Here is a 57671-nt window from a genome sequence, read left to right on the forward strand (position 1 = left end):
TTTGGAGGTTGTGGGATTTACCCCTTGGGAGGATAAGTGGTTTTGTCCCATAACAGAAAAACCATTAAGAACATATCGTTCTTGAATCATATAAATCATAGATTTATATATCGTGTCCAAACAGAGTAATACCGAACCTCGTGGTATGAGAAATCATGCCATGGGGTTCTTTTAACGTAACTAATATTTTTATTCTTATCGTCTGGGGGAAGTGGTTTTGAAGAATAACAAATATGAGATTGATATGTGCAATGGCACAATCATGGATAAGCTGATTTCGTTTTCGATGCCTCTGATGCTTTCCGGAATTTTACAGCTAATGTTTAATGCTGTAGATATCATTGTTGTAGGGCAGTTTTCGGGAAGTGAAGCACTGGCGGCAGTCGGATCGACCACCGCTCTGATTGCTGTATTTACAAATTTATTTATCGGAATATCTCTTGGAGCGAATGTGCTCGCTGCACGATTCTATGCTTCAGGTAAACATAAAGAAATGTCTGAAACAGTGCATACTGCGATCACACTTGCACTGATCAGTGGTGTCATCATGGCGTTTGCCGGACTGATTTTTTCCAGGCTGGCACTTGAAATTATGGGTACACCGGATAATGTTATTGATCATTCAACACTGTATATGCGTATTTACTTTCTTGGAATGCCGTTTTTCATGCTGTACAATTATGGTGCAGCTGTTTTAAGGGCGGTGGGAGATACCAAACGTCCTCTGTTCTATCTGATCATATCGGGACTTGCAAATGCAGGAATCAATATGCTTCTCGTTATTGTGTTTCATATGGGAGTGGCAGGTGTCGCGATCGGAACGGTAATTTCACAGGGTATTTCCTGCATACTTGTATTACGCTGCCTGCATTGCTCAGAGGGAAGTTATCAGCTCAGATTTTCAAAGCTGACTATAAAAGGCTACTATCTGCGTCAGATTTTTCAGGTAGGAATTCCGGCGGGAATCCAGAGTACAGTGATCAATATTTCCAATGCGTTACTGCAGTCCTCTGTAAATTCTTTTGGTTCGATTGCCATGGCAGGATATACAGCTGCGAATAATATTTTTGGATTTTTGTATGTTTCGGTGAATGCTGTTACACAGTCCTGTATGAGCTTTACAAGCCAGAACTATGGTGTACGTAAGACGAAACGTATGGACAAAGTCCTTCTGGATTGTGTTATTTTGTCCTTTGCAGTCTCATTTACCTTAGGATGCGGGGCGTATTTCTTTGGTGATAAATTACTCCGCCTGTATACCAGTGATCCGAAGGTTATCCAGTGTGGCATTGAGATTCTTGCCTACACAACGATCCCGTATTTCTGCTGCGGCATCATGGATCTGATTCCGGGTGCACTTCGTGGAATGGGACGGTCTGGCGTGCCGATGATCCTTTCTATTATTGGTACAGTAGGAACACGTATTGTGTGGATCTTTGGATTGTTCCCGCATCACCGAAGCTTAAGTTTCCTCTTTATCTCCTATCCGGTATCCTGGATCATCACAATCATCCTGCAGGTAATCTGTTATTATTTTGTAAGGAAAAAAGTACACAAAATCATTCTGAATTTATGACGGACTATTTAAGTCCGTCATATTCTTTGACTTATTGTAACTATTCAGAAGGTAGTATCCCGCGAGGTGTTTTGGCATGTTTTTTGCCAAAATCCCGAGACATATAAGGCAAAATGCCATCACCGAAGGTGATTTGGAATGCATTTTGACTCGTAACTGTGAGGGTACGGAACAGTTACGACTTATTTCAGGAATTTTCGCAGCAGTTTTTCGTTGCGTGGTGTATATGGCTGGTAGCGCATGGAAAGATCGATCCAGGTTTTTTTGTTTACGATGCTCTTGTAATGTGAGAAGGTCCGAAATCCTTCTTCACCGTGATAAGCACCCATTCCACTTTCACCAAAACCACCGAATCCCATTTCAGAAGTTGCAAGATGGATCAGAGTATCGTTGATACATCCGCCTCCGAAACTGCACTGCTCCATAAATTTCCGGGCAGTTTTTCGCCGGGAAGTAAAAATATAAAGTGCGAGAGGATGAGACATGGAGTTGATCTTTGGAATAACCTCATTCATAGAATCATAAGTTATAATTGGAAGGATCGGACCAAAAATCTCCTGCTGCATCACCGGATCATCAAAGGAGACAGAGTCAAGAATCGTCGGCTCAATGCGAAGCGTATCCGGATCGGAAGCTCCGCCATAGGATACTTTTCCGGAGGTGATCAGATCACAGAGTCTGTGAAAATGCTTTTCATTGATGATTTTTCCATAATTTGGATTCTGAAGAGGTGTTTCCGAATACTGCCGGCGGATTTGCCGGATCAGATGCTTTACAAGACGATCCTTGATCTTGCGGTCACAATAGATGTAATCAGGAGCGACACAGGTCTGGCCGCAGTTAAGAAATTTTCCAAAAACAATCCTGCGGGCAGCAAGTTTCAGATTGCATTTACGATCCACGATACAGGGGCTTTTGCCACCGAGTTCCAGAGTGACAGGAGTGAGGAACTGACTTGCCTTTGCCATAACTTCTTTGCCGACGTTCTGGCTTCCGGTAAAGAAAATATAATCGAAATGCTGATTGAGCAGACAGGTGTTTTCTTCGCGACCGCCGGTGACAACTGAGACAAGTTCTGGTTCAAAGCAGTCCCTGACAAGAGTTTCAATCATTGCCGTCGTGGATGGTGAGTAGGCACTGGGCTTAAGAATCACAGTATTTCCGGCAGCCAGTGCATCGATCAGAGGGTCAAGGGAAAGGAGAAATGGATAATTCCACGGACTCATGATGAGAACCACACCATAGGGGACTGGTTTCTTATAACTGCGGGCGGCAAACTGGGAGATCGGCGTGTGGACATCCTGTTCCTCAGCGTATTCTTCGATGTGCTGGATCATGTGTGTCAGCTCACTTAAGACGAGTCCCGTTTCGCACATATAGCTCTCAAAAGAGCTTTTGCCAAGGTCTTCATGGAGGGCATCGTGTATCTCTTTTTCATGTCCCACGATATACTCCTTTAATTTTTTGAGGACTTCTATCCGACCTTTTACAGGGAGGGTTGCTCCTGTGTAAAAATAATTTCGTTGAATTTCAATTTGTTTTTTTATTTCTTCTTCTGTCATAGAATGTACTTCCTTTTTTGTTTCAAGAATAACAGTCGGAAGAAAAAAAGTCAACCAACAAACAAAAATCAGAGTGGTTAGATCACTGTTACCTGTGAACAAAATATATTACTGTAAAAATTCAGAATATTCACGCGAAATTGGTTGTATGGTGTCGAAAAATATGATAAGATATAATCATCTGATATATTGTTTTTTAGTAACTGTGAAAGTGTTGAACAGTTACAATTTTTTAAAGACAGGAGGGTTTCGAGTATGAATCGAGGAAGAAATATTCTTAAAAAGACCGCAGCTGTGGCAATGAGTTCTTCGATGATCTTGGCGGGAGGAAGTAATGTATGGGCTGCTGGTTCCTATCAGGAGACAGCCAGGGCATCTCTTCAGACACTTACAGAATCAGTTGCGGGGGCAATTGATGGATATGCGCAGGATGTGAACAGATCTCTGCAGGGCTCAAAGGGAACGCTGACGCTTAAGGTAGAAGATACCGGCAAGGCAATTATTGGCTCCATGCTTGGACAGGAAGATCTGACGTGGTTACAGGATCTGAAAATGGATATGGATATTTCTGTAAAAGACGGAATAGAGGCGATTGATTCGACCATTCTTCTGAATGGAGAAAAGATCTGTGATCTGAATATATATCAGGATATGGCAGAGATGACGCAGTACATTCAGGTTCCGGAGATTTCTGATGCATATATTGCAGTTAAGACGGCGGATGAAATGAATGGTGAATCACAGGAAATCATGCAGACTTATATGAATGTGTTATCAGATCTGGGTTCTGCCCTGCCGGATGCGGAGACAACCAGAACGCTTCTTGACCGTTATGGAACACTTGTGATTGACAGCGTGGAAGAGGGGAGTACTGTTGAGGAGAATGTTTCTGTAGAAGGTATCGGTGAAGACTGCACGGTATACGAAGGAAAGATCACAGGGGCTGCTGCCCGGACCATGCTTGAGAATATTCTTGTATCGGCTAAGGATGACGCAGAGATCAAGGGTCTTTTTGACCACTGGACAGAGAACGGATATTCCAGTGAAGATCAGTATACGGAATATCAGTCGGCAGTCGAGAAACTGCTAGAGGATATGAAGTCAGCAGAAACGGACGGCAGTGAAAGTACAGAGGATTTTTCTGAGAAAATCTGGGTAAATGGAGAAAATAAGATTGTCGGACGTGAGATAGGAATTGTCGACGGAGCAGATTACGAACCGATATTTACTCTGAAAACACCTTCACAGGATGGAAAGACAGCACTTCTTCTGGAAGTTGGCGCAGATGACAGTCACCTGACACTTACAGGAAGCGGAACATCGGCTGACGGACTCTTAAATGGAGATTATATCTTTGCAGTGGATGGAACAGAGACACTTGATATCAAGGTGGAAAATCTTGAGCTCAAGCCGGAAAAACCGGGATATTATAACGGAACCTTTACCGTTTCTTTCCCGGAAAGCACATCTGAAGACAGTGGAGATGCTGCTGTATCCAATATGCTGAATGGCTTCAGTGCCGTAATTAACATGAATTCTGACGCATCTGCTGAAACAAGCACACTTGATCTTTCATTAGTGACATCTGGAGTATCACTTGGAACGCTTTCTCTGACAGGCGGCTATGGTCAGGGAGCAGAAATTCCGGATCTCAAGAATTTTGGAAACGTTTATACAGCAGACGATCAGGAAGCTATGACAGAATATCTCACAAATGCGGACTGGACTGTTCTTGCAGAGAATCTGAAGAAGGCTGGTGTTCCACAGGAACTGGCAGATGGACTTCTCATGACTATGGAGTCAGCGGTTGAGGACAGCGCACCAGATACAACAGCAGAGGAGCCGGCAGCATAATAAGTCGGTAATACAAAAAAGAGGCTCTCAGGCGTGAATCCTGAGAACCTCTTCTTTTTCTGTCTCTTTCTCTCTGGAAAGAACGCGTTCTTCATTGACGAGTACAAGTGCAGCACATACAGGGAGAAGTCCTGCCCATGCACCTGTGAGATGAAATCTCTGACAGAACAGGAAACATACTGCAACTCCCAGATAAAAAGAAAGAAGTACTTTTCCATAAAAAATTCCCCTTCGAAGTGCCTCGGAGTCTTTGCTGTAAAGGTATTCTGCAAATCCTGTCGTGCACTGACGGAGATTGTTGGTGCAGAAGATGCAGGAACTGTTGAATCCATCTGCACCTTTGAAGGAACACCACTGAAATGCCGTGGCAAAAAAAACAGGATACAGTGCAATGAAAGGATCCATATCCTCCGGAAGAAATCCGAGAAGGAGAAAAGCCAGGGCATCAATCAGAAGACTGACGAATTTCAGAGTGGTCTTCTGCAGCTTGTGTGAGAGAAAAACGGTCGCAACCATCGCGAAAATGTAGATCAGCAATGCTGAGAAACGAAAAAACATATGCGGATCAGAGTGTCCGGTGAGATCCATAACGAATGAGATCAGGTTTCCGGTCTGTGCAGAACCAAAAACATCACAACGGTTGAAAATTGCATAACATCCCATAAAACCACCGATAAAAGTTACGGTCAAATGTAACCGGCGTTCAAGGATTGCCTTATCCATGTAAATCATTCCTATCTTTCTTAATCTGTGCATATTATAGTATCAAAATATTATATTGTAAATTCGATATTTTATCTATATAATATAAAAAGAATTTATAGGTAGTTCACAGATACTGTGAACGGAGTGAACAGTAACTCTACAGGTATTATTCTCGACTGAGACAACGCTCTGAGCGTATGCATATACTGTCACAAAAGGAGGAGTTTGAATTGAATTACACAGATATCCATACATTTCTCACAATTGTATCCAGTTCATCATTGTCTAAGGCAGCAGAAGTTTTGTTCGTCTCACAGCCTGCACTGAGCCATCGTCTGTCTGCTCTGGAGGAAGAACTTGGAACAGAACTTGTTATCCGCAAAAAAGGTGCCCGCACACTGGAACTCACAGATGCAGGAAAGCGTTTTGTGCCTCTTGCGCGTAAATGGGAGCAGCTTTGGCTGGAGACAAGTCAGATACAGAATGAAAAACCGTCGGACATTCTGCAGATTGCAAATGTGGACAGCCTGAATTTTTATTTTATGCCGCAGATCATCGGCAGTTTCCTTGAGAAACATAAAAACTGCAGTCTGCATATCAATACCATGCGTTCCAATGTGTCCTATAAAGCTGTGGAGAACAAAGAAGTAGACATGGGGCTGATCACAAATCCACATTTTTTCAAAAAAGTGCAGACGGTGCCGCTTTTTGAAGAAAAACTGGTCCTGGTCTGCAGCAAAGATACTGCGTATGAGGATGGAATCCTGCCTTCCCGTCTGAAAAGCGAGGATGAGATCTATATTCCATGGAGTGATTCTTTTATCATGTGGCATGATTACTGGTTCGGAAATAATTCCGAAGTAAAAGTATCACTCGACAATATGGCACTTTTGCGTCAGCTCCTTGATCTCGAAAAAACATGGGCAATCATGCCGGCAACAATAGGAAAGAAACTCTCTCAGGAGGGAGAATGCCGCATTGTAGCGCTGGAGAATGGTCCGGAATATCGTACATGTTATGCGATCATGAGAGACCAGCGGAATGCAGCTCCTCTGGTGATGGATTTCCTGCAGGAACTTCTTGACACAGTAAAAGGAATCCCGGAGATCAGAGTGCTTACGGAATATATCCGTCAGGCACCCTGAATCTCCGGGATTCCGGGGTTTTGATGAGGTTACTGCAGATAGTACCTATTCTTCATCATAACTGTAATCATAAGAATCATCGTAAGAAGTATCTTCGTCGTAATCGCTGTAGGAATCATCATAAGAATCGTCATAGGACTCATCATAATACGAGTCATCATAGGAATCGGATTCTTCATCATAGCTGGAATCGTCGTAAGAATCCTCTGAGGAATCTTCAATGTCTTCTGCCGAAGAATCGGAACTGTCAGAAGATGATGTCGCGCCGCCGGTGATCATAGCAGTACGTTCCTGGATCTTATTGAGAATACGTGCTGCCTCGTCACCTTCGGCGGGAGTTGGCTGATAATTGTTGTAATCCGAATCAGAGGAGACAGAGCAGGGGATGATGTTGGTGACATTGTCCGCTTTTACTCCGTTTTGATCTACAGTGAAGGTCTGCTGGAAGATCATGGTATCCATATCACTCGGATACTGATTTCCACCAAAGCAGAAGTTTCCAAGACTGTAAACAATATTCTTTCCTTTATATTCTTCAATTCCCTGAAGCACATGCGGATGATGCCCGCATACCAGATCGGCTCCTTCATCAATAGCAAGGTGAGCGAGAGTGGTCTGATTGCTGTCAGGGACTTCTTCTTTTTCATTTCCCCAGTGGAAGATCACGATCGTGATCTGTGCACCCTCAGCCTTTACCTTGGCGATGTTCTGTTTGAGCTGTTCCTTTCGTTCAAGGTGATCCTTTAATTCATAGATTCCAACCAGTCCGACCTTGATCCCTTTGACTTCTGTCACAAGCGTCTTATCATATCCGAAATTCAGGATTCCTGCACTGTCGAGTGCGGAGATGGTATCCTCATAGCCCTGATTTCCATAATCGTGGCTGTGGTTGTTGGCAGTGTTGACAGCTTCGACAGAACCGGAGGTAAGAATGCCGGCATATTCAGCAGGAGCCTTGAAGGCATACTCCTTGTCCTCGCGATCCTCAGAATCTGTAAGAGTTCCTTCAAAGTTGGCAATCGTCAGATCATCTGCGGAAAAAATGCTCTTCACATTGGAGAAGAAATAATCTGCTCCATAATTTTCATAATAAGCATTAAGACTGGTATCGTAGTCAAAGTTTTCGTCTGTACCGAGCGTACAGTCACCTACGACACTGACGGTCAGCGATACCGGAGCCATGGTTGGTGTTGGCGTGAGGTCTGCATCTGAGGCGGAAGTCTCATCCTGCGATTTTGCTGAGGCGTTTGTCTTAATGGCACCATTTTTGCGTGCAGAACAGCCACGGACCAGGATGATAAGAAGCAGCAGGATAAGAACGGCACCGCAGCCTATGAGAAGACGTTCGGTGATCTGCTGCCTTCTGCGGTAGTAGCGGGATTTTTTGTACGCACGTTTTTTGTGTTTTTTCTTTTTTGGCGGCATGGGAAACTCCTTGTTTTATGTATTTTTTTGTTTATAAAAAGTATAGGGAATTTTATACAATTCGTCAATATGTTTGCAGTTTTTGATTTTTTTTGTATAATCAAAGGATAGAAGCGGAACGGTCCGCAGATGCTAAGAAAAAAGGAGATTTTTATGAGTACAGCAAAAAGTCCATTATATATTGGAAACCACACAACTTCATCCAAAGGCTATACCAGGATGGCACGCCAGATGATCGCAAACGGGGGAAATGCGTTTGCATTTTTTACCAGAAATCCAAGAGGCGGACGGGCGAAGGAGATCGATCCGGAGGATGTGCGTAAATTTCTGGAACTGACAGAGGAATATAAATTTGGGAAGATCGTGGCACATGCACCATACGTATTAAATGGATGTTCGGAAAAGGAAAACATCCGGGAATTTGCCAGAGAGACGATGGCAGATGACCTGAAGCGCATGGAATGGACGCCGGGAAATTATTATAATTTTCATCCGGGAAGCCATGTAGGACAGGGAGCAGAAGCAGGAGTCCGCATGATCGCAGAAATGCTGAATGAGGTGCTGACCGAAGAACAGACCACAACGGTGCTTCTTGAAACGATGTCCGGCAAGGGGACGGAGATAGGAAGAAATTTCGAAGAACTCCGTCAGATCCTCGACCTGGTAGAAAAGAAGGACAAGATGGGAATCTGTCTGGATACCTGCCATGTCTGGGATGGAGGCTATGACATCGTAAATAATCTCGATGGTGTCCTTGAAGAATTTGACCGGATCATCGGGCTTGAGAAATTAAAAGCCATTCACTTAAATGACAGCCTGAACGACCTTGGCAGCCACAAAGACCGCCATGCAAGGATCGGCGAGGGAAGAATCGGGCTGGAAGCACTGGTAAGGGTGATCCGTCATCCGTGCCTGGAGGGAATTCCATTCATTCTCGAAACGCCGAATGATGATGAAGGATGGGCAGCAGAGATTCGGACTCTGAGAGAAGCATACGAGAAATCCTGATACAAGCAAGTTCCCACTCACTGTTTATTGTTTTTCGCAATTGAAGAGGGGACTTACCTGATTTGGTTAAATATGCACTTCGTTTCTGAGTTCTTTCCCTGTGCGGAAAGCCTCAGCATTCTCAAGTGTCGTCTCAGCGATATTGGTAAGCGCTTCCTCTGTAAAAAATCCCTGATGGGAAGTGAGCGCAACGTTCGGGAAAGAGAGCAGTCTCTGCACGGTAGAGGTTTTGAGGATATGCTCGGACATGTCTTCATAGACAAAATCAGATTCTTCCTCATAGACATCAAGCCCTACTGCAAAAAACTTATGATCCCGGATACCTGCGATCAGGTCTTCAGTGCAGATCAGGCCGCCGCGAGAGGTGTTTACGAGAATGACACCGTCTTTCATCCGGGAGATGCTTTCTTTACTGATCATATGGTAAGTGTCCGGCGTGAGCGGGCAGTGCAGGCTGATCAGGTCACTGGAAGAAAGAAGCGTTTCAAGAGGAACATACGTAAGATCTGTCTGCGTTTTGTCCGGGTACAGGTCATAGGCGAGTAGGTTCATGCCAAAACCGCGGCAGATATGCGCCATGGCAAGCCCGATCTTGCCGGTTCCGACGATCCCGGCTGTTTTTTTATACAGGTTCACTCCCATGAGACCATTGAGGGAAAAATTGTTTTCCCGGCATTTGATATAAGCTTTGTGGGTATGACGGTTGGCGGTGAGAACGAGAGCCATCGCAAGCTCGGCGACCGCTTCCGGAGAATAACCGGGAACGCGGAGGACTTTGATGTCGCATTCAGCAGCAGTTTTGAGATCTACATTATTATAACCGGCACAGCGCATCAGGATCAGACGGATACCCTGATGTGCGAGTTCTTCGATCACTTCTGTTCCAAGGTCTGCGTTTACAAAAGCGCAGATCCCATCGTAATCGGCGGCGAGGGAAGCAGTCTCTGCGTAGAGATTTGCTTCAATAAAAGTAATGTCGATATCAGGATGCTCCGGTTTCAGTTTATCAAAAAATCTCTGGTCATAATCTCTTGCACCATAAAATAATATTTTCATTATTGCATTCCTCCCTGGATGTGGATGATTTTCAGATTCTGTTTTAGAATGCCCGGGGAGAAGAAGTGTATACGTAAATAACAAAAAAACTGCTGTCTGCATGAAAGTAAATCATGGAAACAGCAGTTTTAATTGTGTGCAGTTGCTTATTATATTCTACTTGAATCTAAGCTATAAAGATCCTGATAAAATTCCGGATAGGAGATGTTGACACATTCTCCGTTCAGAATTTCTACAGTGCCGTCACAGATCGTTCCGGCTACAGCAAAGCTCATGGCAATACGATGATCAAGATGAGAATCGATCACTGCACCGTGGAGTGGACGTCCGCCGTGGATGATCATGCCGTCATCCGTTCCTTCAATATCAGCCCCCATGCGTCTGAGGTTGTCAACCATGACAGCAATACGGTCAGATTCCTTGACTTTGAGTTCCTGGGCATCGCGGATAATGGTGGTACCTTCGGCAAAAGCGGCCATGACAGCGATCATCGGAATCTCATCGATCAATGTCGGGATGATGCTTCCCTCGATGGTCGTTCCTTTAAGGGAACTGGTGCGAATCAGAAGATCGGCGGTCGGTTCGCCCTCTGTACTCTCATTGAGGAGAGTGATATCAGCACCCATATCCATGCAGACCTTTATAATTCCGGCTCTGGTCGGATTGATCCCTACATTCTTAAGCAGGATCTCGCTTCCCGGAGTCAGAAGACCGGCTGCGATAAAGTAGGCGGCAGAAGAAATATCACCAGGCACCTGAATGTCTCTTCCTTCCAGAACAGGTTCCGGTCTGATGGATGCCGTGGTTCCTTCAGAAGTGATTTCTGCACCGAAATAATTCAGCATGATCTCTGTATGGTTTCGGGAAAGAAACGGTTCCGTCACGCTGGTGATCCCATCGGCATACATACCGGCAAGCAGGACGCAGGATTTGACCTGTGCGGAAGCGACCGGTGAATCATAATGAGCGGCGTGAAGTGGTCTGCCGTGGATGATAAGCGGTGCACAGCCGTTATCAAGCCTGCTTGTGATATCGGCTCCCATGGAGGCCAGAGGTGTCATGATGCGTTTCATCGGACGGGTACGGATCGAATCATCTCCGTCCAGTTCGGAGGTGAAAGTCTGTCCGGCAAGGATTCCGGAGATCAGTCGGGTCGTAGTTCCGCTGTTGCCGACGTCAAGGATTTCAGTCGGGGCTGTGAGGCCGTGAAGCCCTCTGCCGTGTACAAGAATCTCATCTTTATTGCGATCTATCTCGATTCCCATTTTGCGGAAACAGGAGATTGTAGAAAGACAGTCAGCGCCCTCAAGAAAATGAGAGATTCTGGTTGTGCCTCGGGCAAGTGAGCCAAACATGACTGCCCGGTGAGAAATTGACTTGTCACCGGGAACAGTCAGGGTTCCTTTTAAGTTTGTCTGTTTTTTGATTTCCATTATTATGATCAACCTACCGTTCGTATACAATATAATTTCGCTTCTTAAGAAGTGCAGTTCCGCGTTTCATGGCATCTTCCTCATAGAATTCAATCTTCAGGACACCCTGTTCAAATTCACGGTTGTGGATGATGCCGATGTTCTTGATACTGATTCCCTCCATAGCAAGGATTGTGGCAATTGTGGCAATTCCACCTGCTTCATCGACAATATCAATATAAAGAACATAGGTCTTGTTGATAAGGCCGGAAGAAGTTGTGTCGATGGAGTCACGGTAATCTCTGGAATTTGCAAACATATCATAGAGAGTTTCTGCCTCCAGATTGTCAACGGAACAGCGGGCCTGGATCAGCATCTTGATGTATTCGTCAAGCACATGGGAGATATTCTCATGATTCTCGAGGCAGATCTGTTCCCACATAACCGGAGAGGAGGAGGCAATACGGGTGATATCACGAAAACCTCCTGCTGCGATCGTCTTCATGTATTCAGCGTCATTATCCAGTTCCCTGACAAGATTTACCAGTGTGGACGCGATGATATGTGGGAGATGGCTGACACCGGCGGTGATGAAATCGTGTTCTTCACAGGTGAGGACCATCGGGATCGAACCAAGAGAGTCGATTAGTTCAGAAAATTCGGTGATCTTTTCGAGAGGAATCTGTCCGCCTGGCGTCAGGATATAGTAAGCATTTTCGAGAAGATGATCTGAGGAATACTCAAATCCGGAACGTTCGGAACCAGCCATGGGATGTCCGCCGATAAAGCAGTTTTCCATGCCAAGCTCCTCGACTGCCTTGTGGATCGGTCCCTTGACACTTCCGGCATCTGTGATGATGCATCCGTCCTTTATGATATCCTTGAGGTATTTAAGGTATTCGATATTATATTCTACCGGAGCACAGAGAAAAATATAGTCGCAGCTGCGATAACGGTCATCTTTCTCTTCCAGTACGCCGTCAATGGCACCGCAGTTCAGTGCGGCAGCCAGAGTTTCCTTGTGTTTTGCATATGCGAGGATGTGGTAATCCGGATGAAACTTGCGGATCGTTTTTGCAATAGATCCTCCGATCAGGCCAAGCCCGATAAAACTGATGGTTTTCATGATGTCTGTATCCTTTCCGAGTCTATTTATAGACAAAACTATGTACTTATTTTAAAAGATACGATGAAAAATGTCAAATAAAGCTATAAAATAGGTGAATTCGATGAATAATTGCAAAAATAGCTCAAAAAAAGTTGTTAAAATTACATAAAATACTTGAAAAGTTGAAAGAATTTTAGTAAAATATGGACATATCAGACATACAGGGAGGTATTACATATGGACGTTTATAGAACTGACCGAATTCGCAATGTGGTTCTTTTGGGTCACGGAGGATCCGGCAAGACCACATTAGCAGAGGCAATGGCATATCTGGCAGGAATGACAAGTCGTCTTGGCAGAGTAGAAGATGGAAATACCGTCAGCGATTTTGATAAGGAGGAGATTAAGAGAAAGTTTTCAATCTCCACATCTGTGATCCCGGTTCCGTGGGATAAGGTGAAGATCAATATCCTGGATACTCCTGGTTATTTTGACTTTGTAGGAGAAGTAGAGGAAGCGGTAAGTGCAGCAGATGCAGCCATCATCGTTGTTTCCGGTAAGGCTGGAGTTCAGGTCGGTACACAGAAGGCATGGAATCTCTGCGAGAAATATAAATTACCTCGTATGATTTTTGTAACAGATATGGACGTGGACGATGTCAGCTATCGTAAGGTAGTAGAGGAGCTTACTGAGCTTTACGGCAAGAAGATCGCACCTCTGCATTTCCCGATCCGTGAGGATGGCAAGTTTGTCGGCTATGTGAATGTTGTGAAGCAGGCCGGCCGAAGATATATCGACAAAGCAGGCAAGGAGCCTTGCGATGTTCCGGAATATCTGGAAGAATACCTTGAGAAATATCATGAAACTCTGATGGAATCTGTTGCTGAGACGAGTGAAGAGTTCATGGACCGTTATTTCGAGGGAGATACTTTCTCCGTAACAGAAGTTTCTGCAGCTCTTGCAACGAATGTACAGGATGCAAGCATCGTTCCGGTATGCATGGGATCTCCGATCAACCTGCGCGGTGTATCCAACCTTCTCGATGATATCTGCGGATATTTCCCGAGTCCGGACAAGCGTTCCTGCAACGGTATTTCTCAGAAGACCAATGAGATCTTTGAAGCAAACTATGACTTTGCCAAAGCGAAATCCGCATATGTATGGAAGACGATCGCAGATCCGTTCCTTGGTAAATATTCTCTTATTAAAGTTGTTTCCGGTGTTATCAAATCCGATGATACTCTTCTGAACGTTGAGAAGGGTGAAGAAGAACGTCTGAATAAATTATACGTTCTCGAGGGCTCCAAGCCGATCGAGGTTCCGGAACTTCATGCTGGTGATATCGGTGCGATCGCGAAGCTTGCAAGCGTACAGACCGGTGACAGCCTTGCAACCAAGGCAGCTCCGGTTCTCTATCCGAAGGCTATCATCTCCACTCCTTATACTTATAAGAGATATAAGGCAGTCAAGAAGGGTGATGAGGACAAGATCGCACAGGCCCTTGCCAAAATGATGAGCGAGGACAAGACTCTCCGTGCAGTCAATGACTCTGCCAACAGACAGACTTTACTCTATGGTATGGGCGATCAGCATCTTGATATCGTAGTAAGTAAACTGAAAGAACGTTATAAAGTAGACGTGGAACTTTCCAAACCGAAGGTAGCTTTCCGTGAGACTATCCGCAAGAACTCTGATGTAGAAGGCAAACATAAGAAACAGTCCGGCGGACATGGACAGTACGGACATGTTAAGATGCGTTTCGAACCATCCGGAGATCTGGAGACACCTTATGCATTTGAGCAGGTTGTTGTAGGCGGCGCTGTTCCTAAGAACTACTTCCCGGCAGTTGAGAAGGGACTTCAGGAAAGCGTTCAGAAGGGACCTCTGGCAGCTTATCCTGTAGTTGGTGTTAAGGCAACTCTTTATGATGGATCCTATCATCCGGTAGACTCTTCCGAGATGGCATTTAAGATGGCAACGATCCTGGCATTCAAGAAGGGCTTTATGGATGCATCTCCGGTACTTCTTGAGCCAATCGTAAGCATGAAGATAACGGTTCCGGATAAATATACCGGTGATGTTATGGGTGACCTCAACAAGAGACGTGGCCGTGTTCTCGGCATGAATCCGGATCACGAAGGCAACACCATTATTGAAGCGGACGTTCCGCAGCTTGAGATTTATGGATATTCCACAACACTTCGCTCCATGACCGGCGGAAGCGGTGACTTCTCCTATGAGTTCGCACGCTATGAGCAGGCTCCGAATGATATTCAGGCCAAGGAGATCGAAGCCAGAGCAAGCAAACTGGATGCAGCAGAATAATCTGAGTAACTGTTCACAGGTAATATTCCGCGAGGTGTTTTGTCATGTATATGACAAAATCCCGAGACATACGGGGCAAAATCCCATCACCGAAGGTGATATGGAATGGATTTTGACCAAGTTACTGTGAACGGAGTGAACAGTAACTAATCTGACAGCAGAATTATCGACAGAATGACCAAAGTCCTTCGCCTCATTGATCTGGGGCGAAGGATTTTTTTCCATATCGCCGCTTCAGTACTGCAACAGAGCCATTGACAAAAGCAGTTTATTGAATTAAAATTGGTTTTTAGATAACAATGTTGGAGGAACCATAGAAATGAAATACTTTTTTAAGAAAATTGAGCCCAAGTGGCAGGCGAAATGGGAAGAGAGCAAAGTCTTCGAAGCCAAGGACAACAGCGACAAACCTAAGTTCTATGGCCTGGTAGAGTTTCCATATCCAAGTGGTGCAGGTATGCATGTAGGACACATTAAAGCATACTCAAGCCTTGAAGTTATTTCCAGAAAACGTCGTATGGAAGGATACAATGTACTTTTTCCGATCGGATTTGATGCATTCGGACTTCCTACCGAGAACTATGCAGTCAAGACAGGACAGCATCCACGTGTGATCACAGATGAGAACATCAAGAGATTCTCCAACCAGTTAAAGAAAGTTGGATTTTCCTTTGACTGGAGCCGTGTGATCGATACTACAGATGAAGATTACTACAAATGGACACAGTGGATCTTCCTCAAGATGTTTGAGAAGGGTCTTGTGTTCAGAGACAGAACTCTCGTAAACTACTGCCCGCATTGCAAGGTTGTTCTTTCTAATGAAGACAGCCAGGGCGGCAAATGCGATATCTGCCACAGTGATGTTGTACAGAAATCCAAGGACGTATGGTATCTGAGAATCACTCAGTATGCCGACAAGCTTCTCGAAGGACTTGATGATGTTGACTATCCTGAGAACGTAAAACAGCAGCAGGTTCACTGGATTGGCAAGTCCAAGGGTGCTTTTGTAAACTTTGACATCGACGGAATCGATGAGAAACTGGAGATCTATACAACCAGACCGGATACCCTGTTCGGTGTTACCTTCATGGTAATCGCACCGGAGCATCCGATCATCGATAAATACAAAGACAAAGTCGCAAACATGGATGAGATCACAGCATACCGTAATGAGTGTGCCAAGAAGACAGAGTTCGAGAGAACTCAGCTTGTCAAAGACAAGACAGGTGTACGCATCCAGGGTCTTGAGGGCATCAATCCTGTAAACGGCAAGAAAATCCCGATCTACATTGCAGACTATGTAATGATGGGGTATGGTACAGGTGCGATCATGGCAGTGCCGGCACATGACCAGCGTGACTATGATTTTGCAAAGAAATTCGGCATTGATATCATTGAAGTCATCAAAGGCGGCGACATCACCAAGGAAGCTTACACAGGTGACGGCGAGATGGTCAACTCCGAATTCCTCAACGGATATACCAATAAGAAAGATTCTATCGAGCGTATGCTGGAAGAACTTGAGAAGAAAGGCATCGGTAAAGCCGGCGTCCAGTACAAGATGAAAGACTGGGCATTCAACCGTCAGAGATACTGGGGTGAGCCGATTCCGCTGATCCACTGCCCGCACTGTGGTGTTGTTGCAGTGCCGGAAGAAGAACTTCCGCTTCGTCTGCCGGATGTCAAGGACTTTGAGCCGGGTGAGGACGGACAGTCACCACTTGCCAAGATTGATTCTTTCGTAAACTGTACCTGCCCGAAATGTGGTGCCAAAGCCAAACGTGAGACAGATACCATGCCTCAGTGGGCCGGATCTTCCTGGTATTTCCTGAGATATACAGATCCGCACAATGACCATGCGCTTGCTGATATGGACAAGCTGAAATACTGGATGCCGGTTGACTGGTACAACGGTGGTATGGAGCATGTTACCAGACATATGATCTACTCCAGATTCTGGCATCATTTCCTGTATGATCTGGGTGTTGTCAACACACCGGAACCATATGCGAAGCGTTCCATCCAGGGACTGATCCTCGGACCGGATGGAGACAAGATGAGTAAATCCAAAGGTAACGTTGTAGACCCGCTTGATATCGTAGAAGAATATGGCGCAGATACTCTTCGTACCTATGTACTGTTCATGGGAGATTACGGCGCAGCAACTCCGTGGAGCGACAGCTCTGTGAAAGGATGTAAGAAATTCCTTGACCGTGTTGCAGGACTGACAGACATTCTTTCTGAGGAACCTGTTTCTGATGAACTGGAGATGAAGCTTCACCGTACCATCAAGAAGGTTTCCTCTGACATTGAGAACCTGAAATTCAATACAGCGATCGCCAGCCTGATGACTCTGCTTAATGAGATCACAGCAGAAGGACGCCTCGGCAAAGAAGACCTTGCGATCTTCGTTAAGCTCTTAAGCCCGTTTGCTCCACATCTCTGCGAAGAAATCTGGGAATTCCTGGGAGGCGAGGGTCTGCTTGCAGTTGCTCCGTGGCCGGAATATGATGAGGGCAAAACTGTTGCCAAGACCATTGAGATCGGTGTACAGGTAAACGGTAAAGTAAGAGGAACCGTAGTTCTTCCGAATGGCTGTGAGAAAGAAAAGGCTTTTGAGATTGCCAAAGCTGATGAGAGAATTGCTTCCTTCCTTGAAGGCAAGAACCTCATCAAAGAAATCTATGTACCAAACAAGATCATCAACTTTGTTGCGAAATAATCTGAAATATTTTCGGTATTTCCTGTTGAAAAATCGCATACAATAGAGTACAATAAAACAAGAAAAGAAATTCCTGGAATGTGCGATGCCCCTTTTTTTATTTGAACCTACATTTATTAATAGGGAATCCAACATCGCTGCTGTGATGTCAGGCCTCTCGTCGTGGAAGGCAGATCATCAGTTGAGGACACCCAACCTGGCGAAAGCTAGGCGTCAAATGGAAGGGAACGGCATTCCGGGGTATATTAGAAAGAATGAGCCATGTATAATGGCTCTTTTTTTGAAGAACGACGTGGGAGGAAACCGACATGGTAACAGAGAAAGTTTTTGGAAATCTGCCTTCAGGTGAGGAGGCACATCTTTATCACATTGAGAACAAGTCAGGGGCTTACATAGAAGTTTCACAGTATGGTGCGATCCTGGTGAAGATCTGTGTACCGGACAAGGAAGGCAGACTAACAGATGTTGTCCTTGGTTATGATAATCTTGAGAGTTATTTCGTAAACGGCTGCTTTTTTGGAGCGTGCATCGGCAGAAGCGGAAACCGTATTGCAGACTCCAGATTTATGATCGATGGTCAGGAAGTGAAACTGACACCGAATGAAGGCAAGAATAACCTTCACAGTGGTCCGGATGGATTTGAGAAGAAATTGTGGAAGGCCTCTGTTGAGGAGAAGCAGAATGCCGTTACTCTTTCCAGAATCAGTCCGGATGGTGAGAATGGATTTCCGGGAGAATTTGAGGTATCTGTTACCTATGAACTGACGGAGGAGAACGCAGTTCGAATTGTTTATTTCGGCGTAAGTGATAAGGCGACCGTTGCCAATATGACAAATCATTCCTACTTCAACTTAAGTGGAGAGGGAAGTGGAACTGCGATGGATCAGTATCTTACCATCCATGCACAGGAATACACCCCTGTCCGCGAGGATTCAATCCCGGTTGGCGAGAATGCGCCTGTGGAGGGAACTCCGATGGATTTCCGAACCGCTAAGCAGATCGGCAGAGATATCGGGGCTGACTTTGAACAGCTTAGATTTACCGGTGGTTTTGACCACAATTATGTAACAGACGGCTATAACAAGGCAAGTATCCGTGAAATCGCATCTGCATGGTCAGAAGAATCTGGAATCCAGATGGATGTCCTTTCAGATTGTCCATGCGTACAGTTCTATGCGGCAAACTTTGTGGAGGATGAACATGGTAAGAACGGACATGTTTACAATAAACGCGAGGCCTTCTGCCTGGAGACTCAGGTTGAGCCGAACGCTGTCAATGTAGAGAACTTCCATTCTCCGATTCTGGAAGCAGGGGAGAGGTATTATTCTGAAACAGTCTACAGATTCTCTGTAAGGAAATAATCATAATTGTTCACAGCTGACAGATAATTTAACAAGATATAACAAGGATTCTCCCACCTCTATAGGCGGTGAGATGAATTGCAAACAAGAAAATGAACGGCAGTGGCGGGCGGAGAGAAATCGGTATCCCCCACTGACATGAGGCAAATCACAGTCAGCATGTTGCTGATATGTCAGACTCTGTGAAATTACCGACTGTGAGTTGAAATAAATAACAGCTATGATTTCTGGTTTTCTTCATATAATGGATTATGAGGAAAACCAGATTTTTTTATGTGAATGTAATTTTACTTGTGGTGCTGTTGAATAAAATGTGTGTGTATGGCAGCACAGCAGCTGGAGAGATGAAAGAACACAGGTCAGAACCTGAGATTAGGGTAGTACTTACGGATTCAGATTTTCAGTCGGTATACCATGATTCAGTGACAATTTCCCTGGATGAAGAAGAGACGGTATATGAGGCAAAAATTCTGCATGGCAGAAGAGAAATTATTTCAATCCCGGAGCAGGAAAACGGCATTGGCATTCCATCGATCAACAGACAGTACGGTATGCCTGTATACAGTGGGAGAATGGAGATCCGACCGTGTGAAGAGGGACTTTTGCTGATCAATATCCTTTCTCTGGAGGAATATCTCAAAGCTGTTGTTCCAAGCGAAATGCCTTCTGCCTATGAGATGGAAGCTCTCAAAGCACAGGCGGTCTGTGCGAGGACCTATGCATGGAAACAGATGCAGGAGGGAAGGTTTTCTGAGTATGGTGCGGATGTTGATGACAGTGTGAGCTGCCAGGTTTATCAGAACATAGCGCCGCAGGAGGCTTCTTCCAGAGCCGTGGAAGAAACAAAAGGGAAGATCATCTGCCAGGATGGACAGCCGGTGGAGGCATATTATTTTTCGACCTCTGCCGGAGTGACCAGTACGGATGAAATCTGGGGAGCTCATAAAGCCGCGTCCTGGCTGCAGAGTGTCCCCTGTAAATTTGACGAAAAGGAACCCTGGAGTGCATGGGAGGTCAGAATCCCCTGGTCAAATCTGGAAGAAAAAGCCGCCTCACTTCTGAAATTGACAGGAAGGCTGAAATCTGTTTCTGTCCAGAAAAAAAGCCAGAGCGGTGCGGTGACAGAGCTTGCAGTCGCGACAGAGAGCGGAAGCCAGAACCTGAATGGGGAATACGCTATAAGAGAATTCCTTTCGCCCGGGGGATGCCGGATCACAGAAAGAAACGGCAGTACAGTGGACGGGGGCCAGCTGCTTCCCAGTGCCTATTTTGAAATTCTGAAGCAGGATGAGGAAGGGGTCACGCTGAAGGGCGGAGGCTACGGTCATGGCGTGGGAATGAGCCAGACTGCCGCAAATGAGATGGCAAAAGAAGGCTATACCTATGAGGAAATCCTGAATTATTTTTTCAGGGATATAGAACTTGAGGAGATGTTCTGATACCTGCAAAAGGAGCGGGATGTAAGATGCCGTGAACGGAGTGGAAATAAGTTGCTGTTCACTCCGTTCACAGTAACTTGGTCAAAATGCATTTCAAATCACCTTCGGTGATGGCATTTTGCCCCGTATGTCTCGGGATTTTGCCATATCCATGGCAAAACACCTCGCGGGATATTACCTGTGAACAGTTACGAAAGTAATAAAGTTGATGGAAATAATGACGAAAAACGAACCAAAACTTGTCACATTGTACAAACTATGTTAAAATAAAAGATAAACTTGTGGATTAGGAGAGAAAGAATGGAAAATAAGAAAGTCCAAGGCACGGTGCAGCTGATCCTGGGATTCATGGACAGAATCAAAACCGACCATATCGGTGCCTACGCTGCACAGGCGGCATACTTTCTGATCATGTCGTTTATCCCTTTTGTGCTGGTCCTCACCGCACTGGTTCAATATACCCCGCTGACCTACAGAATGCTCAGGCAGGCGGTCATAGGGTTTGTTCCGACAAACCTTCAGGATTTTGTCCTCAGCATCATCGCAGAGGTATTCACAAGGAGTGCGGCGGTCGTACCAATCTCAGCAATTTTTGCACTGTGGTCCTCAGGTAAGGGTATGCAGTCTCTGATCGCGGGTCTGAATGTTATTTACCATGTAAAGGAAACCCGAAACTGGCTGACGAACAGATTATACTCCATGCTGTATATGTTTCTGTTTGTAATTGCGATCATCATAAGTCTTTTGCTGCTGGTCATGGGAAACCGTATACACTCAGCTCTTGTGATCTATGCACCATTTCTGGCTAGAATACTGGGACGGTTTCTGAGTGCCAAGACCTTCCTGGTGTTTGTAGTACTGTTTCTTGTTTTTCTGGTATTGTATCGGTATCTGCCAAACAGGAAGGCTTCTCTTAAGAGTCAGGTTCCGGGAGCGTTTATCATAGCAGTCGCGTGGTCTTTGTTCTCCTACTTTTTTTCTCTGTACTTTACATTCTTCCCGAACTTCAGCAATATGTACGGAAGTCTGTCGGCGCTTATCATGGTCATGCTGTGGCTGTACTGCTGCATGAATCTTTTGCTTTATGGTGCGGAGATCAATGCCTATTTTGAGAATCAGTTCCGCCAGGCACAGCTTACGGTATGGCAGCTGACCAAAAAAAATCTTGACAGATTTTTTTCTATGTGGCATAGTAAGGAAAGATAAGCCAAAAGCTTTGAAGGCGTTTCAAGGAAATTGTTTTCTTTCAGAGAGAGGGAGTCAGCGGCTGTAAGCTCCCTTAAGTTCAGACAGTTTCTCATTTTCCCGCCGGAGCTTCATCTCTGAACTTTTTTCAGTAGGAGATGACGTTGATGCGCGTTAAGCATGACTCAAGTGCCTGCATATGCAGGAAACAGGGTGGTACCGCGGATTATGACTCCGTCCCTTTCCAGGGATGGGGTCTTTTTTTACTTTATAGGAAATTACTCCGTAATGTTCCTGTTACACAAAAGATTTTTACGAGTCAAAATATATGCCAAAATACCTCGCGGGATACTGCCATTTGAACAGTTATCAATAATACACAAAAAGGAGATAGCGAATACCATGGATATGAAGGAAAAACTTCAGGAACTGGCAGAAGCAGCCAGAAAACGGATCGAGGAATCAGATGGTCCGGAGAAACTGAATGAAGTAAAAGTTGCCTACCTTGGCAAAAAAGGTGAACTGACAGCAATTTTAAAGAGCATGAAGGATGTTGCACCGGAAGACCGTCCGAAAGTCGGACAGATGGTAAACGAGACAAGAACTAAGATCGAAGAGCATCTGGAGGCAACCAGAAAGAAATTAGAGGAAGCACTTCGCGAAGAAAAAATGAAAGCGGAAGTGATCGATGTCACACTGCCGGCAAAGAAAGCAAAGATCGGACATCGCCACCCGAACAGCATCGCGCTGGAAGAAGTAGAGCGTATTTTTATCGGAATGGGCTACGAGGTAGTAGAAGGTCCGGAAGTGGAATATGCAGACTACAACTTTACCAAACTGAATATTCCAAAGGATCATCCGGCAAGAGATGAGCAGGATACATTCTTTATCAATGATTCCATTCTTCTCCGTTCTCAGACCTCTCCGGTACAGGCACGTACTATGGAGGAGGGCAAGCTGCCGATCCGTATGATCGCACCGGGACGAGTATTCCGTTCTGACGAAGTAGATGCAACACATTCTCCGTCCTTCCATCAGATTGAAGGTCTGGTTATTGATAAGAACATCACATTTGCAGATCTTAAGGGAACTCTTCAGGAGTTTGCGCAGGAACTGTTCGGACCGGAGACAAAAACAAAATTCAGACCGCATCATTTCCCGTTTACAGAGCCGAGTGCAGAGGTGGATGTTTCCTGCTTTAAATGCGGTGGCAAGGGATGCCGTTTCTGTAAGGGATCCGGATGGATTGAAATCCTCGGATGTGGAACCGTTCATCCAAACGTATTGAGAATGTGCGGAATCGACCCGGATGAATATACAGGATTTGCGTTTGGTGTAGGTCTTGAGCGTATCGCGCTTCTTAAATATGAGATCGACGACATGCGTCTTCTCTACGAAAATGATGTAAGATTCTTGAAACAGTTCTGATCTGTACAGCAGAAAGGAAACATGAGTAATAATCTAAACGAACTTTATACGTAACTATTCAGAAGGTAGTATCCCGCGAGGCGTTTTGGCATGCTTTTGCCAAAATCCCGAGACATACAAGGCAAAATGCCATCACCGAAGGTGATTTGGAATGCATTTTGACTCGTAACTGTGAGGGTACTGAACAGTTACCTTTATACAAAAAATCGAAAGGTGGATATAAAACATGAATACATCAATGTCCTGGATTAAAATGTATGTGCCGGATCTGGATGTAACAGCCCAGGAATACACAGATGCCATGACACTGTCAGGAACAAAGGTAGAAGGCTTCGAGAAACTGGATGCTGACCTTGAAAAGATTGTGATCGGACAGATTGAAAAAATAGAAAAACACCCTGATGCAGATAAGCTTATCATCTGTCAGGTCAATGTCGGAACAGAAACCATTCAGATCGTAACAGGTGCTCCGAATGTCAAAGAAGGAGACAAGGTACCGGTTGTCTTAGACGGCGGACGTGTTGCAGGCGGCCATGACGGCAAAGCAGCTCCTGGCGGGATTAAGATCAAAAAAGGAAAGCTCAGAGGAATCGAATCCTATGGAATGATGTGCTCCATCGAAGAACTGGGAAGCACAAGAGAAATGTATCCGGAAGCACCGGAATACGGCATCTATATCTTCCCGGAGGATGCAGTTGTCGGCGAAAGTGCGATCAAAGCACTTGGCCTTGATGATGTTGTATTTGAATATGAGATCACATCCAACCGTGTAGACTGCTATGGAGTACTTGGAATTGCAAGAGAGGCAGCAGCTACTTTTGATAAGAAATTCATCCCTCCGGCAGTAAAAGAAACCGGAAACAATGAGAATGCATCTGATTATATTAAGGTTACGGTAGAGGATCCGGAGCTTTGCCCGAGATATACAGCACGAGTTGTCAAAAACATCAAGATCGGACCGTCTCCGAAATGGATGCAGAGATGTCTGGCTTCCAACGGAATCCGCCCGATCAACAACCTTGTGGATATCACAAACTATGTAATGGAAGAGTTTGGACAGCCGATGCATGCGTATGATCTGGACAGAATTGAAGGTAAGGAGATCGTGGTCCGCCGTGCAGAAGCAGGAGAAAAATTTGTGACTCTGGATGGTCAGGAACGAGAGATGGACGATCAGGTTCTTATGATCTGTGATGGAAAGAAAGCAGTCGGTATCGCCGGAATCATGGGCGGTGAGAACTCCATGATCACAGATGATGTACACACAGTTCTGTTTGAAGCTGCCTGCTTTAACGGCACAAACATTCGTCTTTCTTCCAAGAGAATCGGTCTTCGTACCGATGCCTCCGGTAAATTCGAAAAGGGTCTTGATCCGAACAATGCAAAAGCAGCGATCGACCGTGCCTGCCAGCTGATGGAAGAACTGGGAGCCGGCGAGGTTGTTGGCGGCTGTGTAGATGTATGCAATGAGACCAGAGAGCCTTCCAGAGTACCGTTTGAGCCGGAAAGAATCAATGCACTTCTTGGAACAGACCTTACAAAAGAGGAGATGCTTGCATACCTTGCAAAGGTGGAACTGACACTGGATCCTCAGACAAACGAGATCGTGGCACCTACCTTCCGCCAGGATATCCACTGCATGGCAGATGTTGCAGAGGAAGTTGCAAGATTCTTCGGATATGACAAAATCCCGACAACACTTCCGACCGGAGAAGCTACAACAGGAAAACTTCCGTTTAAACTTCGCATTGAAAATGTGGCAAGAGATATCGCAGAATATTGCGGCTTCTCAGAGGGAATGACCTATTCTTTCGAAAGCCCGAAGGTATTCGATAAGCTTCGTATCCCGGAGGACAGTGAACTTCGCAAAGTGATCACAATCAATAATCCGCTCGGAGAAGATTACAGTATCATGCGTACTACAACTCTGCATGGAATGCTTTCTTCCCTGGCGACAAACTATAACAGAAGAAACAAGGCTGTCCGTCTCTATGAGATCGGAAAGGTTTATCTGCCAAAGGCACTTCCACTGACAGAACTTCCGGATGAAAGAGTACACTTCACTCTTGGTATGTACGGAGCCGGAGATTTCTTTGACATGAAGGGTGTGATCGAAGAATTCTTCGAGAAATCCGGAATGAAGAAAAAGGTTCATTATACACCGGACAGCAACAAGACCTACCTGCATCCGGGCAGACAGGCAAACATCAGCTATGAAGGCAAGGTGGTCGGATATCTTGGAGAAGTACATCCGCTCGTTGCTGATAATTATGGAATTGGGGACAGAACTTATGTTGCGGTGATCGACATTCTGGATATCCTTGAATTCTGCGGATTTAACCATAAATTTACCGGAATCGCCAAATATCCGGCAGTTACCCGTGACTTAAGTATGGTTGTTCCAAAGCACGTTCTCGCAGGTCAGATCGAGGACGTTCTGGAGCAGAGGGGCGGAAAAATCCTCGAATCCTATCAGCTGTTTGATATTTACGAGGGAGCACAGATCAAGGCAGGATACAAATCCATGGCATACTCTGTTGTATTCCGCGATCACGAAAAAACTCTGGAAGAGGCTGAGATCACAGCAGCAATGAAGAAGATCCTGAATGGTCTTACTGCTCTTGGAATCGAGTTGAGAAGCTGATGAAACTTTATGTGGTACGACATGGGGAGACTGTGTGGAACAAGCTTCACAAGGTGCAGGGGGCGGCAGATATCCCGCTCGCTCCAAATGGTATCCTGCTTGCAGAGAAAACAGGAGAAGCATTGAAAGATGTCCGGTTTGATCTCTGCTTCAGCAGTCCCCTTGCGAGAGCCAGAAAGACGGCAGAACTGATCCTTGACAGTCAGGCTGGAGAAGTACCCGTTATTGAGGACAAAAGGATCCAGGAAATCAATTTCGGTGAACTGGAGGGCGTGATCTGCTTTAATGATGCACATGAGTATCTGAATCCGGAGATGGAGAAGTTTTTTACGGATCCATGGAGATTCAAACGCCCAAAGCACGGAGAAAACATTGCAGATATTCTTGCAAGGACGAAGGACTTCTGGGACGAAAAGATTCATGATCCTTCCCTCCTGGACAAAACAATTCTGATCGCCTCCCACGGATGTGCGGTAAGAGCACTTTTGCAGAACGTGTATCAGGATCCTGAGAATTTCTGGCATGGATGCGTGCCTCCGAACTGCAGCGTGAATGTCGTTGAGGTTAAGGACGGACAGGCAGTCCTTCTGGAAGAAGATAAAGTATATGCGTAAATAAAACAGATAAGACAGGCTGGAGATCTTTTATGACAAGGTTTCCGGGCTGTCTTTTTTGCAGATCAGAGTACGGTCTGTGAGCTGCCTGAAATGTGTTCAAATTGTGAGGCTTTTGGTAAAGTAGAGAAAACAGCTTGTTCGTCAAAAAATGGTATGATATGATAATAGACAATAAGGAGGTTGCTTATGAGAAAAAAGGTGTTAAACGTAATGCTTTTTCTGGCAGTTGTAGCAGCGGCTGTCGGAATGACCCTTTATGTTGGCCGCGGAGCTGCCAGTATACTGATTTATAACTTCTGCTTTCTGGGGATCATGGCAGTTACCTATATTGCCGGGATGTTTGGCGGAATGTTTCGTATGAATGATCTTTCCAGGGCACTGAGCGATGCGGCAGATGAGATCAGAAATGTATTTCAGTCTCCGGGAAAGGTTGATGCAGATAAGGTTTCTGCACTGAATGGTATCTTTCATCAGCGATATCTTGATGAGAAGATGCAGGCCTTTACGGATGCGATCTCACAGAGTCATGAGGGAATCGGTGATATCGAGGAGTATCTGAATGGAGATGATATGGATGAACATGTCCACAAGCGTCTTCTGGAAATGGCTCCGGATATTTTTACAAGTCTCGGTATCCTTGGTACCTTCGTAGGACTTGTGTGGGGACTTAAGAACTTTGAACCTACCAACTATGAGGCAATGACAACATCGGTTGCATCTCTGGTAGACGGTATCAAGGTAGCGTTTCTGACTTCTATTTATGGTATTGCGATGTCGATCGTCTATACCTGCGGCATGAAGTCAGAGTATTCTTCAATGACAGCGAGTCTTCAGAAATTCCTGGATCGATTCCATACATATGTCATGCCGACAGCAGAGAGTGAATCTATGAATATCCTGGTTTCCAGCCAGAAGAATCAGACCGCAGCCATGGAGCAGATGGCAGAGAAATTCTCTGTACAGATGGCGGGCAGCTTTGAAAAGGTTATCACGCCGACCTTCCAGAAGATGAACGATTCTCTGGATGTGCTGGTATCTTCTGTGACGAAATGCCAGGAGGATGCGATCAGGGAGATATTGGATACTTTCCTGAAGGAAATGAATCTTTCTTTCAAAGCACAGTTTGAGGATTTTGGCAGGGCACTTACCCAGCTTAAAGACGCTCAGACAGACAATGCCAACTACACGACAAATCTCTATCAGTCTATGAGCAGACAGCTCAGTGAGGCATATACGGAGCATGAGCGCAACATGCGTACCATGCTGGAGGACACCAGTATGGCACAGAAGGAATATCTCGACAGGGCAGACCGCATTCTTAAGGATAATCAGACGATCCAGAAGGAACAGCAGGCAGATTACCAGCATCTTGCAGATTATCTCAAGGAAGCGGAAGCTTCTTCTGCGAAATTCTGGGTTGCGTGCAACCAGACCATGCAGAAATATGTCGAGGCTGCTGCACAGGGAATGGATCGCATTTCCGCAGCGGGCAGGCGTAATGTAGAGCTTGCACAGGCAAACCGTCAGGTGGTTGCGGAATTTGATGCAAGACTTCAGGAGTTTATGAATTATCAGAAGCTGTCTTACAAGACGATGGATCAGGTCCGCCGTCTTCTTGCAGATATTTCGGCAGCAGGAAGTGATAAGACTGTGACCCTTTCTTCCGGTCAGCTGACACAGAAACAGTCTTTCGATAAACTGGAAGAACTTCTGGAACAGCAGGGAGAACAGCAGCAGTTACTGCTTGAAGAACTCAACAGAAATTTACGTGAACTGACCAAAGGGACACAGAAAGGCAAGCTTGGTATATTCAGATAGGAGGACAAATGCGCAGAAAGAAAAAATCAGAAAACAACGGATTTAATGTCTGGCGTTCCTATTCTGATATGATGGCAGGAGTTCTTCTTCTCTTTGTACTGCTGATGTGTGTGACTCTTTTTCAGGCTCAGAAAAGCTACAACGAGAGCATTAAGGAGAGAGACGACAAGATCGCACTTCAGGAGGAATACACACAGCAGCTTCTTGACAAGCAGAATGCCCTGAATGAGAAGGAAGGAACGATCCAGAATCAGGACGAGCAGCTCAAGACCCAGCAGGAGAAGCTTGAGGAACAGGAACAGCAGCTGAACGCACTGGCTGCCAAGCTTAAGGAACAGGAAGCCACACTCAAAAGCCAGCAGTCTGCACTGGATACCAAGACTCAGCAGCTTAAGAACCAGCAGGCACAGATCGATCAGATCATTGGTGTCAAGGCAGATGTTATAGAGGCTCTGAAGAATGAGTTTTCCAGGAACAATATCAGTGTGGATATTGATGCACAGACAGGTGCACTGACACTGGAGGCCAGCGTTATGTTTGATTATGATCAGGCGGAGCTGACCGATGCCGGTAAACAGGCACTGGAACAGATCCTTCCGATCTACTGTAAGGTGCTTTTGCAGGATGATTATATGAAGTATCTTGCAGAGATCATCATTGACGGTTATACCGATACGGACGGAGACTACAGCTACAACCTGCAGCTGTCCCAGCAGAGATCCCTGGCTGTGGCGCAGTATCTTCTGGATATTCAGGGGAACTTCCTGGATTCCACCCAATCGGCAAATCTTCAGAATTATCTGACGGTAAACGGACATTCCATGGCAAATCCGGTTCTGGATGCAGATGGAAATGTAGATAAGGATGCTTCCAGACGTGTTGAAATCAAGTTCCGTCTGAAGGACGAAGAGATGATCGATGAGCTGAATCAGATTTTGAGCAGTTCCGATGCGACCACTGCTTCCGATACTGCATCCGGTAATTAAACATAAAATAAAAAACTGCTTGCAATCGGAATATTTTTATAGTATACTTATTTTCGTTGTAAAAAAGATGGTCCTCTGTTACAGAGTCATGTATTAAGAACATCCAGATAAGAATAGGAGAGAATAAAATGAACGACATTATCAAAAACATTGAGTCTGCTCAGTTAAAAGCAGAAGTACCGCAGTTCCGCGTTGGTGACACAGTAAGAGTACACGCTCTGATCAAAGAGGGAAACCGTGAGCGAGTTCAGGTTTTCGAGGGAACTGTTCTTAAGAAACAGGGTGGAAGCACAAGAGAAACTTTCACAGTAAGAAAGAGCTCCAACGGTGTTGGTGTTGAGAAGACATGGCCGCTTCATTCCCCACACGTTGTTAAGGTAGAAGTTATCCGTCAGGGTAAAGTTCGCCGTGCTAAGCTGAACTACCTGAGAGACCGCGTAGGTAAAGCTGCAAAGGTTAAAGAACGCGTTAGATAATGTGTTTTATCTGAAAATTTCAAATGTTTTAAAAGCAGGGACAATAACGACAGCTATTGTCCCTCTTTTCCATTATGGGAGAGAGCAGATATGAATATACAGAACTGGAAAGAACACTCAAAGGTTCTTGAATTAAAGGCAAAACTGGAAGACAGAAAGATTCGCGGAATTCTGAAGTGGATCTTTCAGATTGTGGTAACACTGGTGTTTGCAGCAGTGGTGGCACTCATGTTGTTCCAGACTGTGACCATGCAGGAAAATTCAATGGAACCGACAATTTCTGTCGGTGATCGTTTCTTTATCAATAAAGCAGTATATAAATTTTCATCACCGGAAAGAGGAGATCTGATCGTTTTCAGAACAAATGCCAGTGATGATGCGGCACTTCATATCCGGCGTGTGATCGGACTTCCGGGAGAGACGGTACAGATTTCTGACGGAAAGATCCTGATTGACGGCAAAGAGTATCAGGAGGCCGGACAGTTTCCGGAGATCACGAATCCGGGACTTGCTTCCACTACAGTTACACTGGAATCGGGGCAGTATTTTGTTCTGGGCGATAATCGCAACAACAGTGAAGACAGCCGTTATTCTGATATCGGAAATGTAAATAAGCGTTATATTGTCGGAAAGCTGTGGTTCACCTGCTCTCCGTTTGAGAAATTTGGTTTTTTGTGAAAGACGAATAAATACGAAAGGTCAGGACAGATATGAATATACAATGGTACCCTGGTCATATGACCAAGGCAAAACGACAGATGCAGGAAGACTTAAAGCTGATCGATCTGATCATAGAACTGGTGGATGCTAGAGTGCCGCTCTCCAGTAGAAATCCGGACATAGATCAGCTTGGACAGAATAAATCCCGTCTGATACTTCTGAACAAGGCAGATCTTGCAGATGAGAGACAGAATGAGGCCTGGAAAGAATATTTTCAGAGCAAGGGATTTTATGTGGTGAAGGTGGATTCGCGTAATGGGGCAGGAATGAAGACAATCCAGAATGTGATCCAGGAAGCATGCAAAGAAAAGATTGAGCGTGACAGGAGAAGAGGAATCAAAAACCGTCCGATCCGTGCCATGGTGGCAGGTATCCCAAATGTAGGGAAGTCTACGTTTATCAATACCTTTGCAGGGAAGGCCTGCGCCAAAACCGGAAACAAGCCTGGCGTGACAAAGGGAAAACAGTGGATCCGCCTGAATAAGAATGTAGAGCTTCTGGATACACCGGGAATTCTCTGGCCGAAATTTGAGGATCAGCTGGTCGGCATCCGTCTGGCCTGCGTCGGCTCTATCAAGGATGATATCCTGAATATCGAAGAACTTGCCCTCTGGCTTCTGGAGAAGCTTAAGAAGGATTATCCGGGCTTTCTTGAGAAACGCTATGGCATTTCTGAGGAAGGTACGCCGCTTGAAACTCTGGAAGCAATTGCAAAGGCAAGAGGCTGTCTGAAACGGGGAGAAGAACTGGATTATGTCAAAGCCTCCGGACTGATTTTTGACGATTTCCGTGGCGGCAAGATCGGACGAATTACTCTTGAATGGGCAGAGCAGGTAAAAGCAGATGAAAAAGATCGGTGAAATCAAGGCAGAATTTGCCGCGGCAGCTGAAGAGCAGTGGAACGGACTCTGTCAGAAATATGCGGATGATGAACGAAGCGGGGTGCAGAAGATTATTCAGCAGTATCAGAAGAAGCTTGCGAACATCCAGAAGGAAAAGCTCCGCATGGAAGAAATGATGCACTACGAACATGAATATGAACATCTGGGATATCTCTGCGGGATTGATGAGGTGGGAAGAGGCCCGCTGGCAGGTCCTGTAGTAGCCTGTGCAGTGATCCTTCCGAAAGATCACGATATCCTCTATCTGAATGATTCAAAGAAACTTACTGCGAACAAAAGAGAAGAGCTTTATGATGTTATCATGGAGAAAGCAATAGCGGTAGGTATTGGTATGGCAAGTCCGCAGAGGATTGACGAGATCAATATTCTGCAGGCGACCTATGAGGCAATGCGGGAAGCTATTAGTAAACTGAAGGTCACTCCGCAGCTTCTTCTCAATGACGCGGTAACGATCCCGGGAGTAACGATCCCGCAGGTTCCAATCATCAAGGGAGATGCCAAAAGCGCGTCCATTGCAGCGGCCAGCATCGTTGCAAAGGTAACAAGGGACAGGATGATGGTCGAATATGACAGTGCGCTTCCCGGATATGGATTTGCATCCAATAAGGGATACGGTTCCGCTGAGCATATTGAGGCACTCAAAAAATATGGACCAACCCCGATCCACAGAGCAAGTTTTATTACGCATTTTGTATAATCGGCGTGTGGTTTAAGACCATATGCCAGACTTTCTTACAAAAGATACCGACACACAAAAAGAAAAGAGAGACAGCGTATTAACAAACGTAAAACAGGCAGTCGTCATGAAGAGCAGGCGGCTGCCTTTCTGGAAAAACAGGGAGTAAGGATTCTTGAGAGGAATTTTTTCTGCCGGAGCGGAGAAATCGATCTGGTAGCCAGGGATGGAAACTATCTTGTATTCGTGGAGGTGAAATACCGGGCCACGGCGATCTCGGGAGAGGCGGCAGCAGCAGTTGATATCAGGAAGCAGCGCCGGATCAGCCGGGCGGCACAGTTTTATCTTCTGCGTTATGGATATGGAGAACCTCCCTGCAGATTTGATGTGGTGGCGATCGACGGAGAAGAGATCCACTGGATCAGGAATGCCTTTGATTACTGTGGATAAAACACAGAAGGAGGATATTGATGACAGATATAAAATGGCATCAGGAAGAGAAACCCAAAATGCGGGTAAATACAAGAGAGGGCGTGACTTATCTTACTTATCCGGAATTTGATAAACTGCCCGGATTTGTGCATGCCTTCAGCACCAGGCTTGGAGGTGTCAGTGAGGGAATTTATTCCTCTATGAATCTGAGTTTTACCAGAGGGGACAAAGAGGAAGCGGTAAAAGAAAATTATAAGAGAATGGCCGATGCCGCAGGCTTCGATATGAACGATATTGTAACCTCTGATCAGACACATACGGCGAATGTCCGCCTTGTCACAGAAAAAGACCGTGGAAACGGCATCACAAGGCCAAGACCGTACACAGATGTGGATGGAATGATCACCAATGTTCCGGGACTGGTACTTGCAACGTTTTATGCGGATTGTGTGCCGTTGTACTTCATTGATCCGGTACATCGTGCGATCGGACTTTCTCATTCCGGCTGGAGAGGAACAGTGGCAAAAATCGGTGCGGTTACTGTTCGGAGAATGCAGGAAGAGTTCGGCTCTGAGCCGTCAGAAATCTATGCTGCAGTAGGACCTTCTATCTGCCAGGACTGCTATGAGGTTAGTGAGGATGTGATTGAACAGTTTAAGGAGAATTTTGCAGAAGAACAGTGGGATTCTCTGTTTTATGGAAAACCGGACGGAAAATATCAGCTGGATCTCTGGGAGGCGAACCATCAGATCATGCTGGAAGCGGGAATCAGAGAGGAACATATCTCCCTTCCGAACCTGTGCACCTGCTGCAATCCGGAGTTCCTTTTTTCTCACAGGGCATCACATGGCAAAAGGGGAAATCTTGGAGCGTTTCTGGGAATAAAGAAAACGAAATAAAAGATATCGACAAAGAAAATGGGCTGCATACCGTACGGATAAAAACGGTATACAGCCCATAAATGTTATTTGGCAGATAAATCAGCACTTATTGACTTTCTCCATAAGCTCCATGATCTTATCGTTGCTGGAACGTACCTTCTCTACAGACAGGTCGTGGTTGATGATATCCATAATACTTGCGAGATATTTGCTCATATTTGCTTCAATGTAATATGGTTTCTCGAGGAGTTCCGGATCGCGGTAGTTTAAGTTGGTGGTGATCACCTTATCGATCCAGCCCTTTTCGTAGTATTCATCAAATTTCTTAAGACCATCTGTGAACAGACCGTAAGTAGTGCAGATGAAGACACGTTTTGCGTGACGCTCTTTGATCTGCTTTGCAACATCGAGCATACTCTCTCCGGAAGAGATCATATCATCGATGATAACAACATCCTTGCCCTCAACGGAATCGCCAAGGAACTCATGAGCAACGATAGGGTTCTTGCCGTTTACAATAGTGGAGTAATCGCGGCGTTTGTAGAACATACCCATATCGACGCCGAGGATGTTTGAGAAATATACTGCTCGTGACATAGCTCCCTCATCCGGGCTGATGATCATCAGGTGATCGTTGTCGAGCTTGAAGTCCTTAACATCCTTGACCAGTGCCTTAAGGAACTGATAGGTCGGGAAGAAGTTGTCGAAACCGTTCAGCGGGATAGAGTTCTGTACACGCGGATCATGTGCGTCGAAAGTGATGAAGTTGGAAACACCCATATCACTCAGTTCCTTGAGCATCAGTGCACAGTCAAGAGATTCTCTCTTGGTACGGCGGTGCTGACGTCCTTCATAAAGGAATGGCATGATCACGTTGATACGATGAGCCTTACCGGTAGCTGCGGAGATGATTCGTTTGAGATCCTGATAGTGGTTGTCCGGGGACATGTGGTTCTCATGACCACAGACAGTATAAGTTTCTGTGTAGTTTGTGATATCCACCATGATAAAAAGGTCGGCACCACGTACAGACTCTTTGATATAACCCTTGCCCTCGCCGGTACCGAAGCGTACACATTCACATTCTACAAGGAAAGAAGGAAGGCTGTATCCCTGTGGTACAGTGCTGGGTTTCTTCTTGGCTATAAGTTCTTTACGGAATTTTACAAGCTTCTTGTCAACCTCTTTTGCAAGGTCCTGACATCCGGCAAGTGCTGCGATGCGGATCGGAGCAACTGGGGTTGCTTTTTCAAGTAACTCTATATTTGGCATAATATTCCTCCTAGGTATAGTTTTTCAAACTGAGTCCTATTATATTTATAACATTTGCCCTAAATCCCGTCAAGGAATTTATTGATTTTTACTCCCGAAATTGTTATGATAATAATAATCGGGCATGAACGAAGGCGTGTCCGAATGTACAAAGAAAGGAAAATCATGAAAAAAAAGAAACACATAATTTCCAGAGTTCTTCCTGGAAGCATTGGCGAAGAACTGGAGCTGGAACCGGGAGATGTGCTGGCAGAGATTAATCATCAGCCGGTGGAGGATGTTTTTGACTACCGTTATCTGATGAATGATGAATATATAGAACTTCTTATAGAGAAGGCGGACGGAGAAATCTGGGAGCTGGAAGTAGAGAAGGATTATGATGAGGATCTGGGGATAGAATTTGAGAACGGACTGATGGATGAGTATCGTTCCTGCAGTAATCACTGTATGTTCTGTTTTATCGACCAGATGCCGCCGGGAATGCGAGAAACCCTTTATTTTAAGGATGATGACTCCAGACTTTCATTTCTTCAGGGAAACTATGTGACACTGACAAATATGAGTCAGGATGATATTCAAAGGGTGATCAAATATCATCTGTCACCGATCAATGTTTCCTTTCAGGCAATGAATCCGGAACTGCGCTGTAAAATGCTGCACAACCGTTTTGCGGGAGATGCCCTCAAGAAAGTAGACCAGCTTTATGAAGCGGGGATCATCATGAACGGGCAGATCGTTCTGTGTAAAGGAGTCAACGACGGAGAAGAACTGGAATACAGCCTGGAGAAGCTTTCGGAATATGCACCGGTCCTTCAGAGCGTGTCCGTGGTTCCGGTCGGTCTGACAAAATTCCGTGACGGGCTTTATCCGCTGGAGAGCTTCGAGCGTGAGGATGCAATCCGGGTTCTGGAGCAGATCCATCGCTGGCAGGACAAAATGTATCAGAAACATGGAATCCATTTCATTCATGCTTCGGATGAGTGGTATATCCTTGCAGGACAGACACTTCCTGAGGAAGAACGCTATGATGGCTATCTTCAGCTTGAGAACGGAGTGGGGATGCTGAGACTTCTTGACACCGAGGTGCAGGAAGCAATAGAGAAGCGTGTGGGCGATGAGAAACCGAGATCCGTTACCGTTGCGACCGGTAAGCTCGCAGCACCTTATATAGAGGAATGCCTGAGAAAAATCTCGACGAAATATCCGAAACTGGAATATGAGGTGATCACGATCAGAAATAATTTCTTCGGTGAGAAGATCACGGTTTCCGGACTGATCACAGGCACTGATCTGAAAGAACAGCTTCTTAAGCGTAAGTTGGGAGAGAGGCTTCTGATCCCATGTAACATGCTGCGGAGCGGAGAGAATGTCTTTCTGGATGACCTGACGGTTGAGGAGATCTCAGAAGCTCTGGGAAGAGAGATCATAATTGTAGATGAAGGCGGAGAAGATCTGGTATCTTCGGTACTGGATCCCGTTCAGAATAAAAAACAGATAAGGAGACAAATGTATGAGCAAACCAGTAGTGGCAATTGTGGGGAGGCCTAATGTCGGTAAATCCACATTGTTTAATGCCCTGGCAGGCGAGATGATATCAATTGTAAAAGATACACCGGGAGTTACCCGTGACAGAATCTATGCAGATGTAACCTGGCTGGATAAATCCTTTACCATGATTGATACCGGTGGAATTGAGCCGGACAGCGGAGACATCATTCTCTCTCAGATGAGAGAGCAGGCACAGATCGCCATTGATACCGCGGATGTGATCGTGTTTATTACCGATGTGCAGCAGGGACTTGTAGATTCTGATGCAAAGGTGGCAGATATGCTGCGCCGCAGCCAGAAACCAGTGGTTCTTGTTGTAAACAAAGTGGACAGCGTTCAGAAATATATGATGGACGTTTATGAGTTCTATAATCTTGGCATTGGAGAACCGATTCCGATTTCAGCAGCAAACCGCACCGGACTTGGTGATATGCTGGATGAAATTGTCAAGGAATTTCCGGAAGGACTTGATACAGAAGAAGACGACGATATTCCGAAGATCGCCGTTGTAGGTAAGCCTAACGTAGGTAAGTCTTCCCTCATCAATCGCCTTCTCGGTGAGGATCGTGTGATTGTATCTGATATTGCCGGAACCACTCGTGATGCTGTCGATGCGAAAGTGAAATGGCAGGGCAAGGAATATATTTTTATTGATACTGCAGGTCTTCGTCGTAAGGGCAAGATCAAGGAAGAGATTGAACGTTACAGCGTAATTCGTACGGTTACGGCTGTAGAGCGTGCACATGTTGTCGTGATTGTGATCGATGCGACCGAGGGAGTTACCGAGCAGGATGCCAAGATCGCCGGAATCGCACATGAGCGTGGTAAGGGTGTCATTATCGCAGTCAATAAATGGGATGCAGTTGAGAAGGATGACAAGACTATTTACAAGCACACAAACCGTATCAGGGAAGTGCTGGCGTACATGCCGTATGCAGAACTTGTATTCATTTCCGCCAAAACAGGTCAGCGTCTGCCGAAGCTGTTTGAGACAATCGATGCGGTCATTGAGAACCAGACACTTCGTATTCAGACAGGTGTCCTGAATGAGATTCTTTCCGAAGTCGTTGCCATGCAGCAGCCGCCGTCTGACAGAGGAAAACGTCTCAAGATCTTTTACATGACACAGGTTGGCGTACGCCCGCCGACATTTGTTATCTTTGTAAATGACAAAGAACTGATGCACTTCTCTTATACACGTTATATTGAGAATAAAGTCAGAGATGCATTTGGTTTCCGTGGCACACCACTGAAGTTTATTATCCGTGAACGCGGGGAAAAGAGCTGATAAAATGACAGAACGTTTGGTATCTCTTCTGATTGGTTATATTTTTGGGCTGTTTCAGACATCCTATATTATTGGAAAAATGCATAAGACAGACATCCGCGAGCATGGAAGCGGCAATGCGGGAACCACCAATGCCCTCCGTACCTTTGGCAAGAAGGCCGGTGCCATGACACTTCTTGGCGACTGCCTGAAATGTGTACTGGCGATCGTGGCTGTACGTCTCATTTTTCGAAATTCTGCGTCAGACATTCTGCCGCTGCTTGCAATCTATGCGGCAGCAGGATGTGTCCTCGGACACAATTTCCCGATAAATCTGGGATTCCGCGGCGGCAAGGGAATTGCTGCCTCCGTGGGATTTCTGCTTGCTTTTGACTGGAGATTGTTTGTTCTGTGTGCGGTTGTATTCTTTGTGATCTTTGCCCTGACACATTATGTTTCTCTGTGTTCGCTGACTGCTTATCTGGTTGCACTGATCGCACTGATCGTGCGTGGCGAACATGGCGGATATGGAATGGACCCTTCACATACGCTGGAAATGTATGTGGTGATGGCTTTTCTGACTTGTCTTGCGTTCTGGAGACACAGGGCTAATATTGTGAGGCTGGCACACGGAAAAGAAAATAAAGTATTTCTTGGAAAATCAAAGAAAGGTTAAATGGTAGGTAGGATATATGGCAAAAATCAGTGTACTGGGAGCAGGAAGCTGGGGAACTGCACTTTCTATTCTTCTGAGCAATAACGGACATGAGGTGCGTCTCTGGTCAAGATTTCAGGAAGAGGTAGATGCTCTGAGGGAAACAAGAGAGCTTACTTCCAAGCTTCCGGGAGTACATATCCCGGAGGATATTGATATTACAGCAGACCTGAAAGACTGCATCGAAACAGCAGAAGTGCTTGTGCTGGCCGTACCGTCTCCGTATATCAGAAGCACATCAAAACTGATGGCACCTGATGTAAAGAAAGGGCAGATTATTGTCAATGTTGCCAAGGGAATCGAAGAGAACACACTGATGACGATGACAGATATCATCAGTGAAGAAATTCCGGCAGCAGCTGTATATGTGCTTTCCGGACCGAGTCATGCGGAAGAGGTGGGAAGAGGAATCCCGACCACCTGTGTGATTAGCGGGCCTGAGCGGGAAACAGCGGAGTATCTTCAGGGGATTTTTATGAGTCCAGTATTTCGTGTATATACGACACCGGATATGCTTGGGGTAGAACTTGGCGGCTCTCTTAAGAATGTGATCGCTCTTGCAGCAGGAACAGCAGACGGACTTGGTTATGGTGACAACACGAAGGCGGCACTGATCACAAGAGGGATTGCCGAGATTGCACGTCTTGGAACAAAGATGGGAGCGCGCATGGAAACTTTCGGAGGACTTACCGGGATCGGTGATCTGATCGTAACCTGTGCGAGTGTTCACAGTCGTAACCGTAAGGCAGGTTACCTGATCGGACAGGGCTATACCATGCAGCAGGCGATGGATGAAGTCAAGATGGTTGTAGAAGGTGTTTATTCTGCCAAGGCGGCCAAAAGTCTTGCCGAGAAATATGGGGTAGAAATGCCGATCATCATGGAAGTCAACGAAGTCCTGTTTGAAAACAAGCCGGCGGCAGATGCAGTCAGAGATCTGATGCTTCGCGACAAAAAGGTGGAAACACCGATGCTTCCGTGGTAAAGAACAGTATAAAGACAGAATAGATGGCTTTATCAGAAGATAAGCTATATAAGATTTGAATAATAATAAATAAAAGGTTACCTGTGAACGGAGTGAACAGTAACAATAAAAGCCGATGAGACAGTTGTAAGTTCTGCTCATCGGCTTTTGACGTGCTGTGTGATCCTGACAGAAATCATATCGGAATATCGCAGACAAAATTATCAGAAAACAATATCCCGCAGATCCTCCGGAATGCTGGCACTGTGGAAGTTCTCGTTAAGTGTATCAAGAAGATCCATATCTTCCTGCTCAATCTCAAAGTCAAAAATCCGTGCATTGGAAGCAATGCGGTCCGGATGAACGGATTTTGGAATAACGGAGATTCCCTTCTGGACGGCCCAGCGAAGACCGACCTGTGCAGGAGTATGTGCATACTTTGTGCCAAGGACGCAGAGAATATCATTATCCAGATAAGCACCACGTGCCAGAGGGGCATAGGCCTGCACCTGGATCCCATTTGCCTGACAGTATTCAATAAGCTCCTTCGGATAACAGAGAGGATGACATTCAATCTGATTTACCGCAGGGACAATACCAGATACCTTGCGGAGCTCTTCGAGATGACGAATCTCAAAATTGCTGACACCGATAGAAAGGGCACGGCCGGATTCGAGGAATTTCTCCATTTCCTTCCAAGTGTTCAGATAACAGCCCGGAACCGGCCAGTGAATAAGATAAAGATCAATGTAATCAAGACCGAGGCGATCCAGACTTCGCTGAAAAGCACCATCGACATCTCCGAGACGCTGAGCGTTGTTCCAGATCTTGGTGGTTATGAACAGATCCTTCCTCGGAATGCCGCACCGTGCAATGCCGCGTCCGACATTCTCTTCGTTCTTATATGCAGAAGCGGTGTCAATCAGACGATAGCCATTCTTTACTGCTGCGGCAATGGCATTCTCAGCTTCATCATCGGCAGTTGCTTTATATAAACCAAGTCCCAGAAGCGGCATGGTTCTGTCGTTATTTAAGAATACGGAAGTAGTCAAAGTGTATCCTCCTTGCTTGCTTTTTTGAAAATTTTTATATATTATAACACGAAAATGTGAAAGAAGAACATCAAATATATTAAAAATTTGATACAGTATGCGCAAAAAGCTAGAAAATAATGAAATATAAACAACGTTAAAAAAAAGACATATGCGTTATTTTTGTAACAACTAAAACAACAAAATGACTTGAAAAAACGTAAAAAAAAGAATGCCTAACCTCTTCGTTTTTGTGGAATTTTTCATATTATCTCCTTGATAAACGAGAAAAAAAGATGTATAATAAGTTTAATTGATAAATTCTTGTCATAAGTTTGTTACGTTTAAGACAGAATATCTGCCTGTGAACGTGGGAAACAATAAACGGAGGGACAGGAATTCGTGCAGAAAGGAGTAGACACAATGCACTTGATCAAAGATGAAAACGGAAATCTTGTCCAGCACGGACATGAGCATACAGAGGGACATACCCATGAACACACACATGCGGACGGTGTGACCCATACACACTCCCATTCTCATGGAGATGGCGAGCATGCACATACCCATGAAGGTGGATGCGCAGACCAGAGTCACTGCGGTTCCTGCGAAGGCGGAGACTGCAAGAAAGAAACCATCGCACTTCTGACTTATATGCTGCAGCATAACGAGCATCATGCAGCAGAACTCGATCAGATGGCAGACAACCTGGAGAAGATGGATCTTACAGGCTCAGCCAGAACGATCAGAGAAGCTGTGGCAGATTTCCAGAAGGGTAATATGCGCTTGGGACTTGCCCTGACTCTTGTTAAGGAAGAAATGAAATAATACTATGTAACAGCAGCAATACTGAATGACACAACACAACAGAAAGGGATGACTTATATGTGTCTTGCAACGGTATATAAAGAAAGCGATAATTCTGTTATATTCAAAAATGTATCCAGAATTGACGTGGATGGGAATAAACTGATCCTCAGAGATATCATGGGTGATGAGCGTGTCGTAGAGGGACGTATCCTCATGGTAGATCTGGCTAACAGCATTGTAAAGCTTTGCTGTGAAGACTGAACGCAACAGATGATGCAGCTAAAAGGCAGCTGCACAGAAATAAAAGCGGAAATTGAGTAGGAGGCACTCTTTAATATGGCACATGTGATTGCCGTCGCCGGTAAAGGCGGCGTAGGTAAAACTACTTTATGCGGGATGCTGATCCAGTATCTCTGCGAACAGGGCAAAGGGCCGATCCTTGCAGTGGATGCAGATGCAAACTCCAACCTGAATGAAGTCCTCGGAGTTGAGGTTGACACAACTCTCGGCGACGTACGTGAGGAGATTGCACAGGCAGAGATCGCAAAGGAAAGTCCGATCCCAAAAGGAATGACCAAGGCAGATTATGCCGAAATGAGATTTGAGGATGCACTGGTTGAGGAGGATGATTTTGATCTGCTTGTAATGGGCAGAACGCAGGGCAAGGGATGCTACTGTTACGTAAATGGTCTTCTTCAGGCACAGCTTGCTAAATATCAGAACCATTATCCATATATTGTAGTGGATAATGAGGCGGGTATGGAACATATCAGTCGAGGTGTTCTTCCGTCCATGCAGACAGCGATCCTGGTGAGCGACTGCTCACGCAGAGGAATTCAGGCTGTCGGAAGGATCGCGAAGCTGATCGAAGAATGCAATATGAAACCGAGCACGGTGGGACTGATCGTCAACCGGGCACCGAAGGGCGAACTGAACGAGGGAATCAAGGAGGAAATCGCAAACCAGGGACTTCATCTTCTGGGTGTGGTACCTCAGGATGATGCCGTCTATGAATATGACTGTGAGGGTAAACCTACAGCAAGCCTTCCGGAGGATAATCCGGTCAAGAAAGCACTGAGAGAAATCGCCGGTAAATTAGACTTATAATTGAATCGAGTAAGTCCCCTTCTGCCACTGCAAAGAGCAGGAAGTGCAGCTGGGAACTTACGTTTTCTCTGCTGACAAAGCGGAGAAGTATTACAGAATATGCCGGAATCTGTCAATATCCGGCAGCATTTTTTACAGGAAATAACCCATGGGCGGGGATGGGTTCTGTCTTGCGGGTTATTATATAAAACTTTATAGAAAGGTAAAAATACATGACTCATTCATGTATCATCAAAGGAGGTCTATAATGAGTGAATTCAAATTAACTACAGTGGAAGAATTTGAAGCTGCTACCAACAGACTGTTGGAAACTGGCGCAAAGGTAGGCGCAGACGCTTGGCAGCTTCGTGTAAAGAACCAGACTCCACACTGTAAGTTCGGCGAGCAGGGTATCTGCTGTCGAATCTGTGCTATGGGACCATGCCGTATCACACCTAAGGCTCCGAGAGGTATCTGCGGATGTGACGCACATGGTATCGTAGGAAGAAACTTCCTGAAATTCACAGCAGGCGGTGCAGCAACTCATTCTGATCACGGTCGTGAGATCTGCCACACACTGTACTGTGCAAAAGAAGACGGAAACTATAAGGTAAAAGACCCTGAGAAACTGCTTCGTATCGCAAAAGAATGGGGCGTAGAAACAGAAGGAAAAGATATCTATGATCTGGCTCATGAGATGGCTGAGATCGGTCTGATGGAATATGGTAAACCATTCGGATATCAGAGATTCCTTGACAGGATGCCGGCAGGACAGAAAGAAAAACTGATCGAGAACGAAATCGCACCTCGTGCTATCGACCGTGAGGTTGCAAGTTCCATGCATATGGCTCATATGGGATGTTCTTCCCTTCCGGAAGCACTTGTAAAACAGTCCCTTCGCTGCGGTATGGCTGATGGATGGGGCGGTTCCATGATGGGAACAGAGTTCTCTGACGTACTGTTCGGAACTCCGAAGCCGATTGATACAGAAGCTAACCTTGGTGTAATGGTTGAAGAAAACGTAAACATCGTTGTACACGGCCATGACCCGAGCCTTTCCGAGATGATCTGTGAATATGCAGACAGCAAAGAAATGATCGATTATGCAAAATCCGTAGGAGCTAAAGGAATCACAGTTTCCGGTGTATGCTGTACTTCAAACGAAGTAGCTATGCGTCGTGGTGTTCCGATGGCTGGTAACTTCCTGCAGCAGGAAAACGTAGTACTGACAGGTGCCTGCGAAGCAATCGTAGTTGATGTTCAGTGTATCTTCCCTGCATTAGGACCTCTGAGCAAATGCTTCCACACCAAATTTATCACAACTTCTCCGATCGCTCAGATGCCGGATTCTGAATTTATCAGATTCAACGCTGAGACAGCAGGAGAAAACGCAAAAGCAATCGTTAAGATGGCTATCGATAACTTCAAGAACAGAAAACCAGAGCTTGTACATATCCCGCAGCTGAAACAGAAAGCTACTGTTGGTTACTCCGTAGAAGCAATCCTTAAAGTTCTTGACGGTGTTACAAACTCTCAGGTTGATGTAACAGGAACAACCAAACCGTTACTTGAGTGCATCACTTCCGGTGTTATCCGTGGTGCTGTTGCTATGGTTGGATGTAACAACCCGAAGATCCGTCCTGACTACGCACATATCGAATTAATGAAGAAATGTATCGCAAACGATATCATCATCATCGCTTCCGGATGTTCCGCACAGGCAGCTGCAAAAGCTGGTCTGATGGACAAATCCGCAAGAGAACTCTGCGGTGCAGGTCTGAAACGTGTCTGTGAACTGGCTGATATCCCGCCAGTACTCCACATGGGATCCTGTGTAGATATCTCCCGTATGATGATCCTGGCTGCAGAACTTGCAAAAGATTCAGGACTTCAGATCAATCAGCTTCCGGTAGTCGGATGTGCTCCTGAGTGGATGTCTGAAAAAGCTGTATCCATCGGTAACTACGTAGTAGGTACTGGTATTGATACCTTCCTTGGTGTTGATCCATATGTTTCCGGTTCTTCAGAGATGGCTGAACTTCTTACAGAAGGAACAAGAAAATGGACAGGTGCTGCTTACACAGTAGAAACTGATATCGAGAAATTAGTTGATCTGATGATCGAAAGAATTGAAGAAAAGAGAACAGCATTAGGAATCTAATCTGCTGTAATCTAAAATTGTAATAAAAGGTGGATGACATAAAATGAAAATAGCAGTTACAGGAAAAGGCGGCGTAGGCAAAACTACTTTTGCAGCAACGCTCGCGAGGTTGTATGCAGCAGAGGGCAGACCGGTACTTGCAGCAGATGTGGATCCGGATGCAAATCTTGGCCTGGCGCTGGGATTTGATGAAGAAACACTGGATTCTATCGTGCCGATCTCCAAAATGCGTAAGCTTGTGGAGGAACGTACAGGAGCAACTGCAGGAAATCAGTTCTATCATCTGAACCCAAAGGTAGACGATATTCCGGATAAATACGGTAAGGTCTGCAACGGCGTACGGCTCCTTGTCCTGGGAACTGTCGAGACAGGCGGCGGCGGATGTGTATGTCCGGAGCATGTAATGCTGAAACGTATTATTAACAATCTGGTGTTGAGAAGAGAAGATGTGGTGATTCTTGATATGGAAGCCGGCCTGGAACATCTCGGCAGAGGAACCACAGAGGGAGTTGACGCATTTATCGTAGTGATCGAACCGGGTGCAAGAAGTGTACAGACATACAAAAATGTCAAGCGTCTTGCCAGTGACCTTGGAGTAGCACAGGTTAAGGTTGTGGCAAACAAGGTCAGAAACACAGAGGATGAGGAATTTATCCGTTCCAGAATCCCGGCAGAAGACCTTCTTGGCATACTCCATTACAATACGGAGGTTATCGATGCTGACCGTCAGGGTAAATCCCCTTATGATTTCAGCAAGACTGTAACAGCAGAAATCACAAAAATAAAAGAAAAGATTGATCAGAATTCAAGTCTTTAAAAACAGGAGGTATTAACGTGACTTTATTTGATAGAGTATTCAGCGGAAACGATGCTGTATATGGTTTAACAGAGGGTGCTATCGATGGAGCAATCGCTAAATTTGGCGAAGACAAAGCTGTCAGCTTCCCGAACACCGCATACAGCCTTCCTTGTTACTACGCTGTAACAGGAACAAAAGTTACAACATTAAAAGAATTAAAAGAAGCTCTTGGCGTTGTTAAAACTCTGATGACAAGAGAAAAAAGATTAAATGATGCATTCATGTCAGGTGTTGCTACAGCACTCTGCGCAGAGTTCATCGAAGTTCTGAAATATCTCGATGGTGCAGTACCATACGAAGAACCATGCTACGGACATCTTGCAGATGCTGTGATCCGTGAGCTTGGTGTACCGCTTGTAACAGGAGATATCCCTGGTGTAGCTGTAATCCTCGGATCTGCTCCGTCCGTAGAAGAAGGTGTTGCTCTTGTTAAGAGCTATCAGGCACAGGGTATCCTGGTAACACTGGTTGGCGGAATCATCGACCAGGTTGCAGAAGCAGGAATGAAGACAGGCGCAAACGTACGTGTTATCCCGCTTGGCAAAGACGTTACAGCAGTTATCCATGTAGTATCCGTAGCACTTCGTGCAGCCCTGATCTTCGGTAACGTAACACCTGGAGATGCAGGCACACTGATGAAATATACAATGGACCGTGTACCGGCATTCGTTAACGCATTCAAACCTCTGGATGACGTGATCGTAGCTTGTGGTGCAGGTGCCATCGCACTTGGATTCCCGGTAGTTACAAACGAAACAGAGAATATCTTCCGTGTACCGAAGAGCCTGATCGTTCAGGAAGACGTAAGCAAATTCAATGCTACATCTCTTGAAGCACGTGACATCAAGATCAAGATCACAAACATCGATATCCCGGTTTCCTTCGCATCTGCATTCGAAGGTGAGATCATCCGTCGTAAAGATATGCAGGTTGAATTCGATGGTTCCCGTGTAGACTGTGCAGAGCTTGTACAGACCTGTGATGCTTCTGAAATTGAAGACCACAAGATCACAGTAGTCGGACCGGAAGTAGATGACATGGAACTTGGAAGCAAGAACAGCATCGCATATATTGTTAAAGTTGCAGGCAAGAACATGCAGCCAGACTTTGAACCGGTTATCGAGCGTAAATTCCACAACTACATCAACTGCATCGAGGGTGTATACCATACAGGACAGCGTGATATGCAGCGTATCCGTATCAGCATTGATGCATTCAACGCAGGATTCAAGATCAAACACATCGGTGAAGTTCTTTACGCTTCTGTTAAAAATGAGTTTGACGCAGTTGTTGACAAATGCGAAGTTGTTATCTATACAGATCCGGCAGAATGTACAAGAATCCGTCATGAAGTTGCAATCCCGATCTTTGACAAACGTGATGAGCGTCTTGATACTCTGACAGATGAATCTGTAGATGTATACTACAGCTGTATCCTCTGCCAGGCATTCTCTCCGAGCCATGTCTGCGTAGTAACACCAGAGAGACTTGGTCTTTGCGGTGCTGTTTCATGGCTGGATGCAAAAGCAACCCATCAGCTTGATCCTAACGGACCTTGCCAGGTAATCACAAAAGAACGTCCGATTGATGAGAACCTTGGTTCTTACGAAGACGTTGATGAAGCAGTTCAGAAATTCTCTCAGGGTGCTCTGGAGCACGTTACTCTGTACTCCATTATGCAGGACCCGATGACATCCTGCGGATGCTTCGAATGTATCTGTGGTATCGAGCCATTCTCCAACGGTGTTGTTATCGCAAACCGTGAGTATGCTGGTATGACACCACTTGGTATGACCTTCCCTGAAATGGCTTCTATGACAGGCGGTGGTGTTCAGACTCCTGGATTCATGGGACATGGAAAACATTTCATCTCCTCCAAGAAATTTATGAAGGCTGAGGGCGGTATCGAACGTATCGTATGGATGCCGAAAGAACTGAAGGAATTTGTTGCAGACCGTCTGAATAAGACAGCTCAGGAACTCTACGGAATCGAAAACTTCACAGATATGATCGGTGATGAGACCGTAGCAGAAGATCCGGAGACACTGGTAGCATTCCTTACCGAAAAAGGCCATCCGGCACTTGCAATGGACCCAATGATGTAAACCCCTCGAGGGTCAGGAGTTGCTTGCACTCCTGACCCGGGGGTTTAACCTTGAAATTCGAATCGCAGCGTAAAGTTGCGTAAGCAACGAGCTGAGAGAGAGTTTTAAGGTTCACGCAGGAAAATTCAGAGTTTATCTGAAATTCGAATCGCAGCGTAAAGTTGAGTAAGCAACGGGCTGAGAGAGAATTTTAAGGTTTATGCAGGAAAATTCAGGGTTTATCTCTGTGACAGTGCAAGTCGTTTGCACAGGTAACTATTTTTGATATATTTTTAACATAAATACGCCATGTTACTTGTAACTGGTAATTTTATGTAGTATAATGCTATATGCAATTTGAGTAATTAATAATTAAGAGGAGGCTTATGAGAAATGCCGTTTAATCAGAAACCACAGAAATTTAATGCAAAGATTAACGCTGTCACAATCGGAAGCGGAGATAAGACTGTGACAATCGGTGGAGAAAATTCTTTCCCGTTCTATACTTTTGATGCACCAACAGAGAACACAGCCAAAATTGGTGTTGAGATCTCTGACCTTGGACTGGATGAATTCTCTGAAGGCGTAAAAGCTTATTATGAAGGAGCTACTACAATGGCTGAGATCGCTCAGAAAGCAGCAGCTATTGAAGGAGCTGATTTTGTTGCTCTTATCCTGGATGGTGGAGACCCGAACGGAGCAAACAAATCTGTTGAAGAACTTATCGAGGTTGTTAAAGAAGTGGCAGCAGCTATCGACTGTCCACTCGTTGTAGAAGGCTGCAAGAACGTGGAGAAGGATGCGGAACTTCTTCCGAAAGTTGCAGAGGTTCTTCAGGGAAGAAATGCACTTCTTCTTTCCGAAAAAGAAGAAAACTACAAAGCAATCGGTGCAGCAGCAGGTCTTGCTTACAATCAGATCGTTGGTGCTGAGTCAGCCGTTGATATCAACCTTGCAAAACAGTTAAACGTTGTTACTACACAGCTTGGTGTTGATGCGAAGAAGATCGTTATGAACATCGGCAGTGCAGCAGCTGGTTACGGATATGAGTACGTAGTTTCCACTATGGACCGTATCAAAGGTGCAGCATTAGGTCAGAACGACAATATGCTGCAGATGCCAATTATTACTCCTGTATCCGCAGAAACATGGGCAGTAAAAGAAGCTACAGCTTCTGAAGCTGATATGCCTGAATGGGGATCAGCAGACGAGCGTGGAATCGACATGGAAGTTATGACTGCAGCAGCAGACCTTGCTGCTGGTTCTGATGCCGTAATCTTAAGACATCCGGAATCTGTTAAGACAATTTCCAAACTGATCAAAGCACTTGCGTAAGGAATAATAGGAGGAATAAATAGCTATGGCACTGAATGGTATTCAGATTTTTAAATTAACACCAAAGAAAAACTGTAAGGAATGTGGATGTCCGACATGTATGGCTTTCTCCATGAAAGTTGCACAGGGCGCAATGCAGATTGAGCAGTGTCCACATATGTCCGATGAAGCACTGGCTTCCCTGTCTGAGGCAACTGCTCCGCCGATGAAGACAATCAAAATCGGAACAGGCGATGCAGAGTTTACTCTCGGAGGAGAAACTGTTCTGTTCAGACACGAAAAAACATTTGTAAGCAAACCGAGATACGCTGTAGCTCTGTGCACATGCATGGATGACGCAGAGGTTGAGGCTAAACTTGCAGCAATCCCACATGTAGACTATGACCGTATCGGTGAGAGAATGCATGTAGAACTTGTATATGTAAACTGCGGCGAAGGTGCTGATGCTGCAAAATACACAGCACTGGTAGAAAAAGCAAATGGTCTGGGAAGAACTCTCGTTCTTGGATGTACAGATCCTGAAATCGCAAAAGCAGCTCTTGAAGTATGCAAGGACGGAAAACCGGTTCTCAACGGAGCAAACGCTTCCAACTATGAGGCAATGAACGCTGTTGCTACAGAAGCTGGAGTAGTTCTCGGAGTATCCGGAAAAGACTTAAACGAGCTCTATGACACCGTAGCAGCTCTTGAAAAACTTGGCAACAAGAACCTTGTTCTTGACACAACAGGCGCTGACATCAAAGAAACCTTTGCAAACACTGTACAGGTTCGTCGTGCAGCTCTGAAAGACCAGGATAGAACATTTGGATATCCGTCCATCGTAAACCTGGTTAAAATTGCCAGAGGTGATCATCATTTACAGGCAGCACTTGCTTCCGTATTCACAATGAAATATGGTTCCATCATCGTTATGGAGCAGATGACCTATGCAGAGGCACTTCCACTGTTCGGTCTTCGTCAGAACGTTTACACAGACCCGCAGAAGCCGATGAAAGTAGAGCCGGGTATCTACCCACTCAACGGTGCAGACGAGAACTCCCTCGTTGTTACAACCGTAGACTTCGCTCTTACATATTTCGTAGTTTCCGGCGAGCTGGAGCGTTCCGGTGTTCCGCTTAACCTGGTTATCAACGATGCAGGCGGACTTTCCGTACTGACATCCTGGGCAGCTGGTAAATTCTCCAGCACCAGCATTTCTGAGTACATCAAGACAGAAGTTGAGCCGAAGGTTAAATGCCGTAAGCTTGTTATCCCAGGTAAAGTAGCAGTTCTCAAGGGCGACCTTGAAGCAAAACTTCCGGGATGGGAGATCATCGTAGGACCTAGAGAAGCAGTACAGCTTGTGAAATTCTTAAAAGATATGCAGGCATAATTGCCAACAAAATATGCCGGAGGCCGCATCAGGCTTGCCTCCGGGCATTTATAAAACTATGAAAAGGAGATACACAGGTATGGGAAAATTTGTTACAATTGGAGAGAGACTTTCCACAACAGCACCAGCAGTAAATAAAGCATTCACAGAGAGAGATCCTGAGCCGATCCTCAAAAGAGCAAAACAGCAGCTTGACGCAGGTGCTACATATCTTGATGTAAACATCGGACCAGCTGAGAATGATGGACCGGAACTGATGAAATGGGCTGTAGAGCTTCTGCAGAGCAACTTCGACAATGTTCCGCTGGCACTGGATACTTCCAACATCGCAGCTATCGAAGCTGGTATCTCCGTATACAACCGTTCCAAAGGAAAACCGATCGTAAACTCTGCCGATGCAGCAGGAAGAATCGGCTATGTTGATGTTGCAGCAGCTAACGATGCAATCGTTATCGCTCTTTGCAACGGCGAAGGAATCGCAAAAGACAATGACGAACGTATGATGTACATGCAGACTCTTATGGAAAGAGGTATGGAGCATGGCATGGACGTTGAGAACGACATGTGGTTTGACCCGTTATTCCTGGTTATCAAAGGAATGCAGGACAAACAGATGGAAGTTCTTGAATTCATCAAAATGATCTCTGATATGGGAATGAAGAGCACCGGTGGTCTTTCCAACAACTCCAACGGTATGCCGAAACACATCCGTCCGATCATGGACTCCGCTATGGTAGCTATGGCTATGATGCAGGGACTTACATCCGCAATCGTTAACCCTAACGACCTGCGTCTGATGGAAACAATCAAATCCTGTGATATCATCAAAAACAACTACCTGTACGCAGATTCCTATCTGGAAATCTAATCAGTCCGACTTTTATACGGCTGTAAAAAATAAAAGGCTGGAGGCTTCGCGGCCTCTGGCTTTTTTTATAAGTCTAACTCCCAACGCCACAGGTGTGGACTATAGTATTCACGAGGCGAGAAAGGTGGTTACCATATGTTTAAGGTAACGTTTGCATTTGAAAATGGCAGTAAGGTAGAAGTATTTGCCAATGCGGGGGATAATCTGCTTGAGGTTGCACGTGGTGCCAATGTTGCAATCGATGCACCGTGTTCCGGTAATGGAGCCTGCGGAAAATGTAGGGTGCAGTTAAAAGGCGGGGAACTGGACTCAAAAAAGACACTTCATATTTCAGACGAGGAATTTGAGAAGGGATGGCGTCTTGCCTGCATGAGCAAGATCAGTGCTGACGTGGAAGTACTGGTGCCGGATATCGCTTCTGCGTACAAGAGCAGAATGAAGGTTGCCGACTTAAGTTCTAAAGAAGAAATTGCAATTTTTGAAAAAGCAAAATCTGAGGTTGAATCAACAGGTATTCAGCTGAGAAACAGTCTGGAAGTCGTAGAACTTCAGATGTCTGAGCCGACTCTGGATGATACGATGCCGGATGTTGAGCGACTGACAAGAGCACTTCGGAAATTTATGAATCTGAAAAGAATCCGGGTTCCGTATGCTGTTCTTCGTAAACTGCCGGATGTACTCCGAGCAGCGAAATTTTCGGTAAAATGTGTTGTACGTGTTACACCGGATGATATGTTTGTGTATGACATCTTTGACAGCAAAGAAGATGTTGTTATGGGCGGACTGGCAGTAGATATTGGTACAACAACTGTTTCTGCCGTACTTATCAATATGGCAACAGGAGAAATCCTTGCCAAAGGTTCCGCCGGAAACGGACAGATCCGTTATGGTGCGGATGTCATCAACCGTATCATTGAGACGACCAAACCGGGCGGAATCAAGAAACTCCAGGATGCTGTGATCAGTGAGACGATCAATCCGATGATCCACGAAATGTGCAGAAGCATTCATTTCCCGGAAGAGCAGATTTATCGTATGTGCGTGGCATCCAATACAACTATGAATCATCTGTTTGCAGGGATCAATGCGGACTATCTTCGTACAGAACCGTATATTCCGGCATTCTTTAAGACAAATTCCATGTTTGCATCAGATGTGAACATTGAAATTAATAAAGACGCTCACATCATCATTGCTCCGAATATCGGAAGCTATGTGGGTGGAGATATCACTGCAGGTACTCTGGTGAGCATGATCTGGAACAGACCAGAATTTTCTTTGTTCATAGACCTTGGTACCAACGGAGAACTTGTATTTGGAAATTCTGACTTTATGATGAGCTGTGCATGCTCTGCCGGCCCTGCATTTGAGGGCGGAGATATCAGCTGTGGTATGCGTGCGACAGACGGTGCGATCGAGGCGTGCACCATCGACAAAGAAACCATGGAGCCGACCTACAGGGTTGTCGGTGATCCGGGAACCAAACCGGTTGGTTTATGCGGTTCCGGTATTATCGATGTGATCAGTGAGCTTTATATGACAGGAATCATCAATCCGAAGGGCAAATTTGTCCGGGAAGGAAAGAGAGTCCGTCATGACCATTATGGAATGGGAAGCTATGTGATCGCCTTTGAGGAGGAAGCCGGTTCTGCCAAAGATGTGGAGATCACAGAGGTCGACATTGACAACTTTATCCGTGCCAAGGGAGCAATTTTCTCAGCAATCCGCACGATGCTGTCTTCTCTGGACTTTGATGTATCCATGATCGATGACGTTTATGTTGCCGGTGGTATCGGCAGCGGTATCAATATGCAGAATGCTGTCAATATCGGAATGTTCCCGGATGTACCGCTGGAAAAATTCCACTACATCGGAAACTCATCCCTGACCGGTGCATATTTGATGCTGCTTTCCACACAGGCAGAGAAAAAGACTTATGAACTGGCATCGAATATGACTTATATGGAGCTTTCTACCGTTCCGACCTATATGGATGAATTCGTAGGAGCATGCTTCATTCCTCATACAGATGCGTCTATGTTCCCGAATGTACAGCAGAGATGATATCCTGGAAGCGTGAAGCTGTGTAATGGTGGAGCGATTCGTGGATATGACAATACTTAAAATTTTAGAGGTGAATTATGAGTTCTGACGCAAAAGACATAAAGACAAATCAGGCAGAAACTGTCGGAAATGAATCCGTGGGAGATAAATTAGGCTATGACAAAGACAGCAAAGAACGTCTTCCATGGGAACATTATCTGCAGCAGTATCAATCCGCGGACCCGGAGGAGATTGCTCAGAGACTTGGAATCTCCTATGACAAAGAGCAGAAGCTTTTTACGCTGAAATTCCTTGGAACAGTATATTTTATTTCCTGGCCGGAATTTGAGATTACCCACGAAGCAGATGATATGGGATTCTACCCTCTGGAAACTATGGTGTATGCCAGAACTCTGACCATCCGTTTTCTGCTGAATGGTGCCGCATCGAGTGGCACCGGTAAATTCAAAACTTATCGCGAGATGCCGTGGGGAGAGGTCTACTTAAGACAGTTTGACGGCAGATGCATCAAGCGTCTGGCTTTCTCCTACGGAAATCGTATTAAGGATTTTCAGGCGATCATGGAGCATATCCACTGTGTTCCTGTAGCACATGGCGATATTGCATACCAGCTTGAAATCTTTCCGGGATATCTGGTACAGATGATCCTGTGGGAGGGTGATGATGAATTTCCACCGTCCTCACAGATCCTGTTTTCCGATAATTTCCCGGTATCCTTCCAGGCGGAAGACATGGCCGTTATGGGAGATGTGATCATCGGATCACTTAAATCCTTTGCAAAAGTGATCTGATCTTTACCATGTCAGACCTCTGAATACAAAAAGAGGGAAATCCTCATTGTATATAATAAAAATAAAACGCGGGAGGTAATACTATGGGATTCAAAAGTGACATCGAAATCGCACAGGAGTGCACAATGGAGCCGATTACCAAGATTGCAGAGAAAGCAGGTATTGATGACAAATATCTGGAGCAGTATGGTAAATACAAAGCAAAAATCGACTACAATCTTCTGAAAGAAAGTGACAAAAAGGACGGCAAACTGATCCTCGTAACCGCGATCAACCCGACACCGGCAGGTGAAGGAAAGACCACTACAACCGTAGGTCTTGCTGATGGTATGCAGAAGCTTGGCAAGAGCGTTATGGTAGCACTTCGTGAGCCATCTCTCGGACCGGTATTCGGTGTTAAGGGCGGTGCAGCAGGCGGCGGATATGCACAGGTAGTTCCAATGGAAGACATCAACCTTCATTTTACAGGTGATTTCCATGCAATCGGTGCAGCAAACAACCTTCTTGCAGCAATGATCGACAACCATATCTTCCAGGGCAATGCACTGAACATCGACCCACGTAAGATCACATGGAGAAGATGCGTGGATATGAACGACCGTCAGCTTCGTAATGTAGTAGACGGACTCGGCGGAAAGACAAACGGAATGCCTCGTGAAGACGGATATGACATCACAGTTGCATCTGAGATCATGGCAGTTCTCTGTCTTGCAAGTGACATCAAAGACCTGAAAGAAAGACTTTCCAGAATCATCATCGGATATACATACGGTAAAGTTTCCGAGCAGAAACCGGTAACAGCCGGAGATCTTCATGCAGAAGGTGCTATGACAGCCCTCCTCAAGGATGCCCTGAAACCAAACCTTGTACAGACACTGGAGCATGTTCCGGCGATCGTTCACGGCGGACCATTCGCAAACATCGCTCATGGATGTAACTCCGTAACCGCTACAAAGATGGCTATGAAGCTTGCTGATTATGCGATCACAGAAGCCGGCTTCGGTGCAGACCTCGGAGCAGAGAAATTCCTGGATATCAAATGCCGTATGGCAGACCTGCATCCAAGTGCAGTAGTTATCGTAGCTACTGTACGTGCCCTGAAATACAACGGCGGCGTGGCAAAAGCTGACCTCAACAACGAGAACCTGGAAGCACTGGAGAAAGGTATCCCGAACCTTCTGAAACACGTAAGCAATATCAAGAACGTATACAAACTTCCATGCGTAGTTGCTATCAATGCATTCCCGACAGATACAAAGGCAGAGCTTGACTTTGTAGAAGCAAAATGTAAAGAACTCGGTGTAAACGTTGCTCTTTCTGAAGTATGGGCAAAAGGCGGCGAAGGCGGAATCAAACTTGCAGAAGAAGTGATCCGTCTGGTTGAAGAACCAAACGACTTCTCCTACGCATACGAACTGGAAGGTTCTATCGAGGACAAGCTGAACCAGATTGTACAGAAAGTATACGGTGGTAAGAAAGTAGTTCTTACAGCAAATGCCCAGAAACAGGCAAAACAGCTTGAGGCTCTCGGATTCGGCAACTGCCCGATCTGCGTAGCCAAGACACAGTACAGCCTGACAGATGACCAGACCAAACTCGGTGCACCGACAGACTTCGAAGTTACTGTACGTAACCTCAAGATTTCCGCAGGTGCAGGCTTCATCGTAGCCCTCACAGGCGAGATCATGACCATGCCGGGACTCCCGAAAGTACCGGCTGCTGAGAGAATCGATGTAGACGAGACCGGAAAGATCACTGGACTTTTCTAAGAAATAGTCTCATATCTAAAAGGTTAATTTTTTGCTTTATAAAGCAGGGTAAATTATATTTTGGAAAATAAGAAAACCTTTGCGAGGGGAGGGCGCTCACAGTTGCGAAGGCCGCTCTCCCCTCGCGCACCCCACCGGGCCACGCGGAAGCTTGCTTGTTATTTCTATAATGCGTGGCCAAACAGGGGGAGTCTGAGGGGGACTTTCGGCCTTCGCAACTTTGAGATAGTCCCCCTCAGAGGGTTTCACATATTTCCAAATATGTAACAGGTCTTAGGATTTATCCTAAAAAGATTATTATAATAAAAGAAAATAGAAGAAAAAAGCCCCTTTTATTGGGTCACCTTTTTCCGGAGGAGAAAAAATGGGATTTTCCACTAGCACATGCACAGAATTCGTAGAAGTCCTCGCCTCTAAAGCCCCGGTACCGGGCGGCGGTGGAGCATCAGCTTTGGTTGGTGCGGTTGGTACAGCCCTTGGAAACATGGTAGGCAGTCTTACTGTAGGTAAGAAGAAATATGCAGACGTAGAGGATGAAATGTGGGAGCTCAAAGCAAAATGCGATCAGCTTCAGAAGGATTTCCTTCGTCTGATCGAAAGAGATGCGGAAGTTTTTGAACCACTTTCCAAAGCCTATGGTATGCCAAAAGAAACAGAAGAAGAAAAGGCAGAAAAAGCGCGTGTTATGGAGATCGTGCTGAAGGATGCCTGCTCTGTACCGATGGAAATCATGGAGAAATGCTGTGAAGCAATCGAGCTGATCGTTGAATTTGGTGCAAAAGGATCCAAACTTGCAATCAGCGATGCAGGTGTTGGTGCAGCTTTCTGTAAAGCAGCATTACAGGGTGCAAGCCTCAATGTTTACATCAACACAAAATCCATGGCTGACAGAGAATATGCAGAAGAGCTTAACAAAAAAGCAGATGCAATGCTTGAGAAATATACAAAAATGGCAGACGAAACATTCGAAAGCGTTCTTGGACGCCTGAAATAATATCTGATAATATGATGATTAGCGGAGGAAATATACAAAATGGCAAAGCAGTTATTAGGTAAAGAAGTAACAGCAGCACTGAATGAAAAAATCAAAGCGAACGTGGCAGAATTACAGGGAAAAGGTGTAAACCCGACTCTGTGCATCATTCGTGTTGGTGAGAACCCAAGTGACATTTCTTATGAAAGAGGAGCAACAAAACGTTGTGAAACTCTTGGAGTAGCATGTGAGAAAATCCTTCTTCCGGGAGATGTATCCCAGGAAGAACTTCTGGCAACTATCGACAAAGTAAACAAAGACGACCATATTCACGGCGTTCTTCTGTTCCGTCCGCTTCCGAAACATTTGGATCAGGCAGTGATCGAAAACGCACTTGCTGCAGAAAAAGACGTTGACTGCATGACAGATCTTTCCATGTCCGGTGTATTCACAGGCAAAAAGATCGGTTTCCCGCCATGTACACCACAGGCTTGTATGGAAATCCTGGATCATTACGGAATCGACTGCACAGGCAAGAAGGCTGTTGTGATCGGAAGAAGCCTTGTTGTTGGAAAACCTGCAGCTATGATGCTGGTTAAGAAAAATGCGACAGTGACAATCTGTCATACAAGAACTGTTGATATGCCGTCTGTTGCAAAAGAAGCAGACATCGTGATCGTTGCAGCCGGACGTGCAGGCGTTGTCGGAGCTGACTATGTCAGAGAAGGACAGACAATCATTGATGTAGGTATCAATGTAAATGCAGAAGGCAAACTTTGCGGAGACGTTGATTACGCAGCAGTTGAGCCGATCGTTGATGCGATCACACCTGTTCCTGGCGGAGTTGGAAGCGTTACAACATCCGTTCTTGTAGGACATGTAGTAGAAGCTGCAATGAGAAAGGTAAATGAATGATCAGAAACAAAAAAGCAATGCTCTTTTGTTCACAGATGATACTGACGGGTGCCCTTATGACAGGGGCACCTTGTCTGGTCTTTGGGGACAACACACAGACATCTGAAATTTCACAGATCTCAGACCATTCCGGAGAGGGACAAATCCACAAACCGGAACATCTTGAGACACCGGATTTTACTTCAGATCCGAATTTCATAGATGATTCCACAGACAACACAGCCGGTTATTATACAATTCTTGGAACCACCACGGTTTCGCTGGATCAGATGACTTCTCAGTACAATTCGCATGGTCAGGAATATCCGTCTGCCGCCCTCAAAG

General features: G+C 45.5%; 47 protein-coding genes, 1 other RNA gene and 1 other annotated feature (1 of these 49 running past the window's edge). Of the genes, 40 read left to right on the forward strand and 8 right to left on the reverse strand.

Going from position 1 to position 57671, the window contains the following annotated elements; genetic code table 11:
• Positions 1-244: 244 nt before the first annotated feature.
• Positions 245-1576 carry an MATE family efflux transporter gene (locus tag LIR34_RS02200; RefSeq protein WP_173902019.1) on the forward strand — a complete coding sequence of 444 codons (1332 nt, stop codon included), beginning with the start codon at positions 245-247 and terminating at the stop codon, positions 1574-1576.
• Between the two features lie 182 nt (positions 1577-1758).
• On the opposite strand, the gene LIR34_RS02205 is transcribed toward LIR34_RS02200, so the two are convergent.
• Positions 1759-3168, reverse strand: a complete 1410-nt coding sequence (locus LIR34_RS02205; RefSeq protein WP_265107699.1) for an aldehyde dehydrogenase — start codon at positions 3166-3168, stop codon at positions 1759-1761.
• A 225-nt stretch (positions 3169-3393) separates the two neighbouring features.
• On the opposite strand from LIR34_RS02205, the gene LIR34_RS02210 reads away from it, so the two are divergent.
• The gene (locus LIR34_RS02210) at positions 3394-4992 is read left to right on the forward strand and encodes a hypothetical protein (RefSeq protein WP_173902009.1); all 1599 of its coding nucleotides are present in this window, start codon (positions 3394-3396) and stop codon (positions 4990-4992) included.
• A gap of 27 nt (positions 4993-5019) precedes the next feature.
• On the opposite strand, the gene LIR34_RS02215 is transcribed toward LIR34_RS02210, so the two are convergent.
• The gene (locus LIR34_RS02215) at positions 5020-5715 is read right to left on the reverse strand and encodes a YoaK family protein (RefSeq protein WP_173902018.1); all 696 of its coding nucleotides are present in this window, start codon (positions 5713-5715) and stop codon (positions 5020-5022) included.
• A 212-nt stretch (positions 5716-5927) separates the two neighbouring features.
• On the opposite strand from LIR34_RS02215, the gene LIR34_RS02220 reads away from it, so the two are divergent.
• Positions 5928-6842 carry a LysR family transcriptional regulator gene (locus LIR34_RS02220; RefSeq protein WP_173902008.1) on the forward strand — a complete coding sequence of 305 codons (915 nt, stop codon included), beginning with the start codon at positions 5928-5930 and terminating at the stop codon, positions 6840-6842.
• A gap of 45 nt (positions 6843-6887) precedes the next feature.
• Here LIR34_RS02220 and LIR34_RS02225 read toward each other — a convergent pair whose 3' ends face one another.
• Complete coding sequence (locus LIR34_RS02225) at positions 6888-8267, reverse strand: CapA family protein (RefSeq protein WP_173902007.1); 1380 nt, start codon at positions 8265-8267, stop codon at positions 6888-6890.
• A gap of 153 nt (positions 8268-8420) precedes the next feature.
• Here LIR34_RS02225 and LIR34_RS02230 point away from each other — a divergent pair, with 153 nt between their 5' ends.
• Positions 8421-9275, forward strand: coding sequence for a deoxyribonuclease IV (locus tag LIR34_RS02230; protein WP_173902006.1), 855 nt, complete (start codon positions 8421-8423; stop codon positions 9273-9275).
• 66 nt (positions 9276-9341) lie between these two features.
• Here LIR34_RS02230 and LIR34_RS02235 read toward each other — a convergent pair whose 3' ends face one another.
• From LIR34_RS02235 to LIR34_RS02245, 3 genes are all read right to left on the reverse strand, one after another.
• Positions 9342-10331, reverse strand: coding sequence for a 2-hydroxyacid dehydrogenase (locus tag LIR34_RS02235; RefSeq protein WP_173902005.1), 990 nt, complete (start codon positions 10329-10331; stop codon positions 9342-9344).
• Positions 10332-10480: 149 nt separating this feature from the next.
• Positions 10481-11764, reverse strand: coding sequence for a 3-phosphoshikimate 1-carboxyvinyltransferase (gene aroA, locus LIR34_RS02240; RefSeq protein WP_173902004.1), 1284 nt, complete (start codon positions 11762-11764; stop codon positions 10481-10483).
• A 13-nt stretch (positions 11765-11777) separates the two neighbouring features.
• Complete coding sequence (locus tag LIR34_RS02245) at positions 11778-12869, reverse strand: prephenate dehydrogenase (protein ID WP_173902003.1); 1092 nt, start codon at positions 12867-12869, stop codon at positions 11778-11780.
• A 219-nt stretch (positions 12870-13088) separates the two neighbouring features.
• Here LIR34_RS02245 and LIR34_RS02250 point away from each other — a divergent pair, with 219 nt between their 5' ends.
• The 17 genes from LIR34_RS02250 to pgeF all read left to right on the forward strand — a co-directional run bounded on the left by LIR34_RS02250 (position 13089) and on the right by pgeF (position 33481).
• Entirely contained in the window at positions 13089-15176 is a 2088-nt protein-coding gene (locus LIR34_RS02250) for an elongation factor G (protein WP_173902002.1), read from the forward strand.
• Positions 15177-15495: 319 nt separating this feature from the next.
• Positions 15496-17898: a leucine--tRNA ligase gene (gene leuS, locus LIR34_RS02255; protein ID WP_161286086.1), complete on the forward strand. Its 2403-nt coding sequence runs from the start codon at positions 15496-15498 to the stop codon at positions 17896-17898.
• Positions 17899-17965: 67 nt separating this feature from the next.
• Positions 17966-18144, forward strand: a non-coding RNA gene (gene ssrS / locus LIR34_RS02260) — 6S RNA.
• Between the two features lie 62 nt (positions 18145-18206).
• Entirely contained in the window at positions 18207-19259 is a 1053-nt protein-coding gene (locus tag LIR34_RS02265; protein WP_173902001.1) for an aldose epimerase family protein, read from the forward strand.
• Between the two features lie 344 nt (positions 19260-19603).
• Positions 19604-20698, forward strand: a complete 1095-nt coding sequence (locus LIR34_RS02270) for a SpoIID/LytB domain-containing protein (RefSeq protein WP_243149126.1) — start codon at positions 19604-19606, stop codon at positions 20696-20698.
• A 300-nt stretch (positions 20699-20998) separates the two neighbouring features.
• Positions 20999-21904: a YihY/virulence factor BrkB family protein gene (locus tag LIR34_RS02275; protein ID WP_173902000.1), complete on the forward strand. Its 906-nt coding sequence runs from the start codon at positions 20999-21001 to the stop codon at positions 21902-21904.
• A gap of 1 nt (position 21905) precedes the next feature.
• Positions 21906-22128 (forward strand) — a binding site (T-box leader).
• Positions 22129-22291: 163 nt separating this feature from the next.
• A complete protein-coding gene (pheS, locus tag LIR34_RS02280) occupies positions 22292-23311 on the forward strand; it encodes a phenylalanine--tRNA ligase subunit alpha (RefSeq protein ID WP_173902017.1) in 1020 nt (339 codons plus the stop codon).
• A gap of 226 nt (positions 23312-23537) precedes the next feature.
• Positions 23538-25955, forward strand: coding sequence for a phenylalanine--tRNA ligase subunit beta (gene pheT / locus LIR34_RS02285; protein ID WP_173901999.1), 2418 nt, complete (start codon positions 23538-23540; stop codon positions 25953-25955).
• Positions 25955-26569, forward strand: a complete 615-nt coding sequence (locus LIR34_RS02290) for a histidine phosphatase family protein (protein ID WP_173901998.1) — start codon at positions 25955-25957, stop codon at positions 26567-26569. Before pheT ends, LIR34_RS02290 begins: the two co-directional genes overlap by 1 nt.
• Positions 26570-26758: 189 nt before the next feature.
• Positions 26759-28390: a MotA/TolQ/ExbB proton channel family protein gene (locus LIR34_RS02295; RefSeq protein WP_161285937.1), complete on the forward strand. Its 1632-nt coding sequence runs from the start codon at positions 26759-26761 to the stop codon at positions 28388-28390.
• An 8-nt stretch (positions 28391-28398) separates the two neighbouring features.
• Positions 28399-29376, forward strand: a complete 978-nt coding sequence (locus tag LIR34_RS02300) for an OmpA family protein (protein ID WP_173901997.1) — start codon at positions 28399-28401, stop codon at positions 29374-29376.
• 128 nt (positions 29377-29504) lie between these two features.
• Positions 29505-29852 (forward strand): 50S ribosomal protein L19, encoded by a 348-nt coding sequence (gene rplS / locus LIR34_RS02305; protein ID WP_161285935.1) that lies wholly within the window; start codon positions 29505-29507, stop codon positions 29850-29852.
• A gap of 90 nt (positions 29853-29942) precedes the next feature.
• Entirely contained in the window at positions 29943-30530 is a 588-nt protein-coding gene (gene lepB, locus LIR34_RS02310) for a signal peptidase I (RefSeq protein ID WP_173901996.1), read from the forward strand.
• Positions 30531-30562: 32 nt separating this feature from the next.
• Positions 30563-31432 carry a ribosome biogenesis GTPase YlqF gene (gene ylqF, locus LIR34_RS02315; protein WP_161285933.1) on the forward strand — a complete coding sequence of 290 codons (870 nt, stop codon included), beginning with the start codon at positions 30563-30565 and terminating at the stop codon, positions 31430-31432.
• Complete coding sequence (locus LIR34_RS02320) at positions 31416-32171, forward strand: ribonuclease HII (RefSeq protein ID WP_173901995.1); 756 nt, start codon at positions 31416-31418, stop codon at positions 32169-32171. The genes ylqF and LIR34_RS02320 overlap by 17 nt, the downstream gene beginning before the upstream one ends.
• Positions 32172-32249: 78 nt before the next feature.
• Positions 32250-32600 carry a YraN family protein gene (locus tag LIR34_RS02325; RefSeq protein WP_173902016.1) on the forward strand — a complete coding sequence of 117 codons (351 nt, stop codon included), beginning with the start codon at positions 32250-32252 and terminating at the stop codon, positions 32598-32600.
• A gap of 20 nt (positions 32601-32620) precedes the next feature.
• Positions 32621-33481 carry a peptidoglycan editing factor PgeF gene (gene pgeF / locus LIR34_RS02330; RefSeq protein WP_244092178.1) on the forward strand — a complete coding sequence of 287 codons (861 nt, stop codon included), beginning with the start codon at positions 32621-32623 and terminating at the stop codon, positions 33479-33481.
• A gap of 81 nt (positions 33482-33562) precedes the next feature.
• Here pgeF and LIR34_RS02335 read toward each other — a convergent pair whose 3' ends face one another.
• Positions 33563-34735: a ribose-phosphate pyrophosphokinase gene (locus LIR34_RS02335; protein ID WP_161285931.1), complete on the reverse strand. Its 1173-nt coding sequence runs from the start codon at positions 34733-34735 to the stop codon at positions 33563-33565.
• A 165-nt stretch (positions 34736-34900) separates the two neighbouring features.
• On the opposite strand from LIR34_RS02335, the gene LIR34_RS02340 reads away from it, so the two are divergent.
• From LIR34_RS02340 to LIR34_RS02355, 4 genes are read left to right on the forward strand one after another with little or no spacing between them, the layout of a single operon-like run.
• Positions 34901-36283, forward strand: a complete 1383-nt coding sequence (locus tag LIR34_RS02340) for a DUF512 domain-containing protein (protein WP_173901994.1) — start codon at positions 34901-34903, stop codon at positions 36281-36283.
• The gene (gene der / locus LIR34_RS02345) at positions 36246-37571 is read left to right on the forward strand and encodes a ribosome biogenesis GTPase Der (RefSeq protein ID WP_173901993.1); all 1326 of its coding nucleotides are present in this window, start codon (positions 36246-36248) and stop codon (positions 37569-37571) included. The genes LIR34_RS02340 and der overlap by 38 nt, the downstream gene beginning before the upstream one ends.
• Before the next feature lie 4 nt (positions 37572-37575).
• A complete protein-coding gene (gene plsY / locus LIR34_RS02350; protein WP_173901992.1) occupies positions 37576-38226 on the forward strand; it encodes a glycerol-3-phosphate 1-O-acyltransferase PlsY in 651 nt (216 codons plus the stop codon).
• Between the two features lie 16 nt (positions 38227-38242).
• Positions 38243-39250, forward strand: coding sequence for an NAD(P)H-dependent glycerol-3-phosphate dehydrogenase (locus tag LIR34_RS02355; RefSeq protein WP_161285912.1), 1008 nt, complete (start codon positions 38243-38245; stop codon positions 39248-39250).
• A 203-nt stretch (positions 39251-39453) separates the two neighbouring features.
• Here the strand turns inward: LIR34_RS02355 and LIR34_RS02360 are convergent, their stop codons facing one another.
• A complete protein-coding gene (locus tag LIR34_RS02360) occupies positions 39454-40281 on the reverse strand; it encodes an aldo/keto reductase (RefSeq protein WP_276530621.1) in 828 nt (275 codons plus the stop codon).
• Positions 40282-40683: 402 nt separating this feature from the next.
• Here LIR34_RS02360 and LIR34_RS02365 point away from each other — a divergent pair, with 402 nt between their 5' ends.
• From LIR34_RS02365 to LIR34_RS02435, 15 genes are all read left to right on the forward strand, one after another.
• Positions 40684-41088, forward strand: coding sequence for a cobalt transporter (locus tag LIR34_RS02365; protein WP_173901991.1), 405 nt, complete (start codon positions 40684-40686; stop codon positions 41086-41088).
• A gap of 57 nt (positions 41089-41145) precedes the next feature.
• Complete coding sequence (locus LIR34_RS02370) at positions 41146-41331, forward strand: CooT family nickel-binding protein (protein ID WP_161285939.1); 186 nt, start codon at positions 41146-41148, stop codon at positions 41329-41331.
• A gap of 75 nt (positions 41332-41406) precedes the next feature.
• Positions 41407-42177: an ATP-binding protein gene (locus tag LIR34_RS02375; protein ID WP_173901990.1), complete on the forward strand. Its 771-nt coding sequence runs from the start codon at positions 41407-41409 to the stop codon at positions 42175-42177.
• 247 nt (positions 42178-42424) lie between these two features.
• Complete coding sequence (gene cooS, locus LIR34_RS02380) at positions 42425-44317, forward strand: anaerobic carbon-monoxide dehydrogenase catalytic subunit (protein WP_161285909.1); 1893 nt, start codon at positions 42425-42427, stop codon at positions 44315-44317.
• Between the two features lie 43 nt (positions 44318-44360).
• Positions 44361-45134 carry an ATP-binding protein gene (locus LIR34_RS02385; RefSeq protein ID WP_173901989.1) on the forward strand — a complete coding sequence of 258 codons (774 nt, stop codon included), beginning with the start codon at positions 44361-44363 and terminating at the stop codon, positions 45132-45134.
• 17 nt (positions 45135-45151) lie between these two features.
• Positions 45152-47281 (forward strand): acetyl-CoA decarbonylase/synthase complex subunit alpha/beta, encoded by a 2130-nt coding sequence (gene acsB / locus LIR34_RS02390; protein WP_161285907.1) that lies wholly within the window; start codon positions 45152-45154, stop codon positions 47279-47281.
• A 372-nt stretch (positions 47282-47653) separates the two neighbouring features.
• Positions 47654-48595 (forward strand): acetyl-CoA decarbonylase/synthase complex subunit delta, encoded by a 942-nt coding sequence (gene acsD / locus LIR34_RS02395; protein WP_161285906.1) that lies wholly within the window; start codon positions 47654-47656, stop codon positions 48593-48595.
• Positions 48596-48620: 25 nt separating this feature from the next.
• Complete coding sequence (gene acsC, locus LIR34_RS02400; protein ID WP_173901988.1) at positions 48621-49967, forward strand: acetyl-CoA decarbonylase/synthase complex subunit gamma; 1347 nt, start codon at positions 48621-48623, stop codon at positions 49965-49967.
• 79 nt (positions 49968-50046) lie between these two features.
• Positions 50047-50835 carry a carbon monoxide dehydrogenase/acetyl-CoA synthase methytransferase subunit gene (gene acsE / locus LIR34_RS02405; protein WP_161285904.1) on the forward strand — a complete coding sequence of 263 codons (789 nt, stop codon included), beginning with the start codon at positions 50047-50049 and terminating at the stop codon, positions 50833-50835.
• A 135-nt stretch (positions 50836-50970) separates the two neighbouring features.
• On the forward strand, positions 50971-52899 hold the full coding sequence (gene acsV / locus LIR34_RS02410; protein WP_161285903.1) for a corrinoid activation/regeneration protein AcsV: 1929 nt from the start codon (positions 50971-50973) through the stop codon (positions 52897-52899).
• Positions 52900-52976: 77 nt separating this feature from the next.
• Complete coding sequence (locus LIR34_RS02415; RefSeq protein WP_161285902.1) at positions 52977-53690, forward strand: DUF3786 domain-containing protein; 714 nt, start codon at positions 52977-52979, stop codon at positions 53688-53690.
• Positions 53691-53773: 83 nt separating this feature from the next.
• Positions 53774-55459 (forward strand): formate--tetrahydrofolate ligase, encoded by a 1686-nt coding sequence (locus LIR34_RS02420; protein ID WP_173901987.1) that lies wholly within the window; start codon positions 53774-53776, stop codon positions 55457-55459.
• A 364-nt stretch (positions 55460-55823) separates the two neighbouring features.
• On the forward strand, positions 55824-56453 hold the full coding sequence (locus LIR34_RS02425) for a cyclodeaminase/cyclohydrolase family protein (protein ID WP_022214498.1): 630 nt from the start codon (positions 55824-55826) through the stop codon (positions 56451-56453).
• Positions 56454-56492: 39 nt separating this feature from the next.
• Entirely contained in the window at positions 56493-57347 is an 855-nt protein-coding gene (locus LIR34_RS02430) for a bifunctional 5,10-methylenetetrahydrofolate dehydrogenase/5,10-methenyltetrahydrofolate cyclohydrolase (RefSeq protein WP_161286298.1), read from the forward strand.
• Positions 57344-57671 carry the start of a glucosaminidase domain-containing protein gene (locus tag LIR34_RS02435; protein ID WP_173901986.1) on the forward strand. Its footprint extends 434 nt past the window's final position, so only the first 328 of its 762 coding nucleotides appear in the window; the start codon lies at positions 57344-57346; the stop codon falls past the right edge of the window. The genes LIR34_RS02430 and LIR34_RS02435 overlap by 4 nt, the downstream gene beginning before the upstream one ends.

The sequence above is a fragment of the Blautia sp. MSK17_66 genome, assembly GCF_020538025.1.
GTDB lineage: Bacteria > Bacillota > Clostridia > Lachnospirales > Lachnospiraceae > Blautia_A.

What these genes read in the sequence shown, in the direction of transcription:
- LIR34_RS02200 (WP_173902019.1), top strand. Translation starts at nt 245, where the DNA reads ATGTGCAATGGCACAATCATGGATAAGCTGATTTCGTTTTCGATGCCT.
- LIR34_RS02210 (WP_173902009.1), top strand. Translation starts at nt 3,394, where the DNA reads ATGAATCGAGGAAGAAATATTCTTAAAAAGACCGCAGCTGTGGCAATG.
- LIR34_RS02215 (WP_173902018.1), bottom strand. Translation starts at nt 5,715, where the DNA reads ATGGATAAGGCAATCCTTGAACGCCGGTTACATTTGACCGTAACTTTT.
- LIR34_RS02225 (WP_173902007.1), bottom strand. Translation starts at nt 8,267, where the DNA reads ATGCCGCCAAAAAAGAAAAAACACAAAAAACGTGCGTACAAAAAATCC.
- LIR34_RS02230 (WP_173902006.1), top strand. Translation starts at nt 8,421, where the DNA reads ATGAGTACAGCAAAAAGTCCATTATATATTGGAAACCACACAACTTCA.
- LIR34_RS02235 (WP_173902005.1), bottom strand. Translation starts at nt 10,331, where the DNA reads ATGAAAATATTATTTTATGGTGCAAGAGATTATGACCAGAGATTTTTT.
- aroA (WP_173902004.1), bottom strand. Translation starts at nt 11,764, where the DNA reads ATGGAAATCAAAAAACAGACAAACTTAAAAGGAACCCTGACTGTTCCC.
- LIR34_RS02245 (WP_173902003.1), bottom strand. Translation starts at nt 12,869, where the DNA reads ATGAAAACCATCAGTTTTATCGGGCTTGGCCTGATCGGAGGATCTATT.
- LIR34_RS02250 (WP_173902002.1), top strand. Translation starts at nt 13,089, where the DNA reads ATGGACGTTTATAGAACTGACCGAATTCGCAATGTGGTTCTTTTGGGT.
- leuS (WP_161286086.1), top strand. Translation starts at nt 15,496, where the DNA reads ATGAAATACTTTTTTAAGAAAATTGAGCCCAAGTGGCAGGCGAAATGG.
- LIR34_RS02265 (WP_173902001.1), top strand. Translation starts at nt 18,207, where the DNA reads ATGGTAACAGAGAAAGTTTTTGGAAATCTGCCTTCAGGTGAGGAGGCA.
- LIR34_RS02270 (WP_243149126.1), top strand. Translation starts at nt 19,604, where the DNA reads ATGAAAGAACACAGGTCAGAACCTGAGATTAGGGTAGTACTTACGGAT.
- LIR34_RS02275 (WP_173902000.1), top strand. Translation starts at nt 20,999, where the DNA reads ATGGAAAATAAGAAAGTCCAAGGCACGGTGCAGCTGATCCTGGGATTC.
- pheS (WP_173902017.1), top strand. Translation starts at nt 22,292, where the DNA reads ATGAAGGAAAAACTTCAGGAACTGGCAGAAGCAGCCAGAAAACGGATC.
- pheT (WP_173901999.1), top strand. Translation starts at nt 23,538, where the DNA reads ATGAATACATCAATGTCCTGGATTAAAATGTATGTGCCGGATCTGGAT.
- LIR34_RS02290 (WP_173901998.1), top strand. Translation starts at nt 25,955, where the DNA reads ATGAAACTTTATGTGGTACGACATGGGGAGACTGTGTGGAACAAGCTT.
- LIR34_RS02295 (WP_161285937.1), top strand. Translation starts at nt 26,759, where the DNA reads ATGAGAAAAAAGGTGTTAAACGTAATGCTTTTTCTGGCAGTTGTAGCA.
- LIR34_RS02300 (WP_173901997.1), top strand. Translation starts at nt 28,399, where the DNA reads ATGCGCAGAAAGAAAAAATCAGAAAACAACGGATTTAATGTCTGGCGT.
- rplS (WP_161285935.1), top strand. Translation starts at nt 29,505, where the DNA reads ATGAACGACATTATCAAAAACATTGAGTCTGCTCAGTTAAAAGCAGAA.
- lepB (WP_173901996.1), top strand. Translation starts at nt 29,943, where the DNA reads ATGAATATACAGAACTGGAAAGAACACTCAAAGGTTCTTGAATTAAAG.
- ylqF (WP_161285933.1), top strand. Translation starts at nt 30,563, where the DNA reads ATGAATATACAATGGTACCCTGGTCATATGACCAAGGCAAAACGACAG.
- LIR34_RS02320 (WP_173901995.1), top strand. Translation starts at nt 31,416, where the DNA reads ATGAAAAAGATCGGTGAAATCAAGGCAGAATTTGCCGCGGCAGCTGAA.
- pgeF (WP_244092178.1), top strand. Translation starts at nt 32,621, where the DNA reads ATGACAGATATAAAATGGCATCAGGAAGAGAAACCCAAAATGCGGGTA.
- LIR34_RS02335 (WP_161285931.1), bottom strand. Translation starts at nt 34,735, where the DNA reads ATGCCAAATATAGAGTTACTTGAAAAAGCAACCCCAGTTGCTCCGATC.
- LIR34_RS02340 (WP_173901994.1), top strand. Translation starts at nt 34,901, where the DNA reads ATGAAAAAAAAGAAACACATAATTTCCAGAGTTCTTCCTGGAAGCATT.
- der (WP_173901993.1), top strand. Translation starts at nt 36,246, where the DNA reads ATGAGCAAACCAGTAGTGGCAATTGTGGGGAGGCCTAATGTCGGTAAA.
- plsY (WP_173901992.1), top strand. Translation starts at nt 37,576, where the DNA reads ATGACAGAACGTTTGGTATCTCTTCTGATTGGTTATATTTTTGGGCTG.
- LIR34_RS02355 (WP_161285912.1), top strand. Translation starts at nt 38,243, where the DNA reads ATGGCAAAAATCAGTGTACTGGGAGCAGGAAGCTGGGGAACTGCACTT.
- LIR34_RS02365 (WP_173901991.1), top strand. Translation starts at nt 40,684, where the DNA reads ATGCACTTGATCAAAGATGAAAACGGAAATCTTGTCCAGCACGGACAT.
- LIR34_RS02370 (WP_161285939.1), top strand. Translation starts at nt 41,146, where the DNA reads ATGTGTCTTGCAACGGTATATAAAGAAAGCGATAATTCTGTTATATTC.
- LIR34_RS02375 (WP_173901990.1), top strand. Translation starts at nt 41,407, where the DNA reads ATGGCACATGTGATTGCCGTCGCCGGTAAAGGCGGCGTAGGTAAAACT.
- cooS (WP_161285909.1), top strand. Translation starts at nt 42,425, where the DNA reads ATGAGTGAATTCAAATTAACTACAGTGGAAGAATTTGAAGCTGCTACC.
- LIR34_RS02385 (WP_173901989.1), top strand. Translation starts at nt 44,361, where the DNA reads ATGAAAATAGCAGTTACAGGAAAAGGCGGCGTAGGCAAAACTACTTTT.
- acsD (WP_161285906.1), top strand. Translation starts at nt 47,654, where the DNA reads ATGCCGTTTAATCAGAAACCACAGAAATTTAATGCAAAGATTAACGCT.
- acsC (WP_173901988.1), top strand. Translation starts at nt 48,621, where the DNA reads ATGGCACTGAATGGTATTCAGATTTTTAAATTAACACCAAAGAAAAAC.
- acsE (WP_161285904.1), top strand. Translation starts at nt 50,047, where the DNA reads ATGGGAAAATTTGTTACAATTGGAGAGAGACTTTCCACAACAGCACCA.
- acsV (WP_161285903.1), top strand. Translation starts at nt 50,971, where the DNA reads ATGTTTAAGGTAACGTTTGCATTTGAAAATGGCAGTAAGGTAGAAGTA.
- LIR34_RS02415 (WP_161285902.1), top strand. Translation starts at nt 52,977, where the DNA reads ATGAGTTCTGACGCAAAAGACATAAAGACAAATCAGGCAGAAACTGTC.
- LIR34_RS02420 (WP_173901987.1), top strand. Translation starts at nt 53,774, where the DNA reads ATGGGATTCAAAAGTGACATCGAAATCGCACAGGAGTGCACAATGGAG.
- LIR34_RS02425 (WP_022214498.1), top strand. Translation starts at nt 55,824, where the DNA reads ATGGGATTTTCCACTAGCACATGCACAGAATTCGTAGAAGTCCTCGCC.
- LIR34_RS02430 (WP_161286298.1), top strand. Translation starts at nt 56,493, where the DNA reads ATGGCAAAGCAGTTATTAGGTAAAGAAGTAACAGCAGCACTGAATGAA.